Here is a 57,671-nt window from a genome sequence, read left to right as displayed (position 1 = left end):
ACTGCTGCTTTGGTAGAAGGCAAGATCGTACAGTGCATCGGCGCCGTTATCGACGTGGAATTCCCGCGCGACAGCATGCCGAAGATCTACGACGCGCTTATTCTCGATGGCTCGGAACTGACGCTCGAAGTCCAGCAGCAGCTGGGCGACGGCGTGGTCCGGACCATCTGTCTGGGTGCATCCGACGGCCTGCGCCGCGGTCTGGTGGTGAAGAACACGCGGAAGCCGATCTCGGTGCCGGTCGGCAAGCCGACCCTCGGCCGGATCATGGACGTGCTCGGCCGTCCGATCGACGAAGCTGGCCCGATCGAGAGCGAACACACCCGCTCGATCCACCAGAAGGCACCGGCGTTCGACGAACTGTCGCCGTCGACCGAACTGCTCGAAACGGGTATCAAGGTCATCGACCTGATCTGCCCGTTCGCAAAGGGCGGCAAGGTCGGTCTGTTCGGTGGTGCTGGCGTGGGCAAGACCGTCAACATGATGGAGCTCATCAACAACATCGCGAAGGAACACGGCGGTTACTCCGTGTTCGCGGGCGTGGGCGAGCGTACCCGTGAAGGGAACGACTTCTACCACGAAATGAAGGACTCGAACGTTCTCGACAAGGTCGCGCTGGTGTACGGCCAGATGAACGAGCCGCCGGGCAACCGTCTGCGCGTCGCGCTGACCGGCCTGACGATGGCCGAGCACTTCCGTGACGAAGGCCTCGACGTGCTGTTCTTCGTCGACAACATCTACCGTTTCACGCTGGCCGGTACCGAAGTGTCGGCACTGCTCGGCCGTATGCCGTCGGCAGTGGGCTATCAGCCGACGCTGGCTGAAGAAATGGGCAAGCTGCAAGAGCGCATCACGTCGACCAAGAAGGGCTCGATTACGTCGGTCCAGGCCGTGTACGTCCCTGCGGATGACTTGACCGACCCGTCGCCGGCTACGACCTTCGGCCACTTGGACGCAACCGTCGTTCTGTCGCGTGACATCGCTTCGCTGGGTATCTACCCGGCGGTCGACCCGCTCGACTCGACGTCGCGCCAGATCGACCCGAACGTGATCGGTGAAGAGCACTACACGATCACCCGTCGCGTTCAGCAGACGCTGCAGCGCTACAAGGAACTGCGCGACATCATCGCGATTCTGGGCATGGACGAACTGTCGCCGGAAGACAAGCTGTCGGTCGCACGTGCACGTAAGATCCAGCGTTTCCTGTCGCAGCCGTTCCACGTTGCTGAAGTGTTCACGGGCTCGCCGGGCAAGTACGTGCCGCTGAAGGAAACGATCCGTGGCTTCAAGATGATCGTCGACGGCGAGTGCGATCACCTGCCGGAGCAGGCGTTCTACATGGTCGGCACGATCGACGAAGCCTTCGAAAAGGCCAAGAAGATCCAGTAAGGGTCATGTGATCGGAGTAAGCGCTGAAGCGCTCACTCCCGCCGACCGCCGCAGGGCAAGAGTCAGTGCTGAGGCGCTAACTCTTGCCAACTGCGGCATGGGGCGGGGGTAAGTGCCAAAGCACTCACTCCCGCCGACAGGAGTCGATATGGCAACCATCAAAGTAGACGTCGTCAGCGCGGAAGAGCAGATCTTCTCGGGCCAGGCGAAATTCGTCGCGCTGCCGGGCGAAGCGGGTGAACTGGGCATTCTGCCGGGCCACACGCCGCTGATCACGCGGATTCGTCCGGGTGCGGTGCGCATCGAAGTCGAGGGCGGCAACGACGAATTCGTGTTCGTCGCGGGCGGCATTCTCGAAGTGCAGCCGGGTGCCGTGACGGTGCTCGCCGATACCGCGATCCGCGGCAAGGACCTCGACGCGGCGAAAGCCGAGGAAGCGCGCAAGCGCGCCGAGGAAACGCTGCAGAACGCGAAGTCGGATCTCGACCTCGCGAAAGCGCAATCCGAGCTCGCGACCGCGATGGCGCAGCTCGAGGCGATCCAGCGTCTGGCGAAGATTCGCAGCCGGCACTGAGCCGCGCCGCGTATCCCGCGAAAGAAAGGCAGCCTTCGGGCTGCTTTTTTTTCGTCCGCCGTTTGCGCGCCAGATCGTTTCGTCCGGTCGTGCTATTTCATCCGTCCGCTGCGATTTGATGTCAGAGTGTTGTCAGCAGAGCGGGTCATCATCCGCGGTGAGGCTGTCCGTCGCGATCGCGGCGGTGGAGGCGGGCGCCGGAAGTGCGCACGGGCCGATCAGACAAAAAGGACGGAGACATTCATGGCAGCAGACCTTGGCGTAGCGGCGCTGATCGCGCCCGAAAACGGCTTGTCTTACGTGCGCGGCGCGACCGACGTGCCGCTATCCGAAGCGACCATCGGCCGTTTCCTGCTCGACACGGCCGGCCGCTTTCCCGATCGCCTGGCCGTCGTGTTCCGCGAGCAGCAGGTGCGCTGGACCTGGCGCGAGTTCGCGAACGAGGTCGACGTGCTGGCGGCCGGCCTGGCCGCGCTCGGCATCGTGAAGGGCGACTGCGTCGGTATCTGGTCGCCGAACCGCAGCGAATGGCTGCTGACGCAGTTCGCGACCGCCCGTATCGGCGCGGTGCTCGTCAACATCAATCCGGCCTACCGGCTGTCGGAGCTCGAATACGCGCTGAACAAGGTCGGCTGCAAGGCCGTGATCGCGGCCGAGCGCTTCAAGATTTCCGCATACGTCGAGATGCTGCAGACCATCGCGCCGGAGCTCGCGACCGCGACGCCGGGCGACCTGCATGCGGCACGCGTGCCGAGCCTGCGCACGGTCGTGTCGATGGGCGACGTCGCGCCGGCCGGCATGTTCCGTTTCGCGGACCTGATGGCGCGCGGCCGCCAGGCGGTCGATTCCGCGCTGCTCGATGCGATCGGCGCGACGCTCACGTCCACCGACGCGATCAACATCCAGTTCACGAGCGGCACGACCGGCAGCCCGAAGGGCGCGACGCTCACGCATCGCAACGTCGTCAACAACGGGCGCTCGATCGCGACGGCGATGCGTTTCACCGAGCAGGACACGCTGTGCATTCCGGTGCCGCTGTACCACTGCTTCGGGATGGTGCTGGCCGTGCTCGCCTGCGTGTCGAAGGGCGCGGCGATGGTGTTCCCCGGCGAGGCATTCGACCCGGTCGCGACGCTCGCGGCCGTGGCCGACGAGCGCTGCACCGCGCTGCACGGTGTGCCGACGATGTTCATCGCGGAGCTCGATCATCCGCAGTTCGCAACCTTCGAGCTGTCGACGCTGCGCACCGGGATCATGGCCGGCTCGCCGTGCCCGATCGAGACGATGAAGCGCGTCGTGTCGCAGATGCACCTGTCGGAGATCACGATCGCGTACGGGATGACGGAGACGAGCCCCGTGTCGTTCCAGAGTTCGACCGACGATCCGCTCGAGAAGCGCACGACGACGGTCGGGCGCATCCAGCCGCATCTGGAAGTGAAGATCGTCGATCCGAGCGGCGAGATCGTGCCGGTCGGCGCGACGGGCGAGCTGTGCACGAAGGGTTATTCGGTGATGCTCGGCTACTGGGACGACGACACGAAGACGCGCGAGGTGCTGGTCGACGGCTGGATGCATACGGGCGATCTCGCGACGCTCGACGCGGACGGATACTGCAACATCGTCGGCCGGCTGAAGGACATGGTGATTCGCGGCGGCGAGAACGTCTATCCGCGCGAGATCGAGGAATTCCTGTTTCGGCATCCGAAGATCCAGAGCGCGCAGGTGTTCGGCGTGCCCGATGCGAAATACGGCGAGGAGCTGTGCGCGTGGATCGTGCTGCGCGCGGACGAGCAGATGACCGAGGACGACGTGCGTGCGTTCTGCAGCGGGCAGATCGCGCACTACAAGATTCCGCGCTATATCCGCTTCGTCGACGAGCTGCCGATGACGGTGACGGGCAAGGTGCAGAAGTTCGTAATGCGCGACCGGATGATCGAGGAACTGAAGCTCGACGTGCAGAAGACCGCGTAAATCGGCTTGGCGGCTGGCGGCCAAAAAAAAGCGCAACGGCCTGCGGGCAATTGCGTTTTCGATGGACGAAAAAAAGCGGGCTTATTAGCCCGCTAAAAACCACACGCTACGGGGTTAGCGCGAGGAGACCAAAGATGAAACCGAGTCCGGCGGGGGGCCGGAAACGACTCCAACAGGGATGCCCCTGGGAAGGGCTTCGGTACGTGACCGACTGGCTCGCAGCGCTTCGCGTCCGCTCACACTTGGCACACGAGACCGCATCCGTGTTGAAACCGTTGAGGCCATTGTGGGCGAATTAATGACCCGTCGCGGTAACAAAGTGTTTCAGGTTGTAACGCCCGCCAGATAAGGCTTCCCGGGATTTTTTGCTGTTTTCGGGATTCTGAAAAAGGTCATTTTTACCCATATTTTCCTCAGCGTTTTCATCGCATGCGCACGATGCGTTTTTCATGCGTATCAGGCTCGATGAACTGCCTATTTGCACGCGAGAAAGTGCGCCGCGCGGCAGATACCGCGCATGACGATTCATTCGTCGGAAAGATTTTGAAACGTGATTGGAATACGCGGAAGTCGGCCGTTCGGCCAATTCGGCGGTTTCGGGCGGGTTTCTCGCCGCTGGCGTGCGGCGTCGAAGTGTAACGGCGGTCGGCCGGCCGCCGCCGCGCAGCTACTTTTACGGGCGGCGGCCACGGGGTCGGTGCCCGTTATCGGCCGCCGCGCACCGGCTCGCTTACTTCAGCCACTTGTCCGAAATTGCCTGATATTCGCCGGTCGACAGCGCGAGATGCAGCCACTGGTCGACGTACTGCTGGAACACCACATCGCCGCGCGGCACCATGTATGCCTTCTCGCCGAACTGGAACGGCTTGTCCGGATGCACCGAGCACAGGCCCGGATTCAGCTTTTGCTGCAGCAGCGTCTCGGACGCATCCGTCACCATCACGTCGGCCTTGCCCGCGAGGATCTGCTTGAAGATCGTCACGTTGTCCGGATAGACGGTCAGGTTCGCGTGCGGGAAATACTGCTTCGCGAAACGCTCGTTGGTGCCGCCCGGGTTCACGATCGCGCGCGTTTCGGGCCGGTCGATCTGCGCGACGGTCTGGTATTTGTCGGCGTCCGCGCAGCGTGCGATCGGCGCCTTGCCGTCGACGACGTACGGCCGCGTGAAGAACACGCGCTTCTGGCGCTCGAGCGTCGTCGATATGCCGCCCACCGCGATGTCGCACTTCGCGACGAAATCGCCGGTCAGGTTCGACCAGCTCGTCTTCACGTAGTCGGTCTTCACGCCGAGCGACTTCGCGAGCGATTCGGCCATGTCGATGTCGATGCCCTCGAAGCGGCCGTCCGCGCGGTAGTACGAATACGGCTTGTAGTCGCCCGTCGTGCAGACGCGCAGCGCGCCGCGCGCGAGCACGTCGTCGAGCCGCGAGCCGGCGCCCGGTGCGGCCGCGGCGGCGCCCGCGCCGGTCTGCGCGTGCGCGGCGGCGCAGCAAAGCAACGCGACCGCGGCGAGCGTGGCGAATGGTTTCATCGGTCTCCTCCTTCGTTTCGTTCGATATGAGCGTCCGATCATAACGGAGCCATCGCGCGCGTCATATGGCCGCCATCGCGTCGGATGCGCAGCCCGGCGGCGGCAGTCCGGTAAAATGCCGGTTTGCTCTCGCATCGTCGCTCCTACCGTGGCCCATACCCTGCTCAACGACACCTTCCTGCGTGCGCTTCTGCGCGAGCCGACCGACTACACGCCGATCTGGCTGATGCGCCAGGCCGGCCGCTACCTGCCCGAATACAACGCGACGCGCACGCGCGCCGGCAGCTTCCTCGGTCTCGCGAAGAATCCCGACTACGCGACCGAAGTGACGCTGCAGCCGCTCGAGCGCTTTCCGCTCGACGCCGCGATCCTGTTCTCGGACATCCTGACGATTCCGGACGCGATGGGGCTCGGCCTCGACTTCCAGGTTGGCGAAGGGCCGAAGTTCGCGCACCCGGTGCGCACCGAGGCTGACGTCGCGAAACTCGCGGTACCGGACATCGACGAGACGCTCGGCTACGTGACCGGCGCCGTGCGCGAGATTCGCCGCGCGCTCACCGATGGCCAGGGCCGCCAGCGCGTGCCGCTGATCGGCTTCTCGGGCAGCCCGTGGACGCTCGCGTGCTACATGGTCGAAGGCGGCGGGTCGGACGATTTCCGCACGGTGAAGTCGATGGCGTATTCGCGCCCCGACCTGATGCACCGGATCCTCGACGTGAACGCGCAGGCGGTGGCCGCGTACCTGAACGCGCAGATCGAAGCGGGCGCGCAGGCCGTGATGATCTTCGATACGTGGGGCGGCGCGCTGGCGGACGGCGCGTACCAGCGCTTTTCGCTCGACTACATCCGCCGCGTGGTCGCGCAGCTCAAGCGCGAGCACGACGGCGAGCGCGTGCCGGTGATCACGTTCACGAAGGGCGGCGGGCTTTGGCTCGAGGAAATCGCGGCGATCGGCGTCGACGCGGTCGGGCTCGACTGGACGGTCAACCTCGGCGCCGCGCGCGAACGCGTCGCGGGGCGCGTCGCGCTGCAGGGCAACCTCGACCCGACGATCCTGTTTGCGCCGCCGGCCGCGGTGCGCGAACAGGCGCGCGCGGTGCTCGACAGCTACGGCAACCATCCGGGCCACGTGTTCAACCTCGGGCACGGCATCTCGCAATTCACGTCGCCCGACCACGTCGCCGAACTCGTCGACGAGGTGCACAACCACAGCCGCGCGATCCGTAGCGGAGCCGCCGGCTGAACGCAAGCGCCGTCATGCTGCACTGCAGGGTGACGGTGTTTCGTTTTTGAAACTAAACAGGGCGCAACCCCGCACCGGTTGCCGATTCGTTGCTTGTCAAGACTTGACTTATACACATTTTCCACGTTGCAGCGCGGTAGAGCCCCGTATCGGTCAATTTGTCTCGCTATGGTCTGGTAATTTGAATAGCAGCCTTATGGAATAAGGCTCCGCGGGGCGCCGCAACAAGCGGCGAAAAACGGCGGAAAGCACGGCCCCGCGCGCGTTGCGGCCATTGAGCGACGAGTTCTCAACAAAGTTATCCACAGGCTGGGCAGGGTATACGGCGATTCCTAATGCGAATCCAAAACTTAGCGCCGAATCTGAAGTTTTACTTTAAGTTCGCTGCCGCGATGCGGACGCGGATGCAAGCCGTCCACGCGGCGCGTGTCGCCGCCGGAGCGCCGTGATGGACGGCACCTACCTGCGCGTCGCGCTCGACCATCCGCTTGCGACCCTGTTCGACTACCGCTGCGACGCGCAGCCGGCGCCCGTGCCCGGCACGCTCGTGCAGGTGCCGTTCGGCAAGCGGCAGGCCGTCGGGCTCGTTTGCGAAGTGACGACTCACACCGACGTGCCGCCGTCGCGGCTGCGCGCGATCGACGCGATCTGCTCCGACCTGCCGCCGTTGTCGGCGGACTGGCTCGCGCTCGTGTCGTTCGCCGCCGATTATTATCAGCGCGGGCGCGGCGAGGTCGCGCTGCCGGCGCTGCCGCAAGCGCTACGCGACGCCGGGCGCTGGGGGCGGCTGCTGGCGCCCGAGGTGCGCTACCGGCCGACGGACGCGGGCCGCGCGGCACTGCCCGACGCGTTGCCCGCGCGCGGCGCCGCGCTGCGGCGGCTCGCGCAGGCGCTCGTCGATACCGGCTCGCTGGCGTTGCCCGATGCGCGCGCGCTGCATCCGAAGGCGGCCGCGACGCTCGACGACTGGGCGGCACGCGGTTGGGTCGACGTCGAGGAGATCGGCTGGGCCGATACGCCTGTGCCCAAAGCTGTGGATAACCTGTCGACAACCGGTGGACGAGCTGTGCCGCCGGCACTTACCGACCAGCAGGCCGAGGCGCTCGACGCGATCCGCGCCGCGCAGGGCTTCGCGCCGTTCCTGCTGCACGGCGTGACGGGCAGCGGCAAGACCGAGGTCTACCTGCATGCGCTCGCGTCGCTGCTCGATGCGCGGCCGGACGCGCAGGCGCTCGTGCTCGTCCCCGAAATCAACCTGACGCCGCAGTTCGAGGCCGCGTTTCGCGCGCGCTTCGCGGGGGCGCTCGCCGACGACGCGATCGTCACGCTGCACAGCGGGCTCGCCGAGGGCGAACGGGCGCGCAACTGGCTCGCCGCGCATACGGGCCGCGCGCGGATCGTGCTCGGCACGCGCCTCGCGGTGCTCGCGTCGATGCCGACGCTCGCGCTGGTCGTCGTCGACGAGGAGCACGAGCCTGCGTACAAGCAGCAGGAAGGGCTGCGCTATTCGGCGCGCGATCTCGCCGTGTGGCGCGCGAAGCAGCTCGGCATCACGGTCGTGCTCGGTTCGGCCACGCCGTCGCTCGAAACCTGGTGGCAGGCCGAGCAGGGCCGCTACACGCGGCTCACGCTGTCGCGCCGCGCGGTGGCCGATGCGACGCTGCCGACCGTGCGGCTGATCGATCTCGAAGAGGAACGGCGGCGCGGGCGCGCGTCGTTGGGCGGGCTGTCGGGGCCGCTCGTCGCCGGGTTGAAGGGGCGGCTCGAGCGCGGCGAACAAAGCCTCGTGTTCCTGAACCGGCGCGGTTACGCGCCGCAGCTCGCGTGCGACGCATGCGGCTGGGTCGCGGGTTGCCCGCGCTGCAGCGCGTACGTCGTGCTGCACAAACCCGAACATGCGCTGCGCTGTCATCACTGCGGCTGGGAGTCGCGCATTCCGCGGTCGTGCCCCGAATGCGGGAACGTCGACATCGCGCCGCTCGGGCGCGGCACGCAGCGCATCGAGGAGGCGCTCGCCGAGGCCGTGCCGGGCGCGCGCGTGCTGCGGATCGACGCGGACAGCACGCGCCGCAAAGGCAGCGCTCAGGCGCTTTTTTCCGATGTGCACGCGGGCGAGGTCGATATCCTCGTCGGCACGCAGATGATCGCGAAGGGCCACGACTTCCAGCGCGTGTCGCTCGTCGGCGTGCTCAATGCCGACACCGCGCTGTTCTCGCACGACTTCCGCGCGAGCGAGCGGCTGTTCGCGCAGCTGATGCAGGTGAGCGGCCGCGCGGGACGCGCCGGGCTGCCGGGCGAGGTGCTCGTGCAGACGCGTTACCCGCGTCACGCGCTGTACCACGCACTCGGGCGGCAGGATTACATCGGCTTCGCGAATTCGACGCTCGGCGAGCGCCGCGACGCGCACCTGCCGCCGTTCGTCTACCAGGCGCTGCTGCGCGCCGAAGGACGCACGCTCGACGCGGCGCTCGCGTTCCTGCTGCAGGCCGCGGCCGCGTTGCCGGGGCTGCCGGGCGCCGATCGCGTGACCGTGTACGACGCGGTGCCGATGACGATCGTCAAGGTCGCGAACGTCCACCGCGCGCAGTTGCTGCTCGAAAGCGCGTCGCGGGCGGCGCTGCAGCATGCGCTGCGCGCGTGGCAGCCGGAGCTGCGCGCGCTGAAGGGCGTGCTGCGGTGGAGCGTCGAAGTCGATCCGCTGGATATCTGAGCGGCGCCCGCGCGGCCATCGCGCGGCGCGCTGCCCGGTGTTGACGCCCAAACCGCCGGGCACCCTCGAACGGTCTCTCGTCGCGCGCCCGCAACCCGGCGCCGCACCCGCCGGCACGCCCAGTGCAACCCGTTTTGTTCCGCTTCCGCACACACCGCGGGTTGCCCACGCGTGTCAAACCGGCCCGCTCAGGGAAAACACCGATCCGCCGACCACGGGCAACCCCTAGGTTGCAACCGTGTAAGTGGCTGATTATATTGACTATCCAAAGGGTGCAACCTATCTCTCAATTTGGTTGCACCTTTTTATTGCGTGCCGTAGGATTTCGCGCATCCTCTCACACCACATTGCCGGGCTCGCACCGGCGCACGAACCCACCATGGCAAGCACGACTCTCGGCGTCAAAGTCGACGATCTTCTCCGCTCGCGCCTCAAGGACGCTGCCGCGCGTCTCGAGCGCACCCCCCACTGGCTGATCAAGCAGGCGATCTTCGCGTATCTCGAGCGGATCGAGCACGGTCAGTTGCCGCCCGAACTGTCGGGCCACAGCGGCGTCACGGAGCTCGCCGACGGCCAGGCCGCGGACGGCGACGACGACAACTCGCCGCATCCGTTCCTCGAGTTCGCGCAGAACGTGCAGCCGCAATCGGTACTGCGCGCGGCGATCACGGCCGCATACCGCCGCCCTGAGCCGGAATGCGTGCCGTTCCTGCTCGGCCAGGCACGTTTGCCCGCGAACCTGCAGGCGGACGTGCAGGCGCTCGCGACCAGGCTCGTCGAAGCGTTGCGCGAGAAGAGCTCCGGCGGCGGCGTCGAAGGGCTGATCCACGAGTTCTCGCTGTCGAGCCAGGAAGGTGTCGCGCTGATGTGCCTCGCCGAAGCGCTGCTGCGCATTCCCGACCGCGCGACGCGCGATGCGCTGATCCGCGACAAGATCAGCAAGGGCGACTGGCGTTCGCACGTCGGCCACGCGCCGTCGCTGTTCGTCAACGCGGCGACCTGGGGGCTGATGATCACGGGCAAGCTCGTGACGACCAACAGCGAAGCGGGCCTGTCGTCGGCGCTCACGCGCCTGATCGGCCGCGGCGGCGAACCGCTGATTCGCAAGGGCGTCGACATGGCGATGCGCCTGATGGGCGAGCAGTTCGTCACCGGCGAGACGATTTCCGAAGCGCTCGCGAACAGCCGCAAGTACGAAGCGCGCGGCTTCCGCTACTCGTACGACATGCTCGGCGAAGCGGCGACGACCGAAGAGGACGCGCAGCGTTACTACGCGTCGTACGAGCAGGCGATCCACGCGATCGGCAAGGCGGCCGGCGGCCGCGGCATCTACGAAGGCCCGGGCATCTCGATCAAGCTGTCGGCGCTGCACGCGCGCTACTCGCGCTCGCAGCAGGACCGCACGATGATCGAGCTGCTGCCGCGCGTGCGCGCGCTCGCGCTGCTGGCGCGCCGCTACGACATCGGCCTGAACATCGATGCCGAGGAGGCCGACCGCCTCGAACTGTCGCTCGACCTGCTCGAGGCACTGTGCTTCGATCCGGATCTCGCGGGCTGGAACGGCATCGGCTTCGTCGTGCAGGGCTACCAGAAGCGCTGCCCGTTCGTGATCGACTACCTGATCGATCTCGCGCGCCGCAGCCGTCACCGCCTGATGATCCGCCTCGTGAAGGGCGCGTACTGGGACAGCGAGATCAAGCGTGCACAGGTCGACGGCCTCGAAGGCTATCCTGTCTATACGCGCAAGATCTACACGGACGTGTCGTACCTTGCATGCGCGAAGAAGCTGCTCGCGGCGCCCGACGCCGTCTATCCGCAGTTCGCGACGCACAACGCGCACACGCTGGCCGCGATCTACCAGCTCGCGGGCCAGAACTACTACCCGGGCCAGTACGAATTCCAGTGCCTGCACGGGATGGGCGAGCCGCTGTACGAGGAAGTCACGGGCCGCGACAAGCTGAACCGTCCGTGCCGCGTCTACGCGCCGGTCGGCACGCACGAAACGCTGCTCGCGTACCTGGTGCGCCGCCTGCTGGAAAACGGCGCGAACACGTCGTTCGTGAACCGCATCGCCGATAAAGCGGTGCCGGTGAAGGAACTGGTCGCCGATCCGGTCGATGAAGCGTCGAAAGTCGTGCCGCTCGGCGCGCCGCACGCGAAGATCCCGCTGCCGCGCAACCTGTACGGTGACGAGCGGCCCAACTCGATGGGCCTCGACCTGTCGAACGAACACCGTCTCGCATCGCTGTCGTCCGCGCTGCTCGCGAGCGCGCATTTCCCGTGGCGCGCGGCGCCGATGCTCGCCGACGACACGCTCGCCGACGCACCGGCCCGCGACGTGCGCAACCCGGCCGACCAGCGCGACACGGTCGGCACGGTCAGCGAAGCGACGGCCGAGCACGTGAGCGCGGCGCTTGCGCACGCGGTGGCTGCCGCGCCGATCTGGCAGGCGACGCCGGTCGATGCACGCGCCGATTGCCTGGTGCGCGCGGCCGACCTGCTCGAAGCGCAGATGCACACGCTGATGGGCCTGATCGTGCGCGAAGCCGGCAAGTCGCTGCCGAACGCGATCGCCGAGATCCGCGAAGCGGTCGACTTCCTGCGCTACTACGCCGCGCAGATCCGCGAGGAATTCTCGAACGACACGCATCGCCCGCTCGGCCCCGTGGTCTGCATCAGCCCATGGAACTTCCCGCTCGCGATCTTCATGGGCCAGGTGGCGGCAGCGCTGGCAGCCGGCAACACGGTGCTCGCGAAGCCGGCCGAACAGACGCCGCTGATCGCCGCGCAGGCCGTGCGCCTGCTGCGCGAGGCCGGCGTGCCGGCCGGCGCGGTGCAACTGCTGCCGGGCGACGGCGAGACCGTCGGCGCGGCGCTGGTCGCCGATCCGCGCACGCGTGCCGTGATGTTCACGGGCTCGACCGAAGTCGCGCGCCTGATCAACAAGACGTTGTCGGCACGCCTCGACCCGGACGGCAAGCCGATTCCGCTGATCGCCGAAACGGGCGGCCAGAACGCGATGATCGTCGATTCGTCGGCGCTCGCGGAGCAGGTCGTCGCGGACGTGATGCAGTCGTCGTTCGACTCGGCCGGTCAACGGTGTTCGGCGCTGCGCGTTCTGTGTCTGCAGGACGATGTCGCGGACCGCACGCTGACGATGCTCAAGGGCGCGATGCACGAACTGGCGCTCGGCAACCCCGACCGGCTGTCGACGGACGTCGGCCCGGTGATCGACGGCGAAGCGAAACAGACGATCGACACGCACGTCGCGACGATGAAGGACAAGGGCCACGCGGTCACGCAACTGCCGGCGCCCGAAGCTTGCACGCACGGCACGTTCGTGCCGCCGACGCTGATCGAGATCGGCAGCATCGACGAGCTGAAGCGCGAAGTGTTCGGCCCCGTGCTGCACGTGGTGCGCTACCGCCGCAGCCAGCTCGACAAGCTGCTGGAACAGATCCGCGCGACCGGCTACGGCCTGACGCTCGGCATCCACACGCGGATCGACGAGACGATCGCGCACGTGATCTCGAATGCGCACGTGGGCAACATCTACGTGAACCGCAACGTGATCGGCGCGGTGGTCGGCGTGCAGCCGTTCGGCGGCGAAGGGCTGTCGGGCACGGGCCCGAAGGCCGGCGGCGCGCTGTACCTGCAGCGCCTGCTCGCGACGCGTCCGTCGGGCCTGCCGCGCACGCTCGCGCAGGCGCTGGTGGCGGACGGCGCAGTCGAAGGCGATGCACGCGGCAACCCGGCGGCGGCGCTCACCACGCTGCGCGACTGGCTGATCGAGCAGCGCGAGCCGGTGCTGGCCGCGCGTTGCGACGGTTATCTCGCACAGGTGCCGGCCGGTGCAACCGCGGTGCTGACCGGGCCGACGGGCGAGCGAAACACGTATACACTCGGCCCGCGCGGCACGGTGCTGTGTGTCGCGGCGACGCCGGGCGGCGCGCGCGCGCAGTTCGCCGCGGTGCTGGCGACCGGTAACCGCGCACTGTTCGCCGGCGCGGCGGGCGAGGCGCTCGTCGCCGCGCTGCCGGCGTCGCTGAAGACGCACGCGGTCGTGCGCAAGCAGGCCGACGCGGCGTTCGATGCGGTGCTGTTCGAAGGCGACAGCGACGAACTGCAGACGCTCGTGAAGGACGTCGCGCAGCGGCCGGGCCCGATCGTGTCGGTGCAGGGCGTGTCGGTGGGCGCGTTCGAGAACGGCGACGCGGAAGACTACGCGCTCGAGCGGCTGCTGACGGAGCGCTCGGTGAGCGTGAATACGGCCGCGGCGGGCGGCAATGCGAATTTGATGACGATCGGCTGATCATCCTTGCCGTTCGGATCAAACAAAGGAAGCGGCAAGGCGATCCCGAAGCCGCTCCATTTACCCTGGTACCAAGGAGATGCTATGCAACACACGATGAAAAAGCTGGCAGGCGCGACGTTTGTCGCCGTCATGTCGCTGGCGGGGACGGCCCATGCAGATGACGTGAAGATCGGTTACGCAGGGCCGATGACGGGTGCGCAGGCGCACTACGGCAAGGATATGCAGAACGGGATCGTGCTCGCGCTGGAAGATTTCAACGCGACGAACCCGAAGATCGGCGGCAAGCCGGTGAAGTTCGTGCTGAGCACGCAGGACGACCAGGCTGACCCGCGCACGGGCACGACGGTTGCGCAGAAGCTGGTCGACGACGGCATCAAGGGCATGCTCGGCCACTTCAACTCGGGCACGACGATTCCGGCTTCGCGCATCTACGCGAACGCGGGCATTCCGGAAATCGCGATGGCGACGGCGCCGGAATACACGCAGCAAGGTTACAAGACGACCTTCCGCATGATGACGTCCGACACGCAGCAGGGCTCGGTAGCGGGCACGTTCGCGTCGAAGGATCTCGGCATGAAGAAGATCGCAATCGTCGACGACCGCACGGCCTATGGCCAGGGTCTCGCCGACCAGTTCGAGAAGGCCGCGAAGGCCGGCGGCGCAACGATCGTCGACCGTGAATTCACGAACGACAAGGCTGTCGACTTCAAGGCGATCCTGACCAAGCTGAAGTCCGTGAAGCCGGACCTCGTCTACTACGGCGGCGCGGATTCGCAGGCAGCGCCGATGGTCAAGCAGATGAAGACGCTGGGCATCACGGCACCGCTGATGAGCGGCGAAATGGTGAAGACGCCGACGTTCCTGAAGATCGCGGGCAACGCGTCGGAAGGCACGATCGCGTCGCTGGCCGGTCTCCCGCTCGAAGAGATGCCTGGCGGCAAGACGTACGCCGACAAGTACAAGAAGCGCTTCGGCGAAGACGTGCAGACCTACTCGCCGTACGCATACGACGGCGCGATGGCGATGCTCAACGCGATGAAGAAGGCCGATTCGACCGACCCGGCGAAGTACCTGCCGGTGCTCGCGAAGAGCGACATGGCGGGCGTCACGTCGACGCACGTCGCGTATGACGCGAAGGGCGACCTGAAGAACGGCGGTATCACGATGTACAAGGTCGAGAAGGGTGAGTGGAAGCCGCTGAAGAGCATCGGCGGCAAGTAAGCAGCCTTTGAATCGCGGGCGGCGGCGCGTGTCGCTGCCCGGTCGATCAAGTGAAAAAGCCACCGGGCCCGACGGCCCGGTGGCTTTTTTCATCTGCGCGAGCGGTCGCTAGTCGTCCTTGCGCACGCGCAGCAGGAACTTCTGCAGCTTGCCCGTCGGCGTGCGCGGCAGCGCCTGCGCGAACACGAACTCGCGCGGGATCTTGTACGCGGCGAGCCGTTCGCCGCAGAACGCGCGCAGCGCGTCCGCGTCGGGCACCGTGCCCGTACGCGGCACGACGTGCGCGACGACCGTCTCGCCCCAGTCGGGATGCGGGACGCCGACCACGGCCGCTTCGGCGATGTCCGGGTGCGCGCCGAGCACGTCCTCCACTTCCTTCGAATAGACGTTCTCGCCGCCCGTCACGATCATGTCCTTCAGCCGGTCGACGATGAACAGATAGCCATCCTGATCGATCCGTGCGATGTCGCCGGTGCGATACCAGCCGTCCGGCGCGAACGCGGCGCGCGTCGCGGCCGCGTCGTCGAGATAACCGAGCATCATGCTGTCGGCCTTCAGCCAGATTTCGCCGGTCTCGCCCGGGCGTGCTTCGATGCCGTCCATCCGCACGACGCGCAGGTCGACGCCCGGGCCGCCGTGGCGGCCGATCGAACCGGCCTTCGCGACCTGCTCGTCCGGATACAGCGTCGAGCCGGCCGGCCCCGTTTCCGTCATCCCGTACACCTGGAAGAACGCATCGCTGCGATATGCGCGTGCGAGCCGCTCGGCCTGCGCGGCGCCGATCGGGCCGCCGCCGTACAGCCACGCGCGCACGCTCGACAGGTCGAATGCGGCGAAGCCGTCGACCGTGTCGAGCGGCAGCGTGTACGACACCGGCGCACCGAAATACAGCGTCACGCGCTCGCGCTCGATGGCCTGCAGGAAGCGCAGCGGATGGTATTCGCGCAGCAGCACGACGGTGCCGCCCGCATACAGCGTGCCGCCGAACCAGTTGTTGAGCGGCGACGAATGCCAGATCGGCATCGCCATCAGCGTGCGCTCATGGCGGCCGATGCCGATCGCGAGCGCCGCCGACATCGCCGCGAGCGTCACGGTGCGGTGGCTGTGCACGCAACCTTTCGGGCGGCCGGTCGTGCCGGACGTGTAGAGGATCTGTGCGATGTCGCCGTCGGCGGGATCGATGCCCGTGAGGCCGTCCATCGTTGCGCACATCGTGTCGAAGGATGGCACGCCGTCGAGCTCGCCTTCGGTCACGAGCCGCCGCGCGGGATGCACGATGCGTTCGAGCACCGGCGCGAGCGTCACGTCGAACAGGAGCGCCTTGCTGCGGCTGTGTTCGAGCACGTAGTCGACTTCCGGCGCCTGCAGCTTGTGGTTGATCGGCACGAACGTCGCGCCGAGCCGCCACGCGCCGAACATCAGGTCGACGAACGCCGGCGTGTTGAAGCACATCGCGGCGACGCGATCGCCGGCCGCGATCCCGAGCGCGCTCAGCACGCCGGCCGCGCGGTGCGAGCGCTCGCGCGCGGCCGCATAGGTGATCGTCGCGGATTCGCTGACGAGGAACGGCTTGTCGGGCGTCGCGCGGGCGGCGCGGTCGAGGGCGGCGACGAGGTTCATCGGGGGCTCCGGGCGGGGCGAACGAAGGCGAACGAACGGGCGTTCGTCAGGCGGGATACGCGCGCTGCAGCAACGCGGCGACGTCGATCGCGTGCGGGTCGAAGCCACCCGCGATGCGGCCCCAGTCGGGTGCGGCGAGCCGCGTCGCGACGAACGCGTCGGCGACGGCCGCCGGCGCATCGCGGCGCAGCAGGCACGCCTGCGCGACGAGCGCGAGCCGCTGCGCGAACACGCGGCCCGATGCCTCCAGCGTGTCGGCGGGCGCGCCGAGCATCGCGCGCAGCGCGTCGAGCGCCGCGCGGATGCGCGGCTCGCCCGCGCCGAGGTCGGCGAGCTCGGCGAACAGCGCGGCGGCCGCGTCGGGCTCGCGCGATACCGCGCGCAGCACGTCGAGACACATCACGTTGCCCGAGCCTTCCCAGATCGAGTTGACGGGCGCCTCGCGGAACAGCCGCGCGATCGGGCCGTCGTCGACATAACCGTTGCCGCCGAACACTTCCATCACCTCGCCGGTCAGCTCGACCGCGCGCTTGCAGACCCAGAATTTCGCGGCGGGCGTGACGATCCGCTTCCATGCGCGTTCGCGCGGCGAGTCGTCGCGCTCGAACGCGTCGGCGAGGCGCATCGCGAGCACGAGCGCGGCTTCGCTTTCGAGCGCGAGATCGGCGAGCACGGTGCGCATCAGCGGCTGCTCGGCGAGCGCGCGGCCGAACGCGTGACGCTGGCGCGTGTACGCGATCGCCTGCACGACACCCTGGCGCAGCATCGCCGCGCTGCCGAGCACGCAGTTCAGCCGCGTGTAGGTGGCCATCTCGATGATGGTCGGAATGCCGCGGCCTTCGTCGCCGAGCATGATCCCCCACGCGTCGTTCAGCTCGATCTCGCTGCTCGAGTTGCTGCGGTTGCCGACCTTGTTCTTCAGCCGCTGGATCTCGACCGCGTTCTTCGTGCCGTCCGGCCGCCAGCGCGGCACGTAGAAGCACGACGGGCTGCCGCCTTCGGTGTGCGCGACGACGAGGTGCGCATCGCACATCGGCGCGGAGAAGAACCACTTGTGGCCGCGCAGCCGGTATTCGCCGCCGCGCCCGCCCGCGCCGACGGCGGTCGCGAGCGTCGTGTTCGCGCGCACGTCGGAGCCGCCCTGTTTCTCGGTCATCCCCATGCCGAACCAGATCGCGCGCTTGTCGGCGACCGGCACGTCGCGCGGATCGTAGTCGTCGCTGTAGAGCTTGTCGCGCAGCAGGTTCCACAGCGCGGGCTCCTTCTGCAGTACGGGGATCGCGGCCTGCGTCATCGTCGCCGGGCACAGCGTGCCGGCCTCGATCTGACCATGCAGGTAGAAGCCGGCGGCGGTCGCGGCCCAGCGGCCGCGGCGCGACTCGCGGAACGCGAGCGACACGAAGCCTTCGTGGCGGTACTGGCCGAGCAGCGTGTGCCATGCCGGGTGGAAGTCGACGCGGTCGATGCGCCGGCCGCGCCGGTCGAACGTGTGCAGTTCCGGCGTGTGCTGGTTCGCTTCGTCGGCGAGCCGCGCGGTGTCGGCGCTGCCGAGCCGCGCACCGTACGCGTCGAGTTGCGGCATGGCCCAGTCGGCGCCCGCGCGGGCGAGTGCGTCGCGCAGCGCGACGTCCGTCGCGAAGAGGTTATAGTCGGTCAGTTCGTCGAACTGGTTCGTGACGGCGTGAGTCGATTCGGTCATCGAGGTGGTCTCCGGTCTCATGCTTCGCGGGCGGCCGGCGTCATCCAACACGGGTGGCGCTGCGGCGCTGGTTCCGGCTCCCGGTAAAACGCATTCCCTGCTGATTTCAGAGTAGCAAATATGCCGCCGCGACATGTTCAGGTTCCGGCGCCGCCCGGCCAGCCGGCGGCGCAACCCGCGCCCGCGTTGCGCCGCCGGCCGCGCCAGTCGCGCGCGCAGGCGAGTTCCGATGCGCTGCAACAGGCATTCGTTCAGCTTTTGCTCGAACGCGGCTACGTGAAGGCGACGATCCGCGAGATCGCGGCTGTCGCGGGCGTGAGCGTCGGCACCTTCTACGAGTATTTCGGCGACAAGCAGAGCCTCGCGGCGCTCTGCATCCACCGGTACGTGCTGGCGATGGCCGACCGGCTGCGCGATAGGGCGCAGCGGTTGCGCGGTGCGCCGCGGGCCGAACTCGCCATGGCGCTTGTCGACCTGCAGGTCGACGCGATCGGCGCCGACGCGGCGCTGTGGAGCGCGCTGTTCGCGCTGGAGCGGCAGGTGTCGCCGCTCGCCGCCTACCGCCGGCACTACGACGCGTATGTCGCGCTGTGGCGCGACGCGCTCGCGCACGCGGCCGATCCGCCGCCGGCCGCGCGGCTCGACGGGCTTGCGCGGATGGCGCACACGGTCTGCTACGGCGGCCTCTCGCAGGCGTTGCTGACGCTCGGGCCCGCGCTCGACATGGCCGCGTTGCGCGGCGAACTGCGGGCCGTGCTGCTTGCGTATCTGGCGGCGGCGGGCCGGTAGCATGCCCTAGGGCCTGTTCCCGCTAATAACGGGCTTGCGAACGTGCCTTGCCGGTTGCAATGTAAGGAGTGAGGAGCGCCGTTTGGCCGAGCCAAACAAGCGACGATCGACGCCGCAGTGCGGCCGGCAAGGCACGTTCCCCTGTTTGGAAAAATTCATTCGTGGGGCTGGCCACCAGAAGGGCCGATCGCCGCGTCATACTCCTCGCGAATACGTCGAGTATTCGCTTCGTCGCATTCCTTGCGCTCGGCCCTTCTGGTGGCCAGCGCAAGCCCGTTATTAGCGTGAACAGGCCCTAGGGGTAATGCCTGATTCGCATATCGGGCCGGCAGGTCGGTCTTGTCGATGCATGCTTCACACCGGGCAGCATGAGAAAAATGCATGGCCGCCATGACGAACTTTCGATTGTCCGCCGATATTGACTGGGGCTAAATCATGCGAGATATGCAGGGCCGCGCGCTGCGCGCGGGCCAGCCCGAAGGACATCAGAAGGAGAAGTCATGCGAAGCGCCACCGCGCCCCGTTCGAAACTGCCCGACGTCGGGACGACGATCTTCACGGTGATCGGCCAATTGGCCGCTCAGCACGATGCGTTGAACCTGTCGCAGGGTGCGCCGAATTTCGCGCCCGATCCGGCGCTCGTCGAAGGCGTCGCACGTGCGATGCGCGACGGGCACAACCAGTACGCACCGATGGCCGGGCTCGCGTCGCTGCGCGAGCGGCTCGCGGAGAAGACCGAGGCGCTGTACGGCGCGCGCTACGACCCGGCGACCGAGATCACGGTGATCGCGAGCGCGAGCGAAGGGCTCTACGCGGCGATCAGCGCGCTCGTGCATCCGGGCGACGAGGTGATCTATTTCGAGCCGTCGTTCGACAGCTATGCGCCGATCGTGCGGTTGCAGGGCGCGACGCCTGTCGCGATCAAGCTGTCGCCCGAGCATTTCCGCGTGAACTGGGACGAGGTGGCCGCGGCGATCACGCCGCGCACGCGGATGATCATCGTGAACACGCCGCACAACCCGACCGCGACCGTGTTCTCGGCCGACGATCTCGCGCGGCTCGCGCAGCTCACGCGCGACACCGGCATCGTGATCCTGTCCGACGAAGTGTACGAGCACGTCGTGTTCGACGGCGCGTTGCACCAGAGCCTGGCCCGCCACCGCGAGCTGGCCGAGCGCAGCGTGATCGTGTCGTCGTTCGGCAAGTCGTTCCACGTGACGGGCTGGCGGGTCGGCCATTGCGTTGCGCCGGCCGAGCTGATGGACGAGATCCGCAAGGTGCATCAGTTCATGGTGTTCGCGGCCGACACGCCGATGCAGGTCGCGTTCGCGGAGATCCTCGCGCGGCCGGACAGCTATCTCGGACTGTCGGCGTTCTACCAGGCCAAGCGCGACCTGCTCGCGCGCGAGCTGGCCGATTCGCGTTTCGAGCTGCTGCCGAGCGAAGGCTCGTTCTTCATGCTCGCGCGCTTCCGGCACTTCTCGGACGAAAGCGACAGCGATTTCGTGCTGCGCCTGATCCGCGACGCGCGCGTCGCGACGATTCCGCTGTCGGCGTTCTATACCGACGGCACCGATGCCGGCGTGATCCGGCTCAGTTTTTCGAAGGACGACGCGACGCTGGTCGAAGGCGCGCGGCGGCTGCGTTCGCTGTAGTACGGAAACCGGCGGCGGGGACGTCGCATCGACCAGGCACAAGGAGATCACGATGAAGCACACGGCAACCCTGAAACTCGCATTCGCACTCGCGTGCGCAATCGGCACCGGCGCGGCGCTTGCCGATGCGCAGACGCTGCGTTTCGGCCTCGAGGCGCAATATCCGCCGTTCGAATCGAAAGCGCCGAACGGCGACCTGCAGGGCTTCGACATCGACGTCGGCAATGCCGTCTGCCAGACGGCGAAGCTGTCGTGCAAATGGGTCGAGACGTCGTTCGACGGCCTGATTCCGGCGCTGAAGGGCCGCAAGTTCGACGCGATCAACTCGGCGATGAACGCGACCGAGCAGCGGCGCCAGGCGATCGATTTCACGACGATCATCTATCGCGTGCCGACCCAGCTGATCGCGCGCACCGGCAGCGGCCTGCTGCCGACACCCGAATCGCTGAAGGGCAAGCGCGTCGGCGTGCTGCAGGCGTCGATCCAGGAAACCTACGCGAAGGCGCACTGGGAACCGGCCGGCGTCGCGATCGTCCCGTACCAGGACCAGAACCAGGCGTATACGGACCTCGTGTCGGGCCGCCTCGATGCGACGCTCGTGCTCGCGCCGTCCGGCCAGCGCGGCTTCCTGTCGCGCCCGGACGGCAAGGGCTTCTCGTTCGTCGGCCAGCCCGTGCACGACGACCGGATCCTCGGCAGCGGTATCGCATTCGGCCTGCGCAAGGGCGACGACGCGCTGAAGGCGAAGCTCGATGCGGCGATCGACAAGCTGAAGGCGGACGGCACGGTGAAGTCGCTCGGCTTGAAGTATTTCGGCGATATCGACATCTCGACGAAGTAACCGGGGACGCGCGATGCAGAACCGGGAAACGGCCGCCGCGGGTAGCGCGCAGGGCGGTGCGCCGCTGTCGGGCGAGGCGCTCGAAGCCGCGCTCGTCGCCGAACTGGGCGATGCGCTCGTCACGCGCTCGGCCGACATCGATCCACGCTACTTCACCGCGTACAACGAGGCGGCCGGCGTCCGGCCGCGCGCGCTGGTGCGCCCGCGCAGCGTCGACGACGTGTCGCGCACGCTCGCGCTGTGCGAGCGGCTTGGCCAGCCGGTGGTGCCGCAAGGCGGGCTGACGGGGCTCGCGCGCGGTGCGGTCGCGCTCGGCGGCGAGATCGTGCTGTCGATGGAGCGCTTCGCCGGCATCGACGCGCTCGACGCGGCGGCCGGCACGATGACCGTGCGCGCCGGGACGCCGCTGCAGACGGTGCAGGAGGCCGCGGAAGCGGCGGGCTTCACGTTCGGCGTGGATCTCGGTGCGCGCGGCTCGTGCCAGATCGGCGGCATGCTCGCGACCAATGCGGGCGGCACGCGCGCGATCCGCTACGGGATGATGCGCGAGCAGGTGCTCGGGCTCGAGGCTGTGCTCGCGGACGGCACGGTCGTGTCGTCGATGAACCGGATGCTGAAGAACAACGCGGGCTACGACCTGAAGCAGCTGTTCATCGGCAGCGAGGGGACGCTCGGCGTCGTCACGCGCGCCGTGCTGCGGCTGCATCCGTTGCTCGCCGCGCCGGCCACGGCGCTCTGTCGCGTGCGCGACTACGACGCGGTGGCCGGGTTGTGGAACCGCATGCGTACGCTGCCCGAGGTCGTCAGCTTCGAGGCGATGTGGCCGTCGTTCTACGACTACGTTGCGCATCACACGCCGGGCGTGGCCGCGCCGTTCGCGGGCGACGGCGGTTTCGCGGTGCTGATCGAATGCGCGACGAGCGCGCCGGGCGGCGATGCGCACCATGCGCTGGAAACCGGCCTCGCGGCCGGGATCGACGCAGGACTCGTGGAAGACGCGGTGCTCGCGACGTCGGAGCGGCAGGCGCGCGACCTGTGGACGCTGCGCGAAGGTCTCGCGATCGATGCGCTACCGCATCTCGTCAACTTCGACGTGAGCCTGCCGACGGGCGAACTCGGCGCGTTCGCCGAGCGCTGCGAGGCGGCGCTGCGGGCGCGCTGGCCGGACGCCACGTGCCTGTTCTTCGGCCATGTCGGCGACGGCAACGTGCATATCGGCGTGTCGCTGGCCGGCATGACCGACGCGGACGTCGACGCGCTCGATCACTGCGTGTACGCGGTGGTGCGGGACATGGGCGGCTCGGTGTCGGCCGAGCACGGCATCGGCGTGCTCAAGCGTCCTTATCTCGCGCACACGCGCAGCGACGCGGAAATCGGGTTGATGCGGTGCCTGAAGGCCGCGCTCGACCCGCGCGGCATCCTGAACCCCGGCAAGGTGCTTTGACAGGGGCGATTCCCGCTGCCGGCGGGAATCGGCCTGCGTTTTTTGTCAGCCGTCCACCCAGCGCAGCGCGCCGATCTTCAGGTGTTCGACGACGCTGCGCGCCCAGTCGAGCTCCGCGTTGAGCAGCACGAGCGCATGTTCGTTCTGCAGCAGGAACAGGCGCGGCACCTGGTCGGCCTGCGCGGCGTTGCGCAGCGTTTCGAGGCGCTCGCGCTCGGCGTCGAGTCGGGCAATGCGAAGCTCGAGCTGGTGCCGTGCATCGTCGGCGTCGAGCAGCGGCAGGAACGCGAGGCCGGCGCCGAAGGCGGGAAACTCGCGCGCGGGCTCGGCGAGCAGCGCATGCAGCCAGGTCTGCCCGGCCGCGTGCCCGGCCTCGGTCAGCGCATAGAGCGTGCGCTCCGGAAACGCGCCGTCACGCTCGGTGTCGTGCACGGCGATCAGCCCGTCGCGCAGCAGCCGGTCGATCGTCTGGTAGAGGCTCGTGCGCTGCCGCACGTTGACGACTTCGTCGTACCCGCGGGCCTTCAGTTGCTGCAGCATCCCGTACGGATGCATCGGCGTTTCGGTGAGCGTTGCGAGGACGGCCAGCGCAAGCGAGGACGGGCGGCTCGTTGACATGAATAGTTATGATATATCTAGTAAGAATATAACTATTCTCAACTAGACTATCTTATTTCACAAGGGTTTCAGCCGAGGTGCGAACGCTTCGCGGCCGGCGCGACCGTTTCCATCGTCGCGAGACCGTGCACGATTCCGCAATCCTCGACCGAATGCTCGCCGACACACTGGCGGCGCAATTCAGTGAGCTGGTCGCGCAGATGCGTGAGTTCCGCGAGGCGCGCGTCGACGTGTCCGATATGGTCGTCGAGCAGCGAATTGATCGAATCGCAGCGGTCGGCCGGCACGTCGGTGAGCTGCAGCAGCGCGCGGATCTCGTCGTGCGCCATGTCGAGCGCGCGGCAGTTGCGGATGAAGCGCAGCCGTTCGACGTGCAGGTCGGTGTAGTTGCGGTAGTTCGAGTCGGTGCGCTCCGCATCCGGCATCAGCCCCTCTTTCTCGTAGAAGCGGATCGTTTCGGGGGTGCAGCGGGCCGCTTTGGCCAGTTCGCCAATCTTCATGCCTTTCTCCCGTGTAAGGGTTGACCTTGTAGTGGCTTCAGGGTGTTAACTCTACACCGTCAAGCCACAAAGGAGGTTGTCATGACCGACACCCAGCGTACCCACGACCCACGACACCGTCATGCCGACGGCGCCGATACGTGCTGCGCCGACTCGCGCGACACGCAGACGGCGACCGTTGCCGACGCGGCGCCGGCGGCCGGCGAGCGCGCGCATGCCCACGACCATGATCATGGCCATGGCGGCAAGGGGCACGATCACGACCATGCAGCCGACGACGCGCATCAGCACGGCGCGGCGTGCTCGCACGACCACACCGCGCACGACGATGCGGGTCACGACCACGATCATGCGCACGGCGATGCGCATGTCCATGGCGCCGCGTGCTCGCACGACCATGCCGGTCACGACCACGACCACGACCACGACCACGACCACGACCACGACCACGCGGCCGGCGACTGCTGCGCGCCTGCCGCGCTGACGCTCGCGCCGCTGCCGGTCGCACAGGCGACCGCGTCGGGCCACGTGCGCTCCGCGTTCCGGATCATGCAGATGGACTGCCCGACCGAGGAAACGCTGATCCGCAAGAAGCTCGGCGGGATGAACGAAGTGTCGGCGCTCGAATTCAACCTGATGCAGCGGATGCTGACCGTCGAGCACGTGCCCGGCGCGCAGCCGGCGATCGAAAGCGCGATCCGCACGCTCGGGATGACGCCCGAGGCCGCGTCGCCCGGCGCACCGACGGCACGCGTCGCCGACGCGCCCAAGCCGTGGTGGCCGCTGGCGCTGGCGGGCGTCGCCGCGGTCGCGTCCGAGGGCGCGACCTGGGCCGGCCTGCCCGTGTGGCTGGCGGCGGCGCTCGCGCTCGTCGCGGTGCTCGCGTGCGGGCTCACCACGTACAAGAAGGGCTGGATCGCGATTCGCAACGGCAACCTGAACATCAACGCGCTGATGAGCATCGCGGTGACGGGCGCGATGGCGATCGGCCAGTGGCCCGAGGCCGCGATGGTGATGGTGCTGTTCACGATCGCCGAACTGATCGAGGCGAAGTCGCTCGACCGCGCGCGCAATGCGATCCAGGGCCTGATGCAGCTCGCGCCGGACACCGCGACCGTGCGGGAAGCCGACGGTACGTGGCGCACGATCGAGGCCGCGCAGGTCGCGCTCGGCGCGGTCGTGCGCGTGAAGCCGGGCGAGCGCATCGGGCTGGACGGCGAAGTCGTCGCGGGCCGCTCGACGGTCAACCAGGCGCCGATCACCGGCGAGAGCCTGCCCGTCGAGAAGACGGCCGGCGACGCGGTGTACGCGGGCACGATCAACGAATCGGGTTCGTTCGAATACCGCGTGACGGCCGTCGCGGCCAACTCGACGCTCGCGCGGATCATCCACGCGGTCGAGGAGGCACAGGGCGCGAAGGCGCCGACGCAACGCTTTGTCGATCAGTTCGCGCGCGTCTACACGCCGATCGTGTTCGCGGTCGCGCTGCTGGTCGCGGTGGTGCCGCCGCTCGTCGCGGGCGGCGGGTGGCAGGACTGGATCTACCGCGCGCTGGTGCTGCTCGTGATCGCGTGCCCGTGCGCACTGGTGATCTCGACGCCCGTGACGATCGTGTCGGGCCTCGCGGCCGCGGCGCGGCGCGGGATTCTCGTGAAGGGCGGCGTGTATCTGGAAGAAGGGCGCAAGCTCGCGTGGCTCGCGCTCGACAAGACCGGCACGATCACGCACGGCAAGCCGGTGCAGACCGACTTCGACGTGCATGCGTCCGACGCCGATGCCACGCAGGTCCGGCACCTCGGCGCGAGCCTCGCGGCGCGCTCGGATCACCCGGTGTCGCAGGCGATCGCGGCCGCGGCGCGCGATGCCGGAACGGCGGCGTTCGCCGATGTGCAGGACTTCGAAGCGCTGGTCGGGCGCGGCGTGCGCGGCACGATCGACGGCGCGCGCTACTGGCTCGGCAACCACCGTCTCGTCGAGGAGCTCGAGCGCTGCTCGCCGGCCCTCGAAGCGAAGCTCGACGCGCTCGAGCGGCAGGGCAAGAGCGTCGTGGTGCTGGTCGACGACGCGCGCGTGCTCGGCATCTTCGCGGTGGCCGACACGATCAAGGACACGAGCCGTGAGGCGATCGCCGATCTGCATGCGCTCGGCATCCGTACCGCGATGCTGACGGGCGACAACCCGCATACCGCGCAGGCGATCGCGCGGCAGGCCGGCATCGACGACGCGCGCGGCAACCAGTTGCCGGAAGACAAGCTCGCGGCGGTCGAGGAGCTGTCGGCCGGCGGCGCGGGCGCGGTCGGGATGGTCGGCGACGGGATCAACGATGCGCCGGCGCTCGCGCGTGCCGACATCGGTTTCGCGATGGGCGCGATGGGCACCGACACGGCGATCGAGACGGCCGACGTCGCGCTGATGGACGACGACCTGCGCAAGATTCCCGCGTTCGTGCGGCTGTCGCGCGCGACGCACCGCGTCCTGGTGCAGAACATCGGCTTCGCGCTCGGCGTGAAGATCGTGTTCCTCGGCCTCACGGTCGCGGGGCTCGGCACGATGTGGATGGCAGTCTTCGCCGACGCGGGCGCGAGCCTGATCGTCGTGGCCAACGGCTTGCGGCTGCTGTCGTCCTCCGGGGCGTTCGGCGACGCGCGGGCCAAGCGTTGAGGAGCGGGCGATGAGCTTTCTGAAACGGATCCTGGGCGGCCACGGCGGTGGCCATGGCGGTGGGCAGGGCAGCAGCGGCCACGGTGGCGGGCATCACGGCGGGCAGCGCCGGGAAGGACATGGCGGCCACGACGCGCGCGGCCGCGATCGGTATGGCTGGGGCTGGCAGGCGCCGGCCGACGGGCAGGGCGGCAACGTGCCGCTGAGCCAGCTCGCCTGCGCGGGCTGCGGCGCGCTCAACGCGGCGGATGCGCGCTTCTGCACGCAGTGCGGTGCGGCGCAACGCGGCAAGGCGTGCAGCCGCTGCCACGCGGCGCTGGCCGCCGACGCGCGTTTCTGTCCCGGGTGCGGGACGCAGGCCGCCTGAGTGCGCAGGCCATTCGCGCCGGCCGCGCATGAATGCCGGCCGGCGCGGTTCGTTTCAGGGCCGGCGCACCGGCCCTTCGATCAGCGCAGCGGCAGGTGGATCTCGGTGCGCAGGTCGGCCGGCGCGGCATCCATCGGCGTATTGAGGTACAGCTCGAACGGCGGCGCGTCGGCGGCTTCGCGGCCCGAGTGGCGCAGCCAGTCGCCGTAGAGCCACTGGTAGGCGGTCTTCAGGTCCGCATACGGACCCGTGTGCAGCAGCACCGCGTATTCGCCGCCCGACACCGTCGCGCGTTCGACGGGCGGCACCGGTTCGACGTCCGGCGCGCCGTCGGCCGGCATGAAGCAAGCCTTCGCGCGCAGTTGCGCTTCCGGTGTCGTATCCGGATCGTCGTAGAAAATGCCGATCATCTTCGCGCCCGGGCCGATCAGCCCGTGTTGCCCGACCCACGCGCCGATCCGGCCGAACGCGTCGCCGACCTTCAGGTACGCGCCGGTGTGCGCCACCGCGTAGCCGCGCAGTTCCGGCAGGCGCCGGATTTCGACTTCGTGCTTGAACATGTCTTCCTCTCCTCTCTGTAGCGGATAAATCGGCCGGTGGGCGCCCGTGCGCCGGTGCTGTGCGGGCGGTACGCCGTAGGCGTCGCGAAACGCGCGTGCGAACGCATGCGTCGAACCGTAGCCCGCGCGCCGCGCGATTTCGTCGATCGGCCGGTCGGTGCAGACGAGATCCTCGGACGCGCGAACGATCCGCATCCGCCGCACCGTCAGCACGATCGACTCGCCGTACAGCGCGCGATAGACGCGCTGCCAGTGATACGGCGACAGGCACGCGACTTCGGCGAGCCGGTTCAGGTCGAGCGAGCCGTCGAGGTGCATGCGGATGTACTCGTGGACGCGCGCCACGCTTGCCGCATAGCGGATCCACGCGGGCGTCTCGGTTTTCGTTTCGACTGTCATCGGCGTGTCCGGGCAGGAACCGACGTCACGGTAGCACGGCCCGAATTGATAAATCTTGCGGAAATGCGTAGTAGTCGACAAATCCGTCCCTTTTTATTTCATCGAAATGGGGTCTTGCCCCCCCGTGATCAACAACTAAAGTTAAAGACGGTGAAATCGGGTGAAGGCGTCATTTTTCTCGGGTACTTTGCTCGAGCGGCAACGCACGTGTTTCGAAGTACGCAGGTAGTTCGTCGATGTTCAATCGCAACGCCACGTTTTTCGGGAGAACAAGAAATGGATGCTTCCAGCTTCATCACGTCGCTGCAGACCACGCTAGGCGGATATCTGCCAAAGATCGCCGGCGCGATCGGCATCCTGGTGATCGGCTGGCTGATCGCGGTGGTGGTGCGGGCCGGCGCGCTGCGTCTGCTCAAAGCGCTGAAGGTCGATCAGCGGATCAACGAAAGCACCGGCCAGGGCGCGTATGTCGAGCGGATCATCGCCGGCGGCCTGTTCTGGCTCGTGCTGCTCGTCACCGCGGTGGGCATCTTCAACGTGCTCAACCTGTACGCGGTCTCCAATCCGTTCTCGCTGCTCGTCACGCATATCGTCAACTACCTGCCGAACCTGATCGGCGGCGCGGCGCTGACGCTGATCGCGTGGCTCATCGCGTCGCTGCTGCGCAGCCTCGCGAACCGCGCGCTGAAGGCGAGCAAGATCGACGACAAGCTGTCCGACGGCGCGGGCATGCAGCCGATGAGCGGTTATCTCGGCGACGTGCTGTTCTGGCTCGTGATCCTGATGTTCCTGCCGGCGATCCTCGCGTCGTTCGCGCTGTCGGGGCTGCTGTCGCCCGTGCAGGGGATGGTCGACAAGCTGCTCGCGATCGTGCCGAACCTGTTCGCGGCCGCGGTGATCGGCTTCGTCGGCTGGGTCGTCGCGCGCGTGCTGCGCGGCCTCGTGACGAACCTGCTCGTCGCCGCAGGCGCCGACCGCCTCACGCAGCGTCTCGACAGCCCGACGCCCGTGCGCGTGTCGAGCCTGATCGGCACGATCGTCTACGTGTTCGTGTTCGTGCCGACGCTGATTTCCGCGCTCGACGCGCTGAAGATCGACGCGATCTCGGGCCCCGCGACCAACATGCTGAACCAGTTCCTCGGCGCGGTGCCGGATATCTTCGCGGCGATCGTGATCGTGCTCGTCACGTTCTACTTCGCGCGCTTCGTCGCGTCGCTCGCGCAGAAGCTGCTGGAAGCCGCCGGTGCCGACGGGCTGCCGGCCGTGCTCGGCGTCGAGCGCGTGTTCTCGGGGATCCTGCAGCCGTCGGTGCTGGTGGCGCGGCTGATCGTGTTCTTCGCGATGCTGTTTGCATCGGTCGAAGCCGCGAACCGGCTCGGCTTCTCGCAGGTGCGCGACGTCGTCACGCTGTTCATCGAGTTCGGCGGCCACGTGCTGATGGGCGGCGTGATCCTCGTGATCGGCGTGTGGCTCGCGGGCCTCGCGCGCCGCGTGATCGAGCAGGCCGACCGTGAGCACAGCGTACTGTTCGCGCGCATCGCGCAATTCGCGATCCTCGGCCTCGTGTTCGCGATGGGGCTGCGCGCGATGGGCATCGCCAACGAGATCGTCCAGCTCGCGTTCGGCCTCGTGCTCGGCGCGATCGCGGTGGCCGTCGCGCTGTCGTTCGGCCTCGGCGGCCGCGAAGCGGCCGGCAAGCTGCTCGACCGCTGGTTCAACCAGCGCGGCGGCGGCCAGTAAGTGCCGGTGGTCCGGCCGCGTCGTGCGGCCGGACGGCCATGGCGACGATCGCGGCCGGCGTTTCCGTCAGCGAAACGTAACCCGCGATCTTTGCCGAATTTCGATAACACGTCGTTTAATGACTCTCTAGCATCGATTCTCAGTCGCGCACGCCGACAGGCCCGGCGCCTTTGAGGAGAAAGTCCGATGAAAGCAGAGTCGAATGGCCGGCCCGCCGCCGGCGCCAAATCGTCCGGCCAGCCCGCGCTGCAGCAGACGCTCGGGACCTGGCAACTGTGGGGCATCGCGGTCGGTCTCGTGATTTCCGGCGAATACTTCGGCTGGAGCTACGGCTGGGCGAGCGCCGGTACGCTGGGCTTCGTCATCACCGCGCTGTTCGTCGCGGCGATGTACACGACCTTCATTTTCAGCTTCACCGAGTTGACGACGTCGATCCCGCACGCGGGCGGCCCGTTCGCGTATGCACGCCGCGCATTCGGCCCGACCGGCGGTTATCTCGCCGGCGCCGCGACGCTCGTCGAGTTCGTGTTCGCGCCGCCGGCGATCGCGCTCGCGATCGGTGCGTACCTGCACGTGCAGTTCCCGGGCCTCGAGCCGAAGCATGCGGCGATGGGCGCGTATCTCGTGTTCATGGCGCTGAACATCGTCGGCGTGCAGATCGCCGCGACCTTCGAGCTCGTCGTCACGCTGCTCGCGATCTTCGAGCTGCTGGTGTTCATGGGCGTCGTGTCGCCGGGCTTCGCGTGGAGCAACTTCATGAAGGGCGGCTGGTCGGGCGCCGATCATTTCAGCGTCGGCGCATTCCACGGGATGTTCGCGGCGATCCCGTTCGCGATCTGGTTCTTTCTCGCGATCGAGGGCGTTGCGATGGCCGCCGAGGAAGCGAAGAACCCGAAGCGCTCGATCCCGATCGCCTACGTGGCCGGGATCCTGACCCTCGTTGCACTCGCGATCGGCGTGATGGTGTTCGCCGGCGGCGCAGGCGACTGGACCAAGCTCGCGAACATCAACGATCCGCTGCCGCAGGCGATGAAGTACATCGTCGGCGCGAACAGCGGCTGGATGCACATGCTCGTGTGGCTCGGGTTGTTCGGGCTCGTCGCATCGTTCCACGGGATCATCCTCGGCTATTCGCGCCAGATCTTCGCGCTGGCCCGCGAAGGCTACCTGCCGGAGTGGCTCGGGAAGGTGCATCCTCGCTTCAAGACCCCGCATCGCGCGATCCTCGCGGGCGGCGTGATCGGCATCGCGGCGATCTACAGCGACGAACTGATCCAGTTCGGCGGGCAGACGCTGACCGCGAATATCGTGACGATGTCGGTGTTCGGTGCGATCGTGATGTATATCGTCAGCATGGCGTCGCTGTTCAAGCTGCGCCGCTCGCAGCCGAACATGGCGCGGCCGTTCCGCGCGCCGCTGTACCCGATCTTCCCGGCATTCGCGATCGTTGCAGCGGTCATCTGTCTCGGTACGATGGTGTACTTCAACGGGCTGGTCGCGCTGGTGTTCCTCGGCTTCCTCGCGTTCGGCTACGCGTACTTCCTCGCGACCCGTTCGCAGCGCGAGAGTGCGCCGGGCGACGCGCTGCTGGAGGAGTGAGCAGGGTGAAGGTGAACGGCCGTTCCTGACGGCATCCGGCGCGCCCCGTCGAACGGGCGCGCCGTCGGCTTTTGGCAAGGAGACTCGCACGATGTCCTACACGGAGACGATCGGTCCGCGCACGTACCGCTTCGCGGACCTGAAGACGCTGCTCGCGAAGGCGAGCCCGCTGCGTTCCGGCGACCAGCTCGCCGGCGTCGCGGCGGCGAGCGAGGAGGAGCGCGTGGCCGCGAAGATCGCGCTCGCGGGCGTGCCGCTGAAGGCGTTCCTGAACGAAGCGGTGATTCCGTACGAAGACGATGAAGTCACGAGACTGATCGTCGACGATCACGACGCGCAGGCGTTCGCGGAAATCTCGCACCTGACGGTCGGCGATTTCCGCAACTGGCTGCTGTCGCCCGCAGCCGACGGCGCGGCGCTCGAACGGATCGCGCCGGGCCTCACGCCCGAGATGGTCGCGGCCGTGTCGAAGCTGATGCGCAACCAGGACCTGATCGCGGCCGCGCGCAAGCGCCGCGTGGTCACGCGCTTTCGCAACACGGTCGGGCTGGCCGGCCGGATGTCGGTGCGGCTGCAGCCGAACCACCCGACCGACGACGTGAAGGGCATCGCCGCGTCGATGCTCGACGGGCTGATGTACGGCTGCGGCGACGCGATGATCGGCATCAACCCGGCAACCGACAGCCTCGCGGCGATCGTGAAGCTGCTCGCGATGATCGACGGGTTCCGCGAACGCTACGGCGTGCCGACGCAGTCGTGCGTGCTCACGCACGTGACCAACACGATCGCGGCGATCGAGAAGGGCGCGCCGGTCGATCTCGTGTTCCAGTCGATCGCGGGCACCGAGAAGGCGAACGCGAGCTTCGGGATCTCGCTCGCGCTGCTCGGCGAGGCGCGCGAGGCTGCGTTGTCGCTTAACCGCGGCACCGTCGGCAACAACCTGATGTACTTCGAGACCGGCCAGGGCAGCGCGTTGTCGGCGAACGCGCATCACGGCGTCGACCAGCAGACCTGCGAAGTGCGCGCGTATGCGGTCGCGCGCAAGTTCGAGCCGTTCCTCGTGAACACGGTGGTCGGCTTCATCGGCCCCGAATACCTGTACGACGGCAAGCAGATCATTCGCGCGGGGCTCGAGGATCACTTCTGCGGGAAGCTGCTCGGCGTGCCGATGGGCTGCGACATCTGCTACACGAACCACGCGGAAGCCGACCAGGACGACATGGATACGCTGCTGACGCTGCTGGGCGCGGCCGGCATCAACTTCATCATGGGGATTCCGGGCGCGGACGACGTGATGCTGAACTACCAGAGCACGTCGTTCCACGACCAGCTCTACGTGCGCGAGGTGCTCGGCCTGCGCCGCGCGCCGGAGTTCGAGGAGTGGCTGGAGACGATGGAGATCGCCGACGCGCACGGCGCGCTGCGCGCCGCGACGTCGCGTGTGCCGCTGCTGGCGGGCGCGAACGACTGGATGGGGATTTCGGCATGAGCGACGCCGTCGAAAAGAACCCGTGGGCGCAGCTGAAGTCGTTCACGAACGCGCGGATCGCGCTCGGCCGCGCGGGCAACAGCCTGCCGACCGCGCCGCTGCTTGCGTTCAACCTGTCGCACGCGCAGGCGCGCGACGCCGTGCACCAGCCGCTCGACGCGGATGCGCTGCGGGCCGAGCTCGACGCGGCCGGCTTCGCGACGCTCGGCGTGCAGAGTGCCGCGCCCGATCGCCAGCATTACCTGCGCCGGCCCGATCTCGGCCGCAAGCTGTCCGACGAAGGGCGCGCGCTGCTGGCCGCTCACGGCGCGGCGCTCGACGATGCGCCGGACGTCGTGTTCGTGGTCGGCGACGGGCTGTCGGCGTTCGCGGCCGCGAAGCAGGCGCTGCCGCTGCTGCAGGCCGTGCGATCGAGGCTCGACACGGACGGTTGGCGGATCGGCCCGGTGGTGGTGGCGACGCAGGCGCGCGTCGCGCTCGGCGACGAGATCGGCGAACTGCTGCGCGCGAAGGTCGTCGCGATGCTGATCGGCGAACGGCCGGGGCTCAGCTCGCCCGATAGCCTCGGCGTGTACCTCACCTGGGCGCCGAAAGTCGGCTGCCACGACGCGCTGCGCAACTGCATCTCGAACGTGCGGCCCGAAGGGCTGCCGCACGCGGCCGCCGCGCACAAGCTGCATTACCTGATGACGCATGCGCGCCGGCTCCAGCTGACGGGCGTCGGGCTGAAGGACGACAGCGACGCGCTGCTGCCGCCGTCCGACACGGAGCGGATCGGGGCGGTGTGAAGGTGCGATGGCGCGCGGCTACTTGAACAGCCGCTCGCACAGAAAATCGACGAACACGCGCAGCTTCGGCGACAGCTGCCGGCTCGACGGCCACACGATCGAGAACTGCCCCGGTGCGATCCGGTAGTCGTCGAGCACGGTGACGAGCGCCCCGTGTTCGAGCGCGTCGCGCGCGAGGAAGTCGGGCATGTAGCCGATGCCGAGCCCTGCGAGCACGGTGCCGCGCAGCGCTTCCATGTTGTTGCAGGTCATCGCGGTGCGCAGCTTCAGCGGCGTGCCGTCGGCGGCCGCGAGCGCCCAGTCCTGCAGCTTGCCGGTGGTCGGGAAGCAGTAGCGCACGCAATCGTGCGCTTCGAGGTCGTGCGGGGTGCGCGGCGTGCCGGCCTGCGCGAGATACGCGGGCGTCGCGCACAGCACGAACGCGAACGGGCCGAGCCGCCGCGACATCAGGCGCGAATCCGACAGCGGGCCGCTACGGATCACCGCGTCGAAGCCGCCTTCGACGACATCGACCATCCGGTCGTTGAAATCCAGATCGAGCTCGACGTCCGGGTAGCGCTGCCGGAATTCGGGCAGCACGGGCAGCAGGAAGCGGTAGCCGATCACCGGCAGGCTCACGCGCAGCTTGCCGCGCGGGCGCTGTGCCGAGGCCGTCACGGTCGCTTCCGCATCGCGGAAATCCTCGAGGATCCGCTGGCAGCGTTCGTAGAAATGCCGCCCTTCGTCGGTCAGCGTGACGCGCCGCGTCGTGCGGTTGAACAGGCGCACGCCGAGCGACAGCTCGAGTTTCGCGATCGTCTTGCCGACCGCCGACGCCGAGATGCCGAGCGCGCGGCCGGCCGCGACGAAGCTCAGCGCGTCGGCGGTGCGGACGAAGGCGACGATGCCGGTCAGGTTTTCCATCGAAGTGCGTGCGTCGATGCGGGTGGTTGGGTGAATTGCGGAATTTTAGTCCGTTATATGCGGAACTTCGCGTGGTTTTTCGCGAATTGAATCGGATTTATCTTCTGTCGCTCCAACGGCGCATCCGCGCCGGCTTTTCGAGGAGCGATGATGGATCACCCGTTTTCAGCCGCTTCAGCCGCTTCAGCCGTGTCGGCGCGCCGGCGCACGTGGGTGCTGGCCGCCGTCTGCATGGCCGCCGTCGCGCTGCCGCTGTCGTTTTCGGGCGGCGCGGTCGCGACGCCGGCGATCGGCCGCGACCTGCACGGCGGCCCGGTCGCGATGAACTGGATCACCAACGCGTTCATGCTCGCGTTCGGCAGCTTCCTGATGGCGGCGGGCGCGCTGGCCGACCAGTTCGGCCGCAAGCGCGTGTTCGCGATCGGCGTCGGCGGTTTCACGCTGATGTCGGCCGCGCTCGCCTTCGCGCCGTCGATGCTCGCGGTCGACCTGCTGCGCGCCGCGCAAGGGCTCGCGGCGGCCGCGGCGCTCGCGGGCGGCACGGCGGCGCTCGCGCAGGAATTCGACGGCGCGGCGCGCACGCGTGCGTTCAGCCTGCTCGGCACGACCTTCGGCGTCGGGCTCGCGTTCGGGCCGGTGCTGGCCGGCGTCCTGATCGGGCATTACGGCTGGCGCGCGATCTTTGTGACGGGCGCGTTGGCCGGCGTGCTGTCGCTGGTGTTCGGGCTGCCGCGCATGCACGAGTCGCGCGATCCGCACGCGACCGGGCTCGACTGGCCCGGCACGGCCGCGTTCACCGCCGCGCTGACGCTGTTCACGTTCGGCGTGATCGAGGCGCCCGCGCGCGGCTGGTCGAGCCCGCTCGTGATCGTGCTGCTGGCCGGCGCGGCACTCGGCGCGTGTGCGTTCGTGATGATCGAGACGCGCGTCGCGCGGCCGATGCTCGACCTGTCGCTGTTCCGCATCGCGCGCTTCGTCGGCGTGCAGGTGCTGCCGGTGTCGACCTGCTGCTGCTACATCGTGCTGCTCGTCGTGCTGCCGCTGCGCTTCATCGGCATCGACGGCTTCAGCGAAATCGGCGCCGGCTGGCTGATGCTCGCGATCTCCGCGCCGATGCTGGTCGTGCCGCTCGTCGCGGCGACGCTCACGCGCTGGCTGTCGGCCGGCGTGATCTCGGGGCTCGGGCTGTTGGTCGCGGCGGCCGGGCTCGTGTGGCTGGGCATCGCGCTGCGAGGCGGCGCGGGGCCCGCGGCGATCGCGCCGATGCTCGCGATCGGTGTGGGGGCCGGCATGCCGTGGGGGCTGATGGACGGGCTGTCGGTGAGCGTCGTGCCGAAGGAGCGCGCGGGGATGGCGACGGGCATCTTCAGCACGACGCGCGTCGCCGGCGAGGGGATCGCGCTCGCGATCGTCGGCGCGGTGCTGGCCGCGCTCGCGCAGACGGGGCTACGGCAGGCGGCCGGTGGCGCCGGCACGTCCGACGCGACGTTGCGTGCGGCCGCGCGGCTCGCGACCGGCGATCTCGCCGGCGCCGCGGCCGCGTTGCCGGGCGTCGGCCATGCGGCGCTGCTCGCGAGTTATACGCATGCGTTCGACCGGCTGCTGACCGGGCTGGCCGTCGTCACGGTGCTGTGCGCGGTGGTGGTGTTCGTGTTTCTGGGTGAACGGCCGGCGGCCGCCGAAACGGGCGACGACACGGACGGGCATGCGCATGCCGACGTGCCGGCGCGCAGCCGGATCGAACCGGCCTGTGTGGAGACGCACGGACGCTGAGCGTTGCGTTCTCGAGTCGGCGCGCATGCCGCTTCGGCCATCGCAGCCGTCGCGCCATTGTGTTTCATCGTGACCGGCATTCGCACGCCGACGCTGCGCTCATCGCATCACGCCAGCACGAGCGGCGGCAGCGCCGCGTCGGCGCGCGCCTGCGCCCGCTCGACCGCGACCACCACATAGCGCTTCGCGTCGGGCCACAGATGCGCGCGGCTTCCCGCCTCCTCGTCGATCGTCGCGCGCCCCTGCACGAGCCAGGTCGTCTGGCGCACGAAATCGACGAACAGCAGCGCGATGGCCGGATTCACCAGCAGGTTGCCGATCGTGTTGAACAGGTTGTTGCCCGCGAAGTCGGGCAGCACGAGCGTGCGGCGGTCGGGCAGGTCGACCAGCGGCGCGAACGAGCCGTCGGCGCGCGGCTGGCGGCCGCGGTACGAGCAATCGCTGTCGCCCGCCACGTTGGCGGTCGCGACGATCAGGAACGCCTGCTCGCGGATGAACGCGACGGCGTCGTCGGTCAGGGGGCCGGGGTCGCTCATGGTGTCGATCGGCGCGAACGCCGTAGCGTGTGGTCAGGATGCGTGATTCGCACGCAAGCGACATGCCACGCGGCGCTGCCCGCCGGCCCGTGCCGCACGGCACACCCACTGTGGAAGTTTCGAACAGCGGCCACGCCGTTGCGCAATCGCGGTGTTCAGAATCGGCACACTCGCCGCGCTGCGTGCGCGGCCGCGGCACGGCGCGCACCCGGCCGGCCGCGGTCGCGCTGCTTCCGTTCCGCTCCCGTCCTGTTTGGCACGCATGTTGCGTAAACGAGTGCAGCGCGGTCCAACCGGCGCTGTACTCACACAAGCACGATGAACAGGAGACATGTATGAACCCGTTTGACCTGAAGCAACTGGGCCTCGACGTCGAATACCCGTACCGTCAGCAGTACGACAACTACATCGGCGGCAAGTGGGTGGCGCCGGTGAAGGGCGAGTATTTCGAGAACGTGTCGCCGATCAACGGCCAGCCGTTCTGTCGCGTGCCGCGCTCGGGTGCCGACGATATCGAGCTGGCGCTCGACGCCGCGCATGCCGCGCGCCGCAAGTGGGGCAAGACGTCCGTGGCCGAGCGTGCGAACCTGCTGCTCGCCGCCGCCGAGCGGATGGAAAAGAATCTGAAGCTGCTGGCCGTGGCCGAGACGATCGACAACGGCAAGCCGCTGCGCGAGACGATGGCGGCCGACCTGCCGCTCGCGGTCGACCACTTCCGCTACTTTGCGGGCTGCATCCGCGCGCAGGAAGGCGGCATTTCCGAAATCGACGACAACACCGTCGCGTATCACTTCCACGAGCCGCTCGGCGTCGTCGGCCAGATCATCCCGTGGAACTTCCCGCTGCTGATGGCCGCGTGGAAGCTCGCACCGGCGCTCGCGGCCGGTTGTTGCGTCGTGATGAAGCCGGCCGAGCAGACGCCCGCGTCGGTGCTCGTGCTGATGGAACTGATCGGCGACCTGTTCCCGGCCGGCACGATCAACATCGTGAACGGCTTCGGCAAGGAAGCGGGCGAGGCGCTCGCGACCAGCAAGCGGATCGCGAAGATCGCATTCACGGGCTCGACGCCGGTCGGCAAGCACATCCTGCGCGCGGCGGCCGACAGCCTGATCCCGTCGACGGTCGAACTGGGCGGCAAGAGCCCGAACATCTTCTTCGCCGACGTGCTCGACCAGGACGACGCGTTCCTCGACAAGGCGCTCGAAGGGCTCGCGATGTTCGCGCTGAACCAGGGTGAAGTGTGCACGTGCCCGTCGCGCATCCTGATCCAGGAGTCGATCTACGAACGCTTCATCGAGAAGGCCGTCGCGCGCGTCGAGCGCATCAAGTCCGGCCACCCGCTCGACCTGCAGACGATGATCGGCGCGCAGGCGTCGCAACAGCAGCTCGACAAGATCCTGTCGTACATCGACATCGGCCGCGGCGAAGGCGCGCAATGCCTGACGGGCGGCGAGCGCACGGCGCCGGCCGCCGAACTCGGCACGGGCTACTACGTGAAGCCGACGATGCTGCTCGGCAACAACAAGATGCGCGTGTTCCAGGAGGAGATCTTCGGGCCGGTCGCGTCGGTGATGACGTTCAAGGACGAGCAGGACGCGATCGAACTCGCGAACGACACGTTCTACGGGCTCGGCGCGGGCGTGTGGACGCGCAACGGCACGCGTGCGTACCGGATGGGCCGCGAGGTCGAGGCCGGCCGCGTGTGGACCAACTGCTACCACCTGTACCCCGCGCACGCGGCGTTCGGCGGCTACAAGCAGTCGGGGATCGGCCGCGAGACGCACAAGATGGCGCTGTCGAACTATCAGCAGACGAAGTGCCTGCTGGTCAGCTATCAGGCCGAGGCGCTCGGGTTCTTCTGATCGCCGACGCGGTGGCGAGGTGCCGGTCGTCCGGCACTTCGCCCTGTTCGATTTCGACATTCGACAGCCGGCGTCGGCCGCGCAGCGTTGCGGCCCGCACCGGAAACGATACCGGCCGTCGCCTGTTCGCGGCGGCATGGCGTGCGGACGCGCGTGACGGAAACCAGCATGTCAGAACTGCACCGATCCTTTCCGCGCCACCCCGTATTCCACGCGGGTGAACTCGACGCGCAGCAGCGTTTCGGCGTCGCCGACGAAGCCGAGCGGATGAGCGACGTGGTGACGACGCGCGTGAGCATCGGTGTGCGGCAGTTCGTCGAATCGCAGCCGTTCATGTTCATCGGCACCGCGTGCGGCGCTCGCGCGAGCGTGACCTGCGACATCGTGCAGAGCTTGCGCGACGCGCACGGCGAACTGTTGCCCGTGGTCCGCGTGATCGACACGAAGACGCTGCGGTTCGCGTTGCCCGCGCAGGGCGGCGCTGGCCGGATCGACGCGGCAGCATGCGACGGCAGCGGTGTCGGGTTGCTGTTCGTCGATTTCGTGCGCGGCATCCGCTACCGGATCAACGGCCGCGCCACGCTGCGTGCCGATCTGCCGGAAGTCGACGCGTCACCCTGGCCGGCTGGCAGCACGATCGTCGAGTTGGCGGTCGCGCAGGCGTACGGCAACTGCGGCACGCGGGTCGTGCGGCTACGGCCGGCAGCCGGTAGTCGATAGTCTCGGTAACAAGCGGCGGCGAGCATGCGCGGTCGTCGCGCGGATCGCACCGGCGGCGTGCGCCGCGCGCGGCGTCCGGGTGCGCCCGTATGGCGCACACCGGCCGGGCAGCGTGGAATGACGGGCTTGTTGCCGGGCCGCGTGGTTCGGCACGGGACTTGCGTGACAAGCGCGGTTCCGGGCAGGTGAGGGAGGACACGATGGATCAATACGTGGCGTATATCGAAGAACCGACCGCCGAAGACACGCGGCGCAACGCGCAGGGCGATGACGCGCTGGCCGGGCAGGCCGTCGTCAGCGTCGCGCACGATGCGGACGAGCAGGCGCGCAACCTGATCGGCTGGCGGCAGACCTACGACCAGCTCGCGGCCGGCCGCTTCGTCGGCACGCTGACCGAGCTGCCGCTCGACACGATGAAGCTGTTTCGCGAATCGACGAGCCACCTGCTGCGCCAGGCATGCGAGGTGCGCGGCGATGCGTACTGGTTCGGCATCCCGCTCGTGTGCGACGGCACGGCGCGCGTCGATGCGTGCCGCATCGGGCCCGGCGCGCTCGCGTTCCGGCCCGGCAACGTCGAATTCGAACTGGTGACGCCCGCGCAGTTTTCGATCTACGGCGTCGTCGTGCGCGGCGACGTGCTGCGCCGTTATGCGGAGGAGGTCGAGCACCGCGCGCTCGACGAGCAGTTGTTCACGCAGCGCGTGATGCAGGTCGGCGATGCGCGGCTCGCGCGCCTGTGCGCGCTGCTCGGCCGCCGGCTCGACGGCGCGGTGGCCGTGGCCGGCCCGCTGCCCGATGCGCAGCGCGACGAGCTGCAGGCCGAGGTGCTCGCCGCGCTGTTCGACGCGTGCGCGCAACCGGGCGACGATGGCGCGGGCCGCACGCCGTCGACGCGCCGCTGGATCGTCGAGCAGGCGCGCGACTACGTGCTCGCGCACCGCACGCGCCCGGTCGGCGTGCCCGAGCTGTGCGAGCAGTTGCTCGTGAGCCGGCGCACGCTGCAGTACTGCTTCCAGGACGTGCTCGGGATGGCGCCCGCAACCTATCTGCGCACGCTGCGGCTGAACGGCGCGCGGCGCGACCTGTGCGGCCGCGCGGCCGGCTCGGTGCAGGACGTCGCGGAGGCGTGGGGCTTCTGGCATCTGAGCCAGTTCGCGACCGATTACCGGCGGCTGTTCGGCAAGCGGCCGTCGGAGACGCTGCGCGATCGCGCGGTGATGGTCGCGGTGGGGTGACGACGGCGGTGCCTTCGGCCTACCGGCTGGCCGCCGCGTCCTGTTCCGTTATCCGGTGGTGGTCGCCGCCGCTTCGCGTGGCGCGGGCCACGCGAGCCCATCCCAGTCGACCGCGCGATACGCGGCTTCAACCGCCGCGAGATCGTCCGGCCGCTCGCTGCGATGCATCCCGTGCAATTCGGCCGGCAGGTCGAGCGTGACCGGCACGCAATACGGATAGTCGCGCGCGCGCAGCGCCGGCCCGATCGTCGTGAAGCACGCGAGCGTCGGCACGTCGAAACCGTCGGCGAGATGCAGCGCGGCCGTGTCGGGCGCGAACAGCAGGCTGGCGCCCTTGACCCAGGCAAGGAACCGCGCGGTGTCGGCCGCGTCGCGGCTCACGTCGACGTAAGCCGGATGCGCAACGGGCCCGAACCCGGCCACCGGCAGCCCGTAGCGTTGCGAGAGCATCTCCACGAACGCCGCGCGCAGCGCGGGCGGCACGCTGCGCACCGCGGTGCTCGCGCTCGCACAGAACAGCACGTACGGCCGCTGCCATGCGGCCGGCAGCGCGGGTAGCGGCAGCCGCGCGAGCCAGCGGTTGCGCTTCTCGGCGGCCGGCACGGTGGCCGGGTCGACGCCGAGCGCGTCGAGGAAGAAATCGATCATCGGCAGCCGCGCGAACGCGGGCCAGTACAGGTGATTGCCGACGTCGATGCACGGCGCGCCCGCAGGCAGCGCGTCGGCGGGGCACGGCAGCGTGCGCGACGGCGCGACGACGTCGGCCGCGAGCGCATACAGCGCGTCGACATGGCGCGGTGCGCGGGCCGGCCGGTACAGCGTGAAGCGCAGGCCCGCGTGCGCCGTGCGGAGCGCGGCGAGTGCGGTCAGCCCGATCACCGAATCGCCGAGCGTGACGCCCATTCCGTTGATCACGTGCACATCGCTTGCGCGGTCGTAGTCGAGCCGGAACGGCCGGTGCGCGGCGTGCAGCAGGCCGAGCGCGGCCGCGGCCGGCACGTGGCCGACGGCGCGCGCATCGCCGTGCTCGATGTCGTAAGGCGCGACGAGCGTGCCGTCCGGCGCGAGCAGCGTGCCGGGGAGCACGAGCGCGTCGTCGTGCGCCAGCGCGATGCCGGGCGGCGCGCCGCGCGTGTCCACCGTCATCCGCCGCGTGCGCGGCGGCCCTGTTCGCGGATCTGTTCGAGCGTCGCGGCCGGGGTGCTGGCGTCCTGCGGGATGCGGATCTCGATCAGCGCGGGCAGCCCGCAGGTCAGCGCGCGCTCGAGCGCCGGCGCGAAATCGGCGGTGCGCTCGACCGTCTCGCCATGCGCGCCGAACGCGCGCGCATACGCGGCGAAATCGGGATTCGTGAGCCCCGTGCCATGCACGCGGCCCGGGTAGTTGCGCTCCTGATGCATGCGGATCGTGCCGAAATGCCCGTTGTTGACGACGATCGCGACGATGTTCAGCCCGTACTGCATTGCGGTCGCGAGTTCGTTGCCGGCCATCATGAAGCAGCCGTCGCCGGCGAGCGCGACGACCGCGCGCGACGGGTACAGCGACTTCGCGGCGAGCGCGGCGGGAATCCCGTAGCCCATCGCGCCGCTCGTCGGCGCGAGCTGCGAGCGGAAGTGCCGGTACGCGAAGTGGCGATGCAGCCAGATCGCATAGTTGCCTGCGCCGTTGGTCAGGATCGCGTCGTGCGGCAGGCGCTCGCGCAGCTGCACCATCACGTCGCCGAGCTGGACGTCGCCGGGCATCGGCAGCGGCGCATGCCATTCGCGGTACGCGTGATGCGCGTCGTCGGCCGCGCCGGCCCAGGCCGGGCGCTCGGGCGCTTCGAGGGCGGCGAGCGGCGCGGCGATTTCGGGCATCCCCGACACGATCGGCAGGTCGGCCGCATACACGCGGCCGAGCTCGTCCGCGCCTTGATGCACGTGGATCAGCGTCTGGCGTGTCTTCGGGATGTCGAGCAGCGTGTAGCCGCCGGTGGTCGCTTCGCCGAGGCGCGGCCCGATCACGAGCAGCAGGTCGGCGTCGCGGATGCGCTTCGCGAGCGCGGGGTTGATCCCGAGCCCGACGTCGCCCGCATAGTTCGGGTGCGCGTTGTCGATCGTGTCCTGGTAGCGGAACGCGCACGCGACCGGCAGTTGCCAGCGCTCGACGAAGGTGCGCAGGTTCGCGCACGCTTCGGGTGTCCAGCCGCTGCCGCCGACGATCGCGAACGGCCGTTCCGCGCGCGCGAGCCGCTCGCGCAGCTCGTCCAGCTGCGCGGCGGACGGCGCCGCCGCGACGCGTTTCGCGGCCGGCACGGCGGGCTGCGCCGCGCACACTTCGGACAGTACGTCCTCCGGCAGCGCAAGCACGACCGGGCCGGGCCGGCCGGACGTCGCGACGTGGAACGCGTGGCTCAGGTATTCGGGGATGCGGCGCGGATCGTCGATCTGCGCGACCCACTTCGCCATCTGGCCGAACATGCGGCGGTAGTCGATTTCCTGGAAGGCTTCGCGGTCGAGGTGCTCGCGCGCGCACTGGCCGACGAACAGGATCATCGGCGTCGAATCCTGGAACGCGGTGTGCACGCCGATCGACGCATGCGTCGCGCCGGGCCCGCGCGTGACGAACGCGATGCCGGGGCGGCCGGTCAGCTTGCCGACCGCCTCGGCCATGTTCGCGGCGGCCGCCTCGTGGCGGCAGACGACCGTCTGGATGCGCGCGGTGTCGTCCGCCAGCGCATCGAGTACGGCGAGGAAACTCTCGCCCGGCACGCAGAACACGCGTTCGACGTGATTGGCGAGCAACGCATCGACGAGCAGTCGCGCACCGGTGGTGGCGCGCGGCTCGAGATCCTTGGAATGCGACATGGGCTGCCGTCTCCCTGGGTAGCGGGACGTACAGCTTACGCCCGTTGGCGGGGCGCTGAATAGTGTCGGAACGAACAGGTTGACGGCGCGCCGCAGCGAGCGCGCGCCGCCGTTACCGCATCAGCACTCGACGATATTGACCGCCAGCCCGCCGCGCGACGTTTCCTTGTACTTCGTCTTCATGTCGGCGCCGGTCTCGCGCATCGTCTTGATCACGGAGTCGAGCGACACGTAGTGCGAGCCGTCGCCGCGCAGCGCCATGCGCGCCGCGTTGACGGCCTTCACCGACGCCATCGCGTTGCGCTCGATGCACGGGATCTGCACCATCCCGCCGACCGGGTCGCAGGTCAGGCCGAGGTTGTGTTCCATCCCGATTTCGGCCGCGTTCTCGACCTGGTGCGGCGTGCCGCCGAGCACGGCCGCGAGCGCGCCGGCCGCCATCGAGCACGCGACGCCCACTTCGCCCTGGCAGCCGACTTCCGCGCCCGAGATCGACGCGTTGAGCTTGTAGAGAATGCCGATCGCGGCGGCCGTCAGCAGGAAGTCGATCACGCCCTGTTCGTTCGCGCCGGGCGTGAAGCGCGTGTAGTAGTGCAGCACGGCCGGGATGATGCCGGCCGCGCCGTTGGTCGGCGCGGTGACGACACGGCCGCCGGCCGCGTTTTCCTCGTTGACCGCGATCGCGTACAGGTTGATCCAGTCGATCATCGACAGCGGGTCCTGCAGCGCGCGCTCCGGGCTTCCCGTCAGCGTGCGGTACAGCTGCGGCGCGCGGCGCTTGACCTGGAACGGGCCGGGCAGGTTGCCGTCGGCATCGGGGTTGCCGATCCCGCAGCCGCGCGACACGCACGACTGCATCACGGCCCAGATCTTCAGCAGCCCGTCGCGCGTTTGTTCCTCGGTGTGCCACGCGCGCTCGTTTTCCCACATCAGCTGCGCGATCGACTTGCCGGTCGATTCGGTCAGCGCGAGCAGCTCCGCACCGGTACGGAACGGGTGCGTCATCTGCTCGGCCGCGCTCAGCACCTTCGTGTTCGGCGCGCCGGCCGTCACGACGAAGCCGCCGCCGACCGACAGGTAGGTGCGCTCGATCAGCACCGCGCCGTTCGCGTCGCTCGCGCGCAGCTTCATGCCGTTCGGGTGCTCGGGCAGCGCCTGGCGGTAGAACGCGATGTTCTCCTTCAGCACGAACGGCACCGGATGCGTGCCGAGCAGCGCGAGCTTCTTCGATTTACGGACTTCTTCGAGCCGCGCGTCGATGGTTTCGGGATCGACGGTGTCGGGCGCGTCGCCGAGCAGGCCGAGCATCACGCCGCGGTCGGTGCCGTGGCCCTTGCCGGTCGCGCCGAGCGAGCCGTACAGCTCGACCTTCACGTGGGCGGTTGCATCGAGCAGCCCGTCGCGCTCGAGGCTCTGGACGAACATCAGCGCGGCGCGCATGGGTCCGACCGTATGCGAGCTGGACGGGCCGATGCCGATCTTGAAGAGGTCAAACACGCTGACTGCCATTTCGATTCCTGCCTTGCTTTAAGAGTAGTACTAGCGCGCCTGCAATGGCAGGCACGCGGCGAGCCATGCGGGCGGCGTTGGGGAGAGTTGCTGCGCGACGCGGGCATAGCGCCCGTCGAGCCGCGCGGCCAGATGAAAGAGTTCGGTGGCGTTTTTCGGGTCCCACTGCCCCGTGTAGCCCGGCAGGCCGGCCTCGCGACGCTTCGCGTCGAACGGCACCGGCGAATTCACGAATTCCTCGTGAGTCTTCTCGCCGAGCGCATAGGGTACGAGCCAGTCGAGCGCGGCGGCGAGCGTCGCGCCGTTCGCGCCCCGCTCGCGCAGCCAGTTGCGGTTGAAGCGGCGCGCGGCGAGCGCGGCCGTCACCAGCGGCTGCAGGTCGTAGACCGCGTAGTGCAGCGCATCGCGCTCCTCGAAGTCCCACGTCTTGCCGTCCGGGCCGATGTTGTCGGCGAGATGCTCGACGAACAGCCGCTGCGCGGCGTTCATCATCTTGCGGTCGCCTAGCGTGAACGCGGACAGCGCGATCAGCTTGATCCGGTGGCTCTGCCAGTTGTTGCGCCACGTGCCGGTGAGCGGGCGCTTCTGCGCGTCGATCTGCGCGACATAACCGGCGCCGAGCTTCGCGATGAACGCGGCCGTTGCGTTGCGGGTCTTCACCGGCAGCGCGCTCGCCGTCATGTCGTACGCGACGATCAGGCTTTCGAAGCGCGTCTCGTCGATCGGATTGAAGCTCGGCTGATAGGTCGCGACCCACGCGGACAGGAACCGGTCGACGAGCTGCAGGTAGCGCGGCGCGTTCGTCACGCGCCACGCGAGCGCCGCGTCGCGCATCAGGTCGAGGTCCTTCAGCGCGGCCGCGCTCTGGTCGTAGATACCTTCGTGCGGCAGCGTGCCCTCGGTGTGCACGCGCGGCATCGCCTTCGGCTGCTCGCCGATGCGCGCGTCGACGCTGCGGATCAGCGCCTGCACGCCCGGCTCGGCCTGCGTCGTCTCGCTCGCCTGCAGTGCCGGCGCCGCGCAGAAATTCATCGCCGCGCGCGCGCTGCCGGCCGCGCCGAGGCCGGCAGCGGCGAACGACAAGGACGCGACGAGCATCGGCACGAAGCGGCGCGCGTGCGTGCGCGGCCGCCCCTGCATTGCACCATGGCCCGGAAACATCGGACGCACCATGCGGAACTCCTTCATTGGCTGGATCGCGTGTGATGTTAGCCGGATTGGCGGACGAACGTGAACCGGTTCGAGCGGCGAACGCAAAAACCGCACGCAACACGGAGTTGCGTGCGGTGCGATCACCATCGGACGGTTCCGGACCTGGCGCGCGTTATGCGTATTCCGACATCGGCACGCAGGAGCAGAACAGGTTGCGGTCGCCGTAGGCGTTGTCCGCGCGGCCGACCGGCGGCCAGTACTTGTTCGTGCCGAGCGATGCGACCGGGTACGCAGCCTGCTCGCGCGAGTACGCGTGCGGCCATTCGTTCGCGGTGACGACGGCCGCCGTGTGCGGCGCGTGACGCAGCGGGTTGTCCTCGCGATCGGCGCGGCCTTCCTCGACCGCGCGGATTTCGTCGCGGATCGCGATCATTGCGGCGATGAAGCGGTCGAGTTCTTCCTGCGATTCCGATTCGGTCGGCTCGACCATCAGCGTGCCCGGTACCGGGAAGCTCATCGTCGGCGCGTGGAAGCCGTAGTCCATCAGGCGCTTCGCGACGTCGTCGACGCTGATGCCGCTCGTTTCCTTGATCGGACGCAGGTCGAGAATGCATTCGTGCGCGACCAGCCCGCCCGGGCCCGAGTACAGCACCGGGTAGTGCGGCGCGAGACGCTTCGCGATGTAGTTCGCGTTGAGGATCGCGGTTTCCGTCGCGGCGGTCAGGTTCTTCGCGCCCATCATCGCGATGTACATCCACGAGATCGGCAGGATCGACGCCGAGCCGTACGGGGCGGCCGACACCGCGCCGATGCCGTTTTCGTCGCGCGAGTAGCCGGTCGAACGCTGGTTCGGCAGGAACTTCGCGAGGTGCGCGCCGACCGCGACCGGGCCGACGCCCGGGCCGCCGCCGCCGTGCGGGATGCAGAAGGTCTTGTGCAGGTTCAGGTGCGACACGTCGCCGCCGAACTGGCCCGGCGCGGTCAGGCCGACCATCGCGTTCATGTTCGCGCCGTCGACGTACACCTGGCCGCCGTGCGCATGAACGATCTCGCAGATCTCGCGGACGTTCTGCTCGAACACGCCGTGCGTCGACGGATACGTGATCATGATCGCCGCGAGGTCCTTCGAGTGCTCGTCGGCCTTCGCCTTCAGATCGGCGATGTCGACGTTGCCCTGCGCGTCGCACGCGACGACCACGACCTTCATGCCGGCCATGTGCGCGGATGCCGGGTTCGTGCCGTGCGCGGACGCCGGAATCAGGCAGATGTCGCGGTGGCTCTCGCCGCGCGATGCGTGATACGCGTGGATGATCAGCAGGCCCGCGTACTCGCCCTGCGAGCCGGCGTTCGGCTGCAGCGACACGGCCGCGTAGCCGGTGGCCGCGACGAGCATCTGCTCGAGCTGGTCGATCATCTCGCGGTAGCCGACGGTCTGCTCGGCCGGTGCGAACGGGTGGATGCCGCCGAATTCGGGCCACGTGACGGGCAGCATTTCCGACGTCGCGTTCAGCTTCATCGTGCACGAGCCGAGCGGGATCATCGAGCGGTCGAGCGCGAGATCCTTGTCCGACAGGCTGCGCAGGTAGCGCAGCATTTCGGTTTCGGAATGGTGGCGGTTGAACACGTGGTGCGTCAGGTACGCGCTCGTGCGCTCGAGGCCGGCCGGCAGCGCGGCGACGCCGCCGAGGCCCGCGTCCAGCGCGTCGACGGCCGGCGCGGTGCCGCCGGCTGCCTGCGCGAACACGGCGAGGAGATCGGCGAGGTCGTCGCGCGTCGTCGTTTCGTCGACCGACACGCCGACTTGCGTGTCGCTCACGCGGCGCAGGTTGATGCGCTTCGCCTTCGCGAATTCGTGAACCTGCGCGGTGCGCGCGCCGGTGTCGATCGTCAGCGTGTCGAAGAACGTGTCGTTGACGGTCGCGAAGCCGAGCTGCTTCACGCCGGCGGCGAGCAGCGCCGCGATGCGGTTCACGCGCAGCGCGATCGTCTTCAGCCCGTGCGGACCGTGGTAGACCGCGTACATGCTGGCCATGATCGCGAGCAGCGCCTGCGCGGTACACACGTTCGACGTCGCCTTCTCGCGGCGGATGTGCTGTTCGCGCGTCTGCAGCGCGAGGCGCAGCGCGGGCTTGCCCTGCGCGTCGACCGTCACGCCGACGAGGCGGCCCGGCATCTGGCGCTTGAATTCGTCGCGCACCGCGAGATACGCTGCGTGCGGACCGCCGAAGCCCATCGGCACGCCGAAGCGCTGCGTGTTGCCGATCGCGACGTCCGCGCCCCATTCGCCGGGCGGCGTCAGCACGGTGAGCGCAAGCAGGTCGGCCGCGACCACCACGTGGCCGCCGGCTGCGTGGATCGCGTCGGTGAGCGCGCGGTAGTCGCGCACGTCGCCGTTCACGCCCGGGTATTGCAGCAGCACGCCGAACGCGTTGGCTTGTGCCGCGTCGGCGGCCGGGCCCGTCTTGACCTCGATGCCGACCGGCAGCGCGCGCGTGCGGATCACTTCGAGCGTCTGCGGCAGCACGTCGTCGGCGACGTAGAACACGTTCGACGTCGGTTTGCCGGTGCGCTGCAGCAGCGTCATCGCTTCGGCCGCGGCGGTGGCCTCGTCGAGCAGCGACGCGTTCGAGATCGCGAGGCCCGTGAGGTCGGCCACCATCTGCTGGAAGTTCAGGAGCGCCTCGAGGCGGCCCTGGGAAATTTCGGGCTGGTACGGCGTGTAGGCCGTGTACCAAGCCGGGTTTTCGAGCACGTTGCGCAGGATCACGGCCGGCGTGTGCGTGTCGTGGTAACCCTGACCGATATACGAGCGGAACACCTGGTTCTTGTCCGCGAGAACACGCAGCGCGGCGAGGGCTTCGGCCTCGCTCTTCGGCTGCGCGAACGGGCCGAGCGGCAGCGTTTCGGCGCGGCGGATCGAGGCCGGGATCACGGCGTCCATCAGGGCGGCGCGCGACGCAAAGCCGAGCGTGTCGAGCATGGCCTGCTGGCTGGCGGCGTCGGGGCCGATGTGGCGTTCGGCGAACGCGTCGTGCGTTTCGAGCGCGGCGAGCGAGAGGGGCGTGCGGTTCATCAGGCGGTCCGGGTGTTCGAGCTTCATGGCGTGACTCTGGTCCCGCGCGGGACGGGGCGGCTGACCGGCCCCGCGCGGTTCGGGTAAGGAAATTAGTCGATCAGCTTGGAGTAGGCGGCAGCGTCGAGCAGGCTGTCGGTCGATGCGCCGGCCGCGAGCTTGACCTTGAACAGCCACGTGTCGTACGCGTCGCTGTTCACCTCTTCCGGCGTGTCGACTGCGTCCGCGTTGATCGCGACCACCTCGCCCGACACCGGCGAATAGATGTCCGACGCGGCTTTCACGGATTCGACGACGCCGATCGCGTCGCCTGCCTTCACTTGCTTGCCGACGGGCGGCAGTTCGAGGAAAACGATGTCGCCGAGCGTGTTCTGCGCGTGATCGGTGATGCCGATCGTCAGCGTGCCGTCGGCTTCAGTGCGGATCCACTCGTGTTCGTCGGTGTACTTCAGATCGGCCGGGACGTTGCTCATCGGATGCTCCTGATAAAAGGGGGTTGTTCGTTTTGCTGGCGCGCCACCGGGGCGCGCCGGGTGTGGTTGCGCCGGGCGCCATCTCCCGGCTTCCCGGGAGGCAGGCCCCCCGGCCGTTACGCAGCGAGGACCTTGCCGTTGCGCACGAACGGCAGTTTTACCACGCGCGCGGGAAGATTCTTGTCTCGAATTTGCACCTGGATCGTGTCGCCGATCTGGACGGCTGCCGGCACGCGTGCGAACGCGATCGATTCCTGCATCGACGGCGAGAACGTGCCGCTCGTGATTTCGCCTTCGCCGTGCGGCGTGACGACCTTCTGGTGCGCGCGCAGCACGCCGCCCGCCTTGCCGTTTTCCTTTTGCAGGATCAGGCCGACGAACGCGGCGCGGGTGCCGTTTGCTTCAAGTGCGGCGCGGCCGACGAAGTCGCGCGGCGCGGTGAGGTCGACCGTCCATGCGAGGCCCGCGTCGAGCGGGGACACGTTGTCGTCCATGTCCTGGCCGTACAGGTTCATGCCGGCCTCGAGGCGCAGCGTGTCGCGCGCGCCGAGCCCGCACGGGCGCACGCCGTTTTGCTGCAGTGCGTGCCACAGCGCTTCGACGTGCACGGCCGGGACGATCACCTCGAAGCCGTCTTCACCGGTATAGCCGGTGCGCGCGATGGTGAGATCGCCGAACGGCGTGCCGGCGACCTGCGCGGCGTTGAACGGCTTCAGCTCGCTCGTCGCGGCGCGCGCGGCGGGCACCGTCGCCCAGGCCTTTTCGCGGGCGTTCGGGCCCTGTACGGCGACGATCGCGAAATCGCGGCGCGGTGCGATCGTGAGGCCGTAGCCGCCTTGCTCGTTCAGCTGGTTGAACCACGCGATGTCTTTCTCGGCGGTGCCGGCGTTGACGACGACGCGGAAGAAGTCTTCGGTGAAGTAATAGACGATCAGGTCGTCGATGACGCCGCCCTGCGGATTGAGCAGGCACGAGTAGAGTGCCTTGCCGGGCGTCTTGAGCTTGCCGACGTTGTTCGCGATCGCATGCTCGAAGAACGCGCGCACACGGCTGCCGGTGAAATCGACGACGCACATGTGCGACACGTCGAACATGCCGGCGTCGGTGCGCACGGCTTCATGCTCTTCGATCTGCGAGCCGTAGTTGACGGGCATGTCCCAGCCGCCGAAGTCGACCATGCGGGCATTGAGCGCGCGGTGCGCGGCGTTGAGCGGGGTGTGATTCAGTGCAGTCATCGAGGCCTCAGGCAAGGCGCTTGCGCGCGGATCAGAACGGCCATGTGCCGTCCGCCGCGGCCCATGGCGCGCGAGCGATCCGGTACATGCCCCTCTGTCCTCGATACCTGAGAGATTGCGTTGCGGGCCAAGCCCGGTGAACGCGCGCCCCTTCGGTGGGCAGCTTGCCCGCGCAGCCTATGCGCTGCGGGCTACTGCCGCTCTCCAGAGTGCGGGGAGTGCGGCCCGCGCAATGCGCGGACGGGATTCCCCGACGCGGTCGGTCCTTTTGCCTGAGAGTTTGCGGGTGTGCCCCTTCGGCGGCGCGACCGGCGTTTCAGCAACGCGGTCACACGCTCTCCCGACGCGTGCGGGCGACTGTACGCGAGCAGGTTGGCCTTGTCAATTTGAGCAAAAGAATGTCGCTTCGCGACAAGCGGCGGCAGCGCGTGCCGCCGCTTTTTCCGCTCCGGCTGGCGCCGGTGCGTTACTCGCCGATCGCGCGCGCGGCCGTGTCGAGTTCCTGGTTCAGCACGCGCTGCTCGTCGCCGGACAGGCCGCCGCTGTGCTGCGCCGACATGTCGTTCGCTTCCTGGCGGATCACGTCGAGGCGATGGTGAAGCTGCGCGCCATAGGGCGGCGGATAGTAGCCGCCGTTCACGCGCGCATCGATGCGGCGGTGCAGGTTGTCGATCCGGCCCTGGATCTGTTGCATCCGCTCGTTCGCGACGACCTGCGGATTCGGCCGCGGCGGGGGGGCCGGACGGACCGGTTGCTGCGGCTGCACGATACAGGCCGCGAGCGAGGAAACCAGGGCGCAGCACACTGCCGCGCGAATCAACCGTTGCATCAACATTCTCCTGACGGATTGGTGTCGGATCGACTTTTTTTAAGAAACGCGTCAGACCGGTCTACCGCTGACTTTCGTTCCCCCGGCATTTGTAACCGAATGTTCCGGCTGATCCAAGCGCGGCGTGCCGGCCGGCCGCAACCGGCCGGCACGCGGTGTCAGACCGTGCGGCGCACGAACGGCAGCCGGCGGCCGTCGTGCTCGCTCTGCGCGGCCAGTTCGATGATCGTCATCACGTCGACGGCGTCCTGCGCGGTGACCGGGAACGGCGCGCCGTCGCGGATCGACGCGGCGAGCGCGCGGTAGAACTCCGCGTACTGGCCGTCGAGGGTCGGCACCGGGCGCTCGACCTCGAGGTCGCCGTCGAGCACGCGCAACAGGCCGGGCGGGTTGCCGCCGCCGAATTCGACGTCGTCCGCGGTGAGGCCGGCCTTGAGCTGGTCCTCCTGCGTGTCGAGCCCGAACTTCTGGTAGCTGCCGCGCGTGCCGTGCAGCGTGAAGCGCGCGGGTTCGATCACCGACAGCGCGCTCGCATGCAGTGCGACGTCCTTGTCCGGATAGCCGAGCAGCAGGTGCACGAAATCGGGCGCCGTGCCGTTCTCGCGGCGCGTCTTGACGGTCGCGGCCACCGTTTCCGGCAGCCCGAACAGCGCGAGCGCCTGGTCGATCAGGTGCGGGCCGAGGTCGAGCAGCAGGCCGCCGCCGCGTGCGGGCTCCTCGCGCCAGCGCGTGCGCGGCGTCGGCCGGAAGCGGTCGAAGTGCGATGCGAAGTAGGTCAGGCGGCCGAGCTCGCCCGATTCGACGACGCGGCGCACGGTGAGGAAATCGCCGTCCCAGCGGCGGTTGTGGAACGGCGCGAACAGCCGGCTGCGCGCGTTCGCGAGCCGGGCGAGCGCGAGCGCCTCGTCGGCGGTGAGCGTGACGGGCTTGTCGACGACCACGTGCCGGCCGGCTTCGAGCACCTTGCGGGCGAGCGTGAAGTGCGTGTCGTTCGGCGTGGCGATCACCACACACTCGATGTCGTCGAGGGCGAGCAGTGTGTCGAGGTCGGGGACGACGCGCGCGCCCGGATACGCGGCTTGCGCGCGCTCGGGCTGACCCGTCGCGATCGCGGCCACTTCGGTGCGGCCGCTCGTGGCGATCACGGGCGCGTGGAACGTCGCGCCGGCGAAACCGAAACCCATCAAACCAATCCTGAGCAATGACGACATGGCAATCCCTGGCTACGAAGGAAACTAAAGGATGGCGCGCCGAGACGGCGCGAAGACGATCGGCTATTTTGGCATGGCGCCGCCGCTTGCACCGGGGCGTTGGGCGAAACGCGCGGGAGGGCGCGGCGCGTGCGCAAGGGAAGCCGGCATTTTGCGCAGGCCCGCGCGCCGGGTGCGCATGGCCGGCTGCCCGCCTGCGCGGCGGGCAGTCGGCGCGCGGGCGTCGTGCCGCGTCATGGGGGCGCCCGTCGCAGCACGGCGGCCGCGACCTGCTCGGCCCAGACGGCGCATGCGGCTTCGCCGGGATGGAAGCCGTCGGCAGCCATCAGGTGGCGCTCGAGCGGCAGCGCGACCCGCAGGAACGTGCAGTGCGGCTGCGTGGCGGCCCAACCGGTGAGCGCGGCGTTGAGCCGCTTCGCGCGCCGCCCGAGATACCACGCGAGCGGCTGCGGCAGCGCCGGAAAGCGCTCCATCGGCGGCACCGCCGACAGGATCGCGTGCCCGACCTGGAAGCGCCCGGCGAGCAGCCGGACGAGCTCGGCCTGCTGCGCCTGCCAGCGGGCCGGCGGCACGCCGCCCGTCACGTCGTTGACGCCGAGCGACGTCACGGCCACGTCGAACGGTTCGGCCGGCTCGGCGGCCAGCCAGTCGACGAGATCCCGCGTGGTGAGGCCCGTGCGCGCGAGCAGCTTCCAGCTCACGCGGTGCGTGGCCGCCAGCGCACGCGCCAGGTGTCCGGACAGCGCGTCGTGCTGCGTCGCGACGCCGACGCCCGCGGCGGCCGAATCGCCGACCACCAGCACGCGCAGCGGCGGGCCGTCGCCGGCAACACCCTCGCGCGGGCCGGCCGCCTCGGGCAGCCGCGGCGTGACGCGACGCACGTAGCGCCCCTGCGCGAACAGCAGCGGGCCGAGAGCGGCGGTGGCGAGCGGGTATCCCATGGTGTCGATCCGGTGGTTCATACGGGCCGGCGCGAGGCGGCGCCGGGGTATGGGTATTGTGGCCGATCGGTGTGCGAACGGGGCCGGATTGGCCGAACGGACAGGGTGCGGCCGGGAGGTACGCCCGCGCGACCCCGCCCGGCGGCGGTCCCGAAATGCGCGCCGCCGGCGTGTTAACATGCGCGTCCTGCCTGCGGTCTGCCTGCTTCGCCAGCCTGCCGCGCACGGCATCCTCCCGGCGTTCCGCCGTCAACCGCAACACCATCCGCCATCATGTCCGCAGGCCTCAATTCCGCCCAGAACGAAGCGGTGCGCTACCTCGACGGTCCCTGTCTCGTGCTCGCCGGCGCGGGCAGCGGCAAGACCCGCGTGATCACGCAGAAGATCGCGCACCTGATCGAAGCGAAAGGCTTCGAGCCGCGCCACATCGCCGCCGTCACGTTCACGAACAAGGCGGCCGCCGAAATGCGCGAGCGCGTGGGGAAGCTGCTTGAAGGCAAGACGCTCACCACGCCCGGCAAGGAAGGCCGCAAGGTACCCGTCAACCAGCTCACCGTCTGCACGTTCCACTCGCTCGGCGTGCAGATCCTGCGCCAGGAGGCCGAGCACGTCGGCCTGAAGCCGCAGTTCTCGATCATGGATTCGGACGACTGCTTCGGGATGATCCAGGAGCAGCTCGGCACGACCGACAAGGGGCTGATCCGCAAGATCCAGAGCATCATCTCGCTGTGGAAGAACGGCCTGATCATGCCCGACGAGGCGATGGCGATCGCGGCCAACGAGGACGAGCATCAGGCCGCGCTGGTGTACCGCAACTACGTCGCGACGCTGCATGCGTACCAGGCGGTCGACTTCGACGACCTGATCCGCCTGCCCGCCGAGCTGTTCGCGAAGAACGAGCAGGTGCGCGACCGCTGGCAGAACAAGCTGCGCTACCTGCTGATCGACGAATACCAGGACACCAACGCGTGCCAGTACGAGCTGCTGAAGCAGCTCGCGGGCCCGCGCGCCGCGTTCACGGCGGTCGGCGACGACGACCAGGCAATCTACGGCTGGCGCGGCGCGACGCTCGAGAACCTCGCGCAGCTCGGCAAGGATTTCCCGAAGCTGCACCTGGTCAAGCTGGAGCAGAACTACCGGTCGACGGTGCGGATCCTGACCGCCGCCAACAACGTGATCGCGAACAACCCGAAGCTGTTCGAGAAGAAGCTGTGGTCCGAGCACGGGATGGGCGATTCGATCACCGTCACGCCGTGCAACGACGAGGAGCATGAAGCCGAATCGGTCGTGTTCCGGCTGTCCGCGCACAAGTTCGAGCGGCGCGCGCAGTTCCGCGACTACGCGATCCTGTACCGCGGCAACTTCCAGGCGCGGATCTTCGAGCAGGTGCTGCGGCGCGAGCGGATCCCGTACGTGCTGTCGGGCGGCCAGTCGTTCTTCGACAAGGCCGAGATCAAGGACCTGTGCGCGTACCTGCGGCTGATCGCGAATGCCGACGACGATCCCGCGTTCATCCGCGCGGTCACGACGCCGCGCCGCGGGATCGGCAACACGACGCTCGAAGCGCTCGGCTCGTTCGCGGGCCAGGCGAAGGTGTCGCTGTTCGAAGCCGTGTACATGGGCGGGATCGAGGCGCGGCTGTCCGCGCGCCAGGTCGAGCCGCTGCGCATGTTCTGCGACTTCATCCAGCGCCTGACCGACCGCGCGGACAAGGAACCCGCAACCGTCGTGCTCGACGACATGATGGAAGCGATCCACTACGAGGCGTACCTGTACGACGCGTTCGACGAGCGGCAGGCGCAGTCGAAGTGGCAGAACGTGCTCGAATTCCTCGAATGGCTGAAGCGCAAGGGCACGAAGCCCGAGACGGAGGCCGTCGACGGCGAGGCGGAGGGTTTCCACAACGCGGACGGGCTCGCCGATACGGGCAAGAACCTGCTCGGCCTGATCCAGACCGTCGCGCTGATGTCGATGCTCGAGGGCAAGGACGAGGATCCGGACGCCGTACGGCTGTCGACCGTCCATGCGTCGAAGGGGCTCGAGTATCCACACGTGTTCCTCGTCGGCGTCGAGGAGGGCATCATGCCGCACCGCGGCGGCAGCGAGGACGACGGCCCGATCGACAGCGAGCGGATCGAGGAGGAGCGCCGGCTGATGTACGTCGCGATCACGCGCGCGCAGCGCAGCCTGCACCTGAACTGGTGCAAGAAGCGCAAGCGGGCGCGCGAGACGGTCGTGTGCGAACCGTCACGCTTCATCCCGGAGATGGGGCTCGACGAAGCGCCGCCGCCCACGGCGGAAGAGGCGCCGATGTCGCCGAAGGACCGGCTCGCGAGCCTGAAGGCGTTGCTGCAGAAGTGATGTGGCGGCGCCGTCGGGCGTACGCGGCCAGGCGATCCTGCAAAACAAAACCCCCGCGATGCGTGTGCGTCGCGGGGGTTTTTTACTGGCCGGCCGGCGTTACTTCGACGCGTTGACCATGTAGTCGACGGCCGCCTTCACGTCGGCGTCCGACGCGGTCGACCCGCCCTTCGGCGGCATCGCGCCCTTGCCGTGCAGCGCGTAGTTGTAGACCGTATCCATCGAGTCCTTCAGGCGCGGCGCCCAGTCTTCCTTGCTGCCGAACTTCGGCGCGCCGAGCACGCCTGCCGCGTGGCAGGCCTGGCAGGTCGACGTGTACAGCGCCTTGCCGGCGGTTGCCGCATCGGCGCTGGCCGGTGCGGCGGCGGGCTGTTCGCCGGGCTTTGGGAGCGCGGCGATCGCAGCCATCGCGGCGGCCGCCTGCGCGTTCGCCGCGTCGGCGCCCGATGCAGCGGCGCCGGCGGCAGGCGCCGCGTTGGCGGCTGGTGCGGCCGGTTCGGGGAAGTTCGCGCCGTCGTTGTTCGCCATGTAGACGATCGCGCGGGCGATTTCATAGTCGCTGACGTCGTCGGGGCTCGTGCCGCCGCGTGGCGGCATCGCGCCCTTGCCGGACAGGGCCGTCTTCAGCAGCGTGTCGAAGCCTTGCGAGATGCGCGGCGCCCAGTCGTCCTTGTTGCCGAACTTCGGCGCGCCGGCGGCGCCCGTGCCGTGGCAGGTCACGCAGACGGCCTTGTAGACTTCCTCGCCCGTCTTGAACGTGCGGGGCGCGTTGGCGTCCTTCACGTCGACTTGCGCGAGTGGTGCGATACGCGCGGCGACCTGCTCGTCGGATAGTGCATCCGTGCCGGCGCCGGAACGGAGCGCATGGTTCGCATAGTTGGCGAGCAGGATGATCAGGACGATCGGAATCGCGAACGACGCAATGATGACAGCAATCAGCTGCCCGGGGGTTTTGACGGGAGATTCGTGGGATGCTTCGCTCATGCTTGCCTCGTCTCCATGAATAGGAATTGTGAGCGCGGTGCAACGGCAAAATGGCAGTCCAATGAAGCTCGGACGATTATAGACGGAACGTTTACATCACGGCGAGCGGCACGATGGCGCGTGTTTACCCGCACGCAGCGCGGCTCGGCGGGGATTCGGCGGGCAAGGTGGACGCGTCTTGGGAAACCGGGTATCCTTGCCGTCTTGCCAATTGTGGGCGGCCTGTATATTGGGGTCGCTGCACTGTCTCACGCGCCCGTAGCTCAATGGATAGAGTACTGCCCTCCGAAGGCAGGGGTTGCTGG

Annotated in this window: 43 protein-coding genes and 2 riboswitches (1 of these 45 running past the window's edge); of the genes, 22 read left to right on the top strand and 21 right to left on the bottom strand. The window is 68.6% G+C overall.

Annotated elements, in window-relative coordinates:
• From atpD to VL15_RS19440, 3 genes are all read left to right on the top strand, one after another.
• A protein-coding gene (gene atpD, locus VL15_RS19450; RefSeq protein ID WP_048247909.1) for a F0F1 ATP synthase subunit beta crosses the window boundary here: on the top strand, positions 1–1,389 show its 3' portion. It extends 6 nt beyond the left edge of the window; only the last 1,389 of its 1,395 coding nucleotides appear in the window; its start codon lies beyond the left edge, outside the window; it ends in the stop codon at positions 1,387–1,389.
• Between the two features lie 148 nt (positions 1,390–1,537).
• Positions 1,538–1,963, top strand: coding sequence for a F0F1 ATP synthase subunit epsilon (locus VL15_RS19445; protein WP_048247907.1), 426 nt, complete (start codon positions 1,538–1,540; stop codon positions 1,961–1,963).
• A 243-nt stretch (positions 1,964–2,206) separates the two neighbouring features.
• Positions 2,207–3,934 carry an AMP-binding protein gene (locus VL15_RS19440; RefSeq protein WP_048247905.1) on the top strand — a complete coding sequence of 576 codons (1,728 nt, stop codon included), beginning with the start codon at positions 2,207–2,209 and terminating at the stop codon, positions 3,932–3,934.
• Positions 3,935–4,229: 295 nt separating this feature from the next.
• Here the strand turns inward: VL15_RS19440 and VL15_RS42740 are convergent, their stop codons facing one another.
• On the bottom strand, positions 4,230–4,385 hold the full coding sequence (locus VL15_RS42740) for a hypothetical protein (RefSeq protein WP_196319601.1): 156 nt from the start codon (positions 4,383–4,385) through the stop codon (positions 4,230–4,232).
• Between the two features lie 279 nt (positions 4,386–4,664).
• Positions 4,665–5,465, bottom strand: a complete 801-nt coding sequence (locus tag VL15_RS19435) for a transporter substrate-binding domain-containing protein (RefSeq protein ID WP_048247900.1) — start codon at positions 5,463–5,465, stop codon at positions 4,665–4,667.
• Positions 5,466–5,613: 148 nt separating this feature from the next.
• Between VL15_RS19435 and hemE the strand changes: the two genes are divergently transcribed.
• The 4 genes from hemE to VL15_RS19415 all read left to right on the top strand — a co-directional run bounded on the left by hemE (position 5,614) and on the right by VL15_RS19415 (position 14,954).
• On the top strand, positions 5,614–6,708 hold the full coding sequence (gene hemE / locus VL15_RS19430; protein ID WP_329955954.1) for a uroporphyrinogen decarboxylase: 1,095 nt from the start codon (positions 5,614–5,616) through the stop codon (positions 6,706–6,708).
• Between the two features lie 448 nt (positions 6,709–7,156).
• Positions 7,157–9,418 carry a primosomal protein N' gene (locus VL15_RS19425; protein ID WP_048247896.1) on the top strand — a complete coding sequence of 754 codons (2,262 nt, stop codon included), beginning with the start codon at positions 7,157–7,159 and terminating at the stop codon, positions 9,416–9,418.
• 379 nt (positions 9,419–9,797) lie between these two features.
• The gene (gene putA, locus VL15_RS19420) at positions 9,798–13,730 is read left to right on the top strand and encodes a trifunctional transcriptional regulator/proline dehydrogenase/L-glutamate gamma-semialdehyde dehydrogenase (RefSeq protein ID WP_048247894.1); all 3,933 of its coding nucleotides are present in this window, start codon (positions 9,798–9,800) and stop codon (positions 13,728–13,730) included.
• Between the two features lie 84 nt (positions 13,731–13,814).
• The gene (locus VL15_RS19415; RefSeq protein ID WP_048247892.1) at positions 13,815–14,954 is read left to right on the top strand and encodes a branched-chain amino acid ABC transporter substrate-binding protein; all 1,140 of its coding nucleotides are present in this window, start codon (positions 13,815–13,817) and stop codon (positions 14,952–14,954) included.
• Positions 14,955–15,062: 108 nt separating this feature from the next.
• Here VL15_RS19415 and VL15_RS19410 read toward each other — a convergent pair whose 3' ends face one another.
• Together VL15_RS19410 and VL15_RS19405 are read right to left on the bottom strand one after the other, a co-directional pair.
• A complete protein-coding gene (locus tag VL15_RS19410; protein ID WP_048247890.1) occupies positions 15,063–16,574 on the bottom strand; it encodes a class I adenylate-forming enzyme family protein in 1,512 nt (503 codons plus the stop codon).
• Between the two features lie 46 nt (positions 16,575–16,620).
• A complete protein-coding gene (locus tag VL15_RS19405; RefSeq protein WP_048247888.1) occupies positions 16,621–18,273 on the bottom strand; it encodes an acyl-CoA dehydrogenase family protein in 1,653 nt (550 codons plus the stop codon).
• A 120-nt stretch (positions 18,274–18,393) separates the two neighbouring features.
• Between VL15_RS19405 and VL15_RS19400 the strand changes: the two genes are divergently transcribed.
• The gene (locus VL15_RS19400; RefSeq protein WP_048247886.1) at positions 18,394–19,062 is read left to right on the top strand and encodes a TetR/AcrR family transcriptional regulator; all 669 of its coding nucleotides are present in this window, start codon (positions 18,394–18,396) and stop codon (positions 19,060–19,062) included.
• 155 nt (positions 19,063–19,217) lie between these two features.
• Here VL15_RS19400 and VL15_RS42050 read toward each other — a convergent pair whose 3' ends face one another.
• The gene (locus tag VL15_RS42050; RefSeq protein WP_155420259.1) at positions 19,218–19,454 is read right to left on the bottom strand and encodes a hypothetical protein; all 237 of its coding nucleotides are present in this window, start codon (positions 19,452–19,454) and stop codon (positions 19,218–19,220) included.
• Between the two features lie 108 nt (positions 19,455–19,562).
• Here VL15_RS42050 and VL15_RS19395 point away from each other — a divergent pair, with 108 nt between their 5' ends.
• The 3 genes from VL15_RS19395 to VL15_RS19385 are packed head-to-tail and all read left to right on the top strand — an operon-like array spanning position 19,563 to position 23,002.
• Positions 19,563–20,717, top strand: a complete 1,155-nt coding sequence (locus tag VL15_RS19395; protein WP_048247885.1) for a pyridoxal phosphate-dependent aminotransferase — start codon at positions 19,563–19,565, stop codon at positions 20,715–20,717.
• 52 nt (positions 20,718–20,769) lie between these two features.
• On the top strand, positions 20,770–21,558 hold the full coding sequence (locus VL15_RS19390) for an ABC transporter substrate-binding protein (RefSeq protein WP_048247883.1): 789 nt from the start codon (positions 20,770–20,772) through the stop codon (positions 21,556–21,558).
• A 13-nt stretch (positions 21,559–21,571) separates the two neighbouring features.
• Complete coding sequence (locus VL15_RS19385; RefSeq protein ID WP_048247881.1) at positions 21,572–23,002, top strand: FAD-binding oxidoreductase; 1,431 nt, start codon at positions 21,572–21,574, stop codon at positions 23,000–23,002.
• A 45-nt stretch (positions 23,003–23,047) separates the two neighbouring features.
• Here the strand turns inward: VL15_RS19385 and VL15_RS19380 are convergent, their stop codons facing one another.
• On the bottom strand, positions 23,048–23,620 hold the full coding sequence (locus tag VL15_RS19380) for a PadR family transcriptional regulator (protein WP_048247879.1): 573 nt from the start codon (positions 23,618–23,620) through the stop codon (positions 23,048–23,050).
• Between the two features lie 68 nt (positions 23,621–23,688).
• Positions 23,689–24,120, bottom strand: coding sequence for a Cd(II)/Pb(II)-responsive transcriptional regulator (gene cadR / locus VL15_RS19375; RefSeq protein WP_048247878.1), 432 nt, complete (start codon positions 24,118–24,120; stop codon positions 23,689–23,691).
• Between the two features lie 81 nt (positions 24,121–24,201).
• Between cadR and VL15_RS19370 the strand changes: the two genes are divergently transcribed.
• Positions 24,202–26,781, top strand: a complete 2,580-nt coding sequence (locus tag VL15_RS19370) for a heavy metal translocating P-type ATPase (protein WP_048247874.1) — start codon at positions 24,202–24,204, stop codon at positions 26,779–26,781.
• Between the two features lie 10 nt (positions 26,782–26,791).
• Complete coding sequence (locus VL15_RS19365) at positions 26,792–27,148, top strand: zinc ribbon domain-containing protein (RefSeq protein ID WP_048247872.1); 357 nt, start codon at positions 26,792–26,794, stop codon at positions 27,146–27,148.
• Positions 27,149–27,228: 80 nt separating this feature from the next.
• On the opposite strand, the gene VL15_RS19360 is transcribed toward VL15_RS19365, so the two are convergent.
• A complete protein-coding gene (locus VL15_RS19360; protein WP_048247870.1) occupies positions 27,229–28,107 on the bottom strand; it encodes an AraC family transcriptional regulator in 879 nt (292 codons plus the stop codon).
• A gap of 276 nt (positions 28,108–28,383) precedes the next feature.
• Between VL15_RS19360 and VL15_RS19355 the strand changes: the two genes are divergently transcribed.
• From VL15_RS19355 to eutC, 4 genes are all read left to right on the top strand, one after another.
• The gene (locus VL15_RS19355; protein WP_048247869.1) at positions 28,384–29,847 is read left to right on the top strand and encodes a mechanosensitive ion channel; all 1,464 of its coding nucleotides are present in this window, start codon (positions 28,384–28,386) and stop codon (positions 29,845–29,847) included.
• 186 nt (positions 29,848–30,033) lie between these two features.
• Positions 30,034–31,446 (top strand): ethanolamine permease, encoded by a 1,413-nt coding sequence (gene eat / locus VL15_RS19350; RefSeq protein ID WP_048247867.1) that lies wholly within the window; start codon positions 30,034–30,036, stop codon positions 31,444–31,446.
• Between the two features lie 91 nt (positions 31,447–31,537).
• The gene (locus VL15_RS19345) at positions 31,538–32,935 is read left to right on the top strand and encodes an ethanolamine ammonia-lyase subunit EutB (RefSeq protein WP_048247865.1); all 1,398 of its coding nucleotides are present in this window, start codon (positions 31,538–31,540) and stop codon (positions 32,933–32,935) included.
• On the top strand, positions 32,932–33,723 hold the full coding sequence (gene eutC, locus VL15_RS19340; RefSeq protein WP_048247863.1) for an ethanolamine ammonia-lyase subunit EutC: 792 nt from the start codon (positions 32,932–32,934) through the stop codon (positions 33,721–33,723). The genes VL15_RS19345 and eutC overlap by 4 nt, the downstream gene beginning before the upstream one ends.
• A gap of 18 nt (positions 33,724–33,741) precedes the next feature.
• Here the strand turns inward: eutC and VL15_RS19335 are convergent, their stop codons facing one another.
• Positions 33,742–34,626 carry a LysR family transcriptional regulator gene (locus tag VL15_RS19335; protein ID WP_048247861.1) on the bottom strand — a complete coding sequence of 295 codons (885 nt, stop codon included), beginning with the start codon at positions 34,624–34,626 and terminating at the stop codon, positions 33,742–33,744.
• 150 nt (positions 34,627–34,776) lie between these two features.
• Between VL15_RS19335 and VL15_RS19330 the strand changes: the two genes are divergently transcribed.
• Entirely contained in the window at positions 34,777–36,399 is a 1,623-nt protein-coding gene (locus VL15_RS19330) for an MFS transporter (RefSeq protein ID WP_048247859.1), read from the top strand.
• Between the two features lie 107 nt (positions 36,400–36,506).
• Here VL15_RS19330 and VL15_RS19325 read toward each other — a convergent pair whose 3' ends face one another.
• Positions 36,507–36,935 carry a pyridoxamine 5'-phosphate oxidase family protein gene (locus tag VL15_RS19325; protein ID WP_048247857.1) on the bottom strand — a complete coding sequence of 143 codons (429 nt, stop codon included), beginning with the start codon at positions 36,933–36,935 and terminating at the stop codon, positions 36,507–36,509.
• A gap of 335 nt (positions 36,936–37,270) precedes the next feature.
• Here VL15_RS19325 and VL15_RS19320 point away from each other — a divergent pair, with 335 nt between their 5' ends.
• The 3 genes from VL15_RS19320 to VL15_RS19310 all read left to right on the top strand — a co-directional run bounded on the left by VL15_RS19320 (position 37,271) and on the right by VL15_RS19310 (position 40,752).
• Positions 37,271–38,797: an aldehyde dehydrogenase family protein gene (locus VL15_RS19320; RefSeq protein WP_048247856.1), complete on the top strand. Its 1,527-nt coding sequence runs from the start codon at positions 37,271–37,273 to the stop codon at positions 38,795–38,797.
• Positions 38,798–38,965: 168 nt separating this feature from the next.
• Positions 38,966–39,517 carry a hypothetical protein gene (locus VL15_RS19315; protein WP_048247854.1) on the top strand — a complete coding sequence of 184 codons (552 nt, stop codon included), beginning with the start codon at positions 38,966–38,968 and terminating at the stop codon, positions 39,515–39,517.
• A 200-nt stretch (positions 39,518–39,717) separates the two neighbouring features.
• A complete protein-coding gene (locus VL15_RS19310; protein WP_048247852.1) occupies positions 39,718–40,752 on the top strand; it encodes a helix-turn-helix domain-containing protein in 1,035 nt (344 codons plus the stop codon).
• Between the two features lie 48 nt (positions 40,753–40,800).
• Here the strand turns inward: VL15_RS19310 and VL15_RS19305 are convergent, their stop codons facing one another.
• From VL15_RS19305 to VL15_RS19260, 10 genes are all read right to left on the bottom strand, one after another.
• Entirely contained in the window at positions 40,801–41,898 is a 1,098-nt protein-coding gene (locus VL15_RS19305) for a glycosyltransferase family 9 protein (protein WP_048247850.1), read from the bottom strand.
• Positions 41,895–43,598 carry a thiamine pyrophosphate-binding protein gene (locus VL15_RS19300; RefSeq protein ID WP_048247848.1) on the bottom strand — a complete coding sequence of 568 codons (1,704 nt, stop codon included), beginning with the start codon at positions 43,596–43,598 and terminating at the stop codon, positions 41,895–41,897. Before VL15_RS19300 ends, VL15_RS19305 begins: the two co-directional genes overlap by 4 nt.
• 120 nt (positions 43,599–43,718) lie before the next feature.
• Entirely contained in the window at positions 43,719–45,107 is a 1,389-nt protein-coding gene (locus VL15_RS19295; RefSeq protein WP_048247846.1) for an L-serine ammonia-lyase, read from the bottom strand.
• Between the two features lie 30 nt (positions 45,108–45,137).
• The gene (locus VL15_RS19290; protein ID WP_048247844.1) at positions 45,138–46,280 is read right to left on the bottom strand and encodes an alginate lyase family protein; all 1,143 of its coding nucleotides are present in this window, start codon (positions 46,278–46,280) and stop codon (positions 45,138–45,140) included.
• Between the two features lie 151 nt (positions 46,281–46,431).
• On the bottom strand, positions 46,432–49,359 hold the full coding sequence (gene gcvP / locus VL15_RS19285) for an aminomethyl-transferring glycine dehydrogenase (RefSeq protein WP_048247843.1): 2,928 nt from the start codon (positions 49,357–49,359) through the stop codon (positions 46,432–46,434).
• 65 nt (positions 49,360–49,424) lie between these two features.
• On the bottom strand, positions 49,425–49,805 hold the full coding sequence (gene gcvH, locus VL15_RS19280; protein ID WP_048247841.1) for a glycine cleavage system protein GcvH: 381 nt from the start codon (positions 49,803–49,805) through the stop codon (positions 49,425–49,427).
• Positions 49,806–49,921: 116 nt separating this feature from the next.
• A complete protein-coding gene (gcvT, locus tag VL15_RS19275) occupies positions 49,922–51,040 on the bottom strand; it encodes a glycine cleavage system aminomethyltransferase GcvT (protein WP_048247839.1) in 1,119 nt (372 codons plus the stop codon).
• 84 nt (positions 51,041–51,124) lie between these two features.
• A riboswitch (glycine riboswitch) is annotated at positions 51,125–51,258 on the bottom strand.
• Positions 51,259–51,289: 31 nt separating this feature from the next.
• Positions 51,290–51,393, bottom strand: a riboswitch (glycine riboswitch).
• Between the two features lie 113 nt (positions 51,394–51,506).
• The gene (locus tag VL15_RS19270) at positions 51,507–51,869 is read right to left on the bottom strand and encodes a hypothetical protein (protein ID WP_048247837.1); all 363 of its coding nucleotides are present in this window, start codon (positions 51,867–51,869) and stop codon (positions 51,507–51,509) included.
• A gap of 158 nt (positions 51,870–52,027) precedes the next feature.
• Positions 52,028–53,080, bottom strand: coding sequence for an oxidoreductase (locus tag VL15_RS19265; RefSeq protein WP_048247835.1), 1,053 nt, complete (start codon positions 53,078–53,080; stop codon positions 52,028–52,030).
• 233 nt (positions 53,081–53,313) lie between these two features.
• Complete coding sequence (locus tag VL15_RS19260) at positions 53,314–54,021, bottom strand: SGNH/GDSL hydrolase family protein (protein ID WP_048248018.1); 708 nt, start codon at positions 54,019–54,021, stop codon at positions 53,314–53,316.
• A gap of 273 nt (positions 54,022–54,294) precedes the next feature.
• On the opposite strand from VL15_RS19260, the gene VL15_RS19255 reads away from it, so the two are divergent.
• Complete coding sequence (locus VL15_RS19255) at positions 54,295–56,382, top strand: UvrD-helicase domain-containing protein (protein ID WP_048247833.1); 2,088 nt, start codon at positions 54,295–54,297, stop codon at positions 56,380–56,382.
• A 99-nt stretch (positions 56,383–56,481) separates the two neighbouring features.
• On the opposite strand, the gene VL15_RS19250 is transcribed toward VL15_RS19255, so the two are convergent.
• The gene (locus VL15_RS19250; RefSeq protein WP_048247831.1) at positions 56,482–57,366 is read right to left on the bottom strand and encodes a c-type cytochrome; all 885 of its coding nucleotides are present in this window, start codon (positions 57,364–57,366) and stop codon (positions 56,482–56,484) included.
• Between the last annotated feature and the right edge of the window lie 305 nt (positions 57,367–57,671).

It is taken from the genome of Burkholderia cepacia (assembly GCF_001039005.1).
Lineage (GTDB): Bacteria > Pseudomonadota > Gammaproteobacteria > Burkholderiales > Burkholderiaceae > Burkholderia > Burkholderia theae.
The sequence above is the reverse complement of the archived record's forward strand: the minus strand, read 5'-3'. Positions and strand labels throughout refer to the sequence as shown.

Excerpts from the sequence above, each read along its gene's own strand:
- VL15_RS19445 (WP_048247907.1), top strand. The coding sequence starts at position 1,538 with ATGGCAACCATCAAAGTAGACGTCGTCAGCGCGGAAGAGCAGATCTTC.
- VL15_RS19440 (WP_048247905.1), top strand. The coding sequence starts at position 2,207 with ATGGCAGCAGACCTTGGCGTAGCGGCGCTGATCGCGCCCGAAAACGGC.
- VL15_RS42740 (WP_196319601.1), bottom strand. The coding sequence starts at position 4,385 with ATGAAAAACGCATCGTGCGCATGCGATGAAAACGCTGAGGAAAATATG.
- VL15_RS19435 (WP_048247900.1), bottom strand. The coding sequence starts at position 5,465 with ATGAAACCATTCGCCACGCTCGCCGCGGTCGCGTTGCTTTGCTGCGCC.
- VL15_RS19425 (WP_048247896.1), top strand. The coding sequence starts at position 7,157 with ATGGACGGCACCTACCTGCGCGTCGCGCTCGACCATCCGCTTGCGACC.
- putA (WP_048247894.1), top strand. The coding sequence starts at position 9,798 with ATGGCAAGCACGACTCTCGGCGTCAAAGTCGACGATCTTCTCCGCTCG.
- VL15_RS19415 (WP_048247892.1), top strand. The coding sequence starts at position 13,815 with ATGCAACACACGATGAAAAAGCTGGCAGGCGCGACGTTTGTCGCCGTC.
- VL15_RS19410 (WP_048247890.1), bottom strand. The coding sequence starts at position 16,574 with ATGAACCTCGTCGCCGCCCTCGACCGCGCCGCCCGCGCGACGCCCGAC.
- VL15_RS19405 (WP_048247888.1), bottom strand. The coding sequence starts at position 18,273 with ATGACCGAATCGACTCACGCCGTCACGAACCAGTTCGACGAACTGACC.
- VL15_RS19400 (WP_048247886.1), top strand. The coding sequence starts at position 18,394 with ATGCCGCCGCGACATGTTCAGGTTCCGGCGCCGCCCGGCCAGCCGGCG.
- VL15_RS42050 (WP_155420259.1), bottom strand. The coding sequence starts at position 19,454 with ATGGCGGCCATGCATTTTTCTCATGCTGCCCGGTGTGAAGCATGCATC.
- VL15_RS19395 (WP_048247885.1), top strand. The coding sequence starts at position 19,563 with ATGCGAAGCGCCACCGCGCCCCGTTCGAAACTGCCCGACGTCGGGACG.
- VL15_RS19390 (WP_048247883.1), top strand. The coding sequence starts at position 20,770 with ATGAAGCACACGGCAACCCTGAAACTCGCATTCGCACTCGCGTGCGCA.
- VL15_RS19385 (WP_048247881.1), top strand. The coding sequence starts at position 21,572 with ATGCAGAACCGGGAAACGGCCGCCGCGGGTAGCGCGCAGGGCGGTGCG.
- VL15_RS19380 (WP_048247879.1), bottom strand. The coding sequence starts at position 23,620 with ATGTCAACGAGCCGCCCGTCCTCGCTTGCGCTGGCCGTCCTCGCAACG.
- cadR (WP_048247878.1), bottom strand. The coding sequence starts at position 24,120 with ATGAAGATTGGCGAACTGGCCAAAGCGGCCCGCTGCACCCCCGAAACG.
- VL15_RS19370 (WP_048247874.1), top strand. The coding sequence starts at position 24,202 with ATGACCGACACCCAGCGTACCCACGACCCACGACACCGTCATGCCGAC.
- VL15_RS19365 (WP_048247872.1), top strand. The coding sequence starts at position 26,792 with ATGAGCTTTCTGAAACGGATCCTGGGCGGCCACGGCGGTGGCCATGGC.
- VL15_RS19360 (WP_048247870.1), bottom strand. The coding sequence starts at position 28,107 with ATGACAGTCGAAACGAAAACCGAGACGCCCGCGTGGATCCGCTATGCG.
- VL15_RS19355 (WP_048247869.1), top strand. The coding sequence starts at position 28,384 with ATGGATGCTTCCAGCTTCATCACGTCGCTGCAGACCACGCTAGGCGGA.
- eat (WP_048247867.1), top strand. The coding sequence starts at position 30,034 with ATGAAAGCAGAGTCGAATGGCCGGCCCGCCGCCGGCGCCAAATCGTCC.
- VL15_RS19345 (WP_048247865.1), top strand. The coding sequence starts at position 31,538 with ATGTCCTACACGGAGACGATCGGTCCGCGCACGTACCGCTTCGCGGAC.
- eutC (WP_048247863.1), top strand. The coding sequence starts at position 32,932 with ATGAGCGACGCCGTCGAAAAGAACCCGTGGGCGCAGCTGAAGTCGTTC.
- VL15_RS19335 (WP_048247861.1), bottom strand. The coding sequence starts at position 34,626 with ATGGAAAACCTGACCGGCATCGTCGCCTTCGTCCGCACCGCCGACGCG.
- VL15_RS19330 (WP_048247859.1), top strand. The coding sequence starts at position 34,777 with ATGGATCACCCGTTTTCAGCCGCTTCAGCCGCTTCAGCCGTGTCGGCG.
- VL15_RS19325 (WP_048247857.1), bottom strand. The coding sequence starts at position 36,935 with ATGAGCGACCCCGGCCCCCTGACCGACGACGCCGTCGCGTTCATCCGC.
- VL15_RS19320 (WP_048247856.1), top strand. The coding sequence starts at position 37,271 with ATGAACCCGTTTGACCTGAAGCAACTGGGCCTCGACGTCGAATACCCG.
- VL15_RS19315 (WP_048247854.1), top strand. The coding sequence starts at position 38,966 with ATGTCAGAACTGCACCGATCCTTTCCGCGCCACCCCGTATTCCACGCG.
- VL15_RS19310 (WP_048247852.1), top strand. The coding sequence starts at position 39,718 with ATGGATCAATACGTGGCGTATATCGAAGAACCGACCGCCGAAGACACG.
- VL15_RS19305 (WP_048247850.1), bottom strand. The coding sequence starts at position 41,898 with ATGACGGTGGACACGCGCGGCGCGCCGCCCGGCATCGCGCTGGCGCAC.
- VL15_RS19300 (WP_048247848.1), bottom strand. The coding sequence starts at position 43,598 with ATGTCGCATTCCAAGGATCTCGAGCCGCGCGCCACCACCGGTGCGCGA.
- VL15_RS19295 (WP_048247846.1), bottom strand. The coding sequence starts at position 45,107 with ATGGCAGTCAGCGTGTTTGACCTCTTCAAGATCGGCATCGGCCCGTCC.
- VL15_RS19290 (WP_048247844.1), bottom strand. The coding sequence starts at position 46,280 with ATGGTGCGTCCGATGTTTCCGGGCCATGGTGCAATGCAGGGGCGGCCG.
- gcvP (WP_048247843.1), bottom strand. The coding sequence starts at position 49,359 with ATGAAGCTCGAACACCCGGACCGCCTGATGAACCGCACGCCCCTCTCG.
- gcvH (WP_048247841.1), bottom strand. The coding sequence starts at position 49,805 with ATGAGCAACGTCCCGGCCGATCTGAAGTACACCGACGAACACGAGTGG.
- gcvT (WP_048247839.1), bottom strand. The coding sequence starts at position 51,040 with ATGACTGCACTGAATCACACCCCGCTCAACGCCGCGCACCGCGCGCTC.
- VL15_RS19270 (WP_048247837.1), bottom strand. The coding sequence starts at position 51,869 with ATGCAACGGTTGATTCGCGCGGCAGTGTGCTGCGCCCTGGTTTCCTCG.
- VL15_RS19265 (WP_048247835.1), bottom strand. The coding sequence starts at position 53,080 with ATGTCGTCATTGCTCAGGATTGGTTTGATGGGTTTCGGTTTCGCCGGC.
- VL15_RS19260 (WP_048248018.1), bottom strand. The coding sequence starts at position 54,021 with ATGGGATACCCGCTCGCCACCGCCGCTCTCGGCCCGCTGCTGTTCGCG.
- VL15_RS19255 (WP_048247833.1), top strand. The coding sequence starts at position 54,295 with ATGTCCGCAGGCCTCAATTCCGCCCAGAACGAAGCGGTGCGCTACCTC.
- VL15_RS19250 (WP_048247831.1), bottom strand. The coding sequence starts at position 57,366 with ATGAGCGAAGCATCCCACGAATCTCCCGTCAAAACCCCCGGGCAGCTG.